54 protein-coding genes, 4 tRNA genes and 2 pseudogenes (1 of these 60 only partly in view) are annotated in these 57,671 nt (G+C 41.8%); 33 read left to right on the top strand and 27 right to left on the bottom strand.

Annotated features, from left to right (window positions below; genetic code table 11):
• Together FTT88_RS04330 and FTT88_RS17510 are read right to left on the bottom strand one after the other, a co-directional pair.
• On the bottom strand, positions 1–883 hold the 5' portion of the coding sequence (locus tag FTT88_RS04330; protein WP_078189751.1) for an RluA family pseudouridine synthase. It extends 89 nt beyond the left edge of the window; the window shows 883 of its 972 coding nt (coding positions 1–883); it begins with the start codon at positions 881–883; its stop codon lies off the left edge, out of view.
• A 55-nt stretch (positions 884–938) separates the two neighbouring features.
• Positions 939–1,247: pseudogene (locus tag FTT88_RS17510) on the bottom strand (hypothetical protein).
• 394 nt (positions 1,248–1,641) lie between these two features.
• On the opposite strand from FTT88_RS17510, the gene FTT88_RS04325 reads away from it, so the two are divergent.
• The 6 genes from FTT88_RS04325 to FTT88_RS04300 all read left to right on the top strand — a co-directional run bounded on the left by FTT88_RS04325 (position 1,642) and on the right by FTT88_RS04300 (position 7,873).
• A complete protein-coding gene (locus FTT88_RS04325; protein WP_180002973.1) occupies positions 1,642–5,070 on the top strand; it encodes an Rne/Rng family ribonuclease in 3,429 nt (1,142 codons plus the stop codon).
• Between the two features lie 185 nt (positions 5,071–5,255).
• Complete coding sequence (locus FTT88_RS04320) at positions 5,256–7,097, top strand: long-chain-acyl-CoA synthetase (protein ID WP_180002931.1); 1,842 nt, start codon at positions 5,256–5,258, stop codon at positions 7,095–7,097.
• A 140-nt stretch (positions 7,098–7,237) separates the two neighbouring features.
• A tRNA-Lys gene (locus tag FTT88_RS04315) sits at positions 7,238–7,313 on the top strand.
• Between the two features lie 21 nt (positions 7,314–7,334).
• A tRNA-Lys gene (locus FTT88_RS04310) sits at positions 7,335–7,410 on the top strand.
• Between the two features lie 49 nt (positions 7,411–7,459).
• Positions 7,460–7,535 (top strand) — tRNA-Lys (locus FTT88_RS04305).
• Positions 7,536–7,797: 262 nt separating this feature from the next.
• Positions 7,798–7,873 (top strand) — tRNA-Lys (locus tag FTT88_RS04300).
• A gap of 123 nt (positions 7,874–7,996) precedes the next feature.
• Here FTT88_RS04300 and FTT88_RS04295 read toward each other — a convergent pair.
• On the bottom strand, positions 7,997–8,650 hold the full coding sequence (locus FTT88_RS04295) for a hypothetical protein (RefSeq protein ID WP_228145137.1): 654 nt from the start codon (positions 8,648–8,650) through the stop codon (positions 7,997–7,999).
• A gap of 302 nt (positions 8,651–8,952) precedes the next feature.
• Between FTT88_RS04295 and FTT88_RS04290 the strand changes: the two genes are divergently transcribed.
• Positions 8,953–9,210 carry a PspC domain-containing protein gene (locus FTT88_RS04290; RefSeq protein WP_180002930.1) on the top strand — a complete coding sequence of 86 codons (258 nt, stop codon included), beginning with the start codon at positions 8,953–8,955 and terminating at the stop codon, positions 9,208–9,210.
• Between the two features lie 117 nt (positions 9,211–9,327).
• Here FTT88_RS04290 and FTT88_RS04285 read toward each other — a convergent pair whose 3' ends face one another.
• The gene (locus FTT88_RS04285; RefSeq protein ID WP_180002929.1) at positions 9,328–10,434 is read right to left on the bottom strand and encodes an HPP family protein; all 1,107 of its coding nucleotides are present in this window, start codon (positions 10,432–10,434) and stop codon (positions 9,328–9,330) included.
• 275 nt (positions 10,435–10,709) lie between these two features.
• Between FTT88_RS04285 and FTT88_RS04280 the strand changes: the two genes are divergently transcribed.
• Together FTT88_RS04280 and FTT88_RS04275 are read left to right on the top strand one after the other, a co-directional pair.
• A complete protein-coding gene (locus FTT88_RS04280) occupies positions 10,710–11,291 on the top strand; it encodes a hypothetical protein (protein WP_180002928.1) in 582 nt (193 codons plus the stop codon).
• A complete protein-coding gene (locus FTT88_RS04275) occupies positions 11,291–11,899 on the top strand; it encodes an OmpA family protein (protein ID WP_180002927.1) in 609 nt (202 codons plus the stop codon). Before FTT88_RS04280 ends, FTT88_RS04275 begins: the two co-directional genes overlap by 1 nt.
• Before the next feature lie 291 nt (positions 11,900–12,190).
• On the opposite strand, the gene FTT88_RS04270 is transcribed toward FTT88_RS04275, so the two are convergent.
• Positions 12,191–12,478, bottom strand: coding sequence for a 2OG-Fe(II) oxygenase (locus FTT88_RS04270; RefSeq protein ID WP_257223011.1), 288 nt, complete (start codon positions 12,476–12,478; stop codon positions 12,191–12,193).
• Between the two features lie 313 nt (positions 12,479–12,791).
• Between FTT88_RS04270 and glyQ the strand changes: the two genes are divergently transcribed.
• The 8 genes from glyQ to FTT88_RS04230 all read left to right on the top strand — a co-directional run bounded on the left by glyQ (position 12,792) and on the right by FTT88_RS04230 (position 19,883).
• Entirely contained in the window at positions 12,792–13,775 is a 984-nt protein-coding gene (glyQ, locus tag FTT88_RS04265) for a glycine--tRNA ligase subunit alpha (protein WP_180002926.1), read from the top strand.
• Positions 13,775–15,844 carry a glycine--tRNA ligase subunit beta gene (gene glyS / locus FTT88_RS04260; protein WP_180002925.1) on the top strand — a complete coding sequence of 690 codons (2,070 nt, stop codon included), beginning with the start codon at positions 13,775–13,777 and terminating at the stop codon, positions 15,842–15,844. Before glyQ ends, glyS begins: the two co-directional genes overlap by 1 nt.
• Positions 15,845–15,950: 106 nt before the next feature.
• Positions 15,951–16,424, top strand: coding sequence for a hypothetical protein (locus FTT88_RS04255; protein ID WP_180002923.1), 474 nt, complete (start codon positions 15,951–15,953; stop codon positions 16,422–16,424).
• A gap of 235 nt (positions 16,425–16,659) precedes the next feature.
• The gene (locus tag FTT88_RS04250; RefSeq protein WP_180002921.1) at positions 16,660–17,016 is read left to right on the top strand and encodes a DUF3060 domain-containing protein; all 357 of its coding nucleotides are present in this window, start codon (positions 16,660–16,662) and stop codon (positions 17,014–17,016) included.
• A gap of 107 nt (positions 17,017–17,123) precedes the next feature.
• Positions 17,124–17,513 (top strand): hypothetical protein, encoded by a 390-nt coding sequence (locus FTT88_RS04245; RefSeq protein ID WP_078189759.1) that lies wholly within the window; start codon positions 17,124–17,126, stop codon positions 17,511–17,513.
• 352 nt (positions 17,514–17,865) lie between these two features.
• Positions 17,866–18,513 (top strand): hypothetical protein, encoded by a 648-nt coding sequence (locus FTT88_RS04240; RefSeq protein WP_180002919.1) that lies wholly within the window; start codon positions 17,866–17,868, stop codon positions 18,511–18,513.
• Between the two features lie 260 nt (positions 18,514–18,773).
• Complete coding sequence (locus FTT88_RS04235; protein ID WP_180002970.1) at positions 18,774–19,262, top strand: hypothetical protein; 489 nt, start codon at positions 18,774–18,776, stop codon at positions 19,260–19,262.
• A gap of 111 nt (positions 19,263–19,373) precedes the next feature.
• Positions 19,374–19,883, top strand: a complete 510-nt coding sequence (locus FTT88_RS04230) for a hypothetical protein (RefSeq protein WP_180002917.1) — start codon at positions 19,374–19,376, stop codon at positions 19,881–19,883.
• A gap of 287 nt (positions 19,884–20,170) precedes the next feature.
• Here FTT88_RS04230 and FTT88_RS04225 read toward each other — a convergent pair whose 3' ends face one another.
• The 4 genes from FTT88_RS04225 to FTT88_RS04210 form a co-directional block, all read right to left on the bottom strand.
• The gene (locus FTT88_RS04225) at positions 20,171–20,353 is read right to left on the bottom strand and encodes a hypothetical protein (protein ID WP_180002916.1); all 183 of its coding nucleotides are present in this window, start codon (positions 20,351–20,353) and stop codon (positions 20,171–20,173) included.
• Between the two features lie 101 nt (positions 20,354–20,454).
• A complete protein-coding gene (locus FTT88_RS04220) occupies positions 20,455–21,408 on the bottom strand; it encodes a 2-hydroxyacid dehydrogenase (protein WP_180002914.1) in 954 nt (317 codons plus the stop codon).
• Positions 21,409–21,505: 97 nt separating this feature from the next.
• Entirely contained in the window at positions 21,506–21,697 is a 192-nt protein-coding gene (locus FTT88_RS04215) for a hypothetical protein (RefSeq protein ID WP_180002912.1), read from the bottom strand.
• A gap of 124 nt (positions 21,698–21,821) precedes the next feature.
• Positions 21,822–23,093 carry an alpha/beta fold hydrolase gene (locus tag FTT88_RS04210; RefSeq protein ID WP_180002968.1) on the bottom strand — a complete coding sequence of 424 codons (1,272 nt, stop codon included), beginning with the start codon at positions 23,091–23,093 and terminating at the stop codon, positions 21,822–21,824.
• 116 nt (positions 23,094–23,209) lie between these two features.
• Between FTT88_RS04210 and FTT88_RS04205 the strand changes: the two genes are divergently transcribed.
• Positions 23,210–23,986 carry a class I SAM-dependent methyltransferase gene (locus FTT88_RS04205; RefSeq protein WP_180002910.1) on the top strand — a complete coding sequence of 259 codons (777 nt, stop codon included), beginning with the start codon at positions 23,210–23,212 and terminating at the stop codon, positions 23,984–23,986.
• Between the two features lie 9 nt (positions 23,987–23,995).
• The gene (locus tag FTT88_RS04200; protein WP_168377944.1) at positions 23,996–24,571 is read left to right on the top strand and encodes a hypothetical protein; all 576 of its coding nucleotides are present in this window, start codon (positions 23,996–23,998) and stop codon (positions 24,569–24,571) included.
• 128 nt (positions 24,572–24,699) lie between these two features.
• Here the strand turns inward: FTT88_RS04200 and FTT88_RS04195 are convergent, their stop codons facing one another.
• The 3 genes from FTT88_RS04195 to FTT88_RS04185 form a co-directional block, all read right to left on the bottom strand.
• Entirely contained in the window at positions 24,700–25,110 is a 411-nt protein-coding gene (locus FTT88_RS04195) for a GFA family protein (RefSeq protein ID WP_180002908.1), read from the bottom strand.
• 73 nt (positions 25,111–25,183) lie between these two features.
• On the bottom strand, positions 25,184–26,389 hold the full coding sequence (locus FTT88_RS04190) for a TIGR03862 family flavoprotein (protein ID WP_180002906.1): 1,206 nt from the start codon (positions 26,387–26,389) through the stop codon (positions 25,184–25,186).
• Between the two features lie 6 nt (positions 26,390–26,395).
• Complete coding sequence (locus FTT88_RS04185; protein WP_180002966.1) at positions 26,396–27,046, bottom strand: SAM-dependent methyltransferase; 651 nt, start codon at positions 27,044–27,046, stop codon at positions 26,396–26,398.
• A gap of 83 nt (positions 27,047–27,129) precedes the next feature.
• On the opposite strand from FTT88_RS04185, the gene FTT88_RS04180 reads away from it, so the two are divergent.
• Positions 27,130–27,315: a DNA gyrase inhibitor YacG gene (locus FTT88_RS04180; protein WP_067764029.1), complete on the top strand. Its 186-nt coding sequence runs from the start codon at positions 27,130–27,132 to the stop codon at positions 27,313–27,315.
• 93 nt (positions 27,316–27,408) lie between these two features.
• Here the strand turns inward: FTT88_RS04180 and FTT88_RS04175 are convergent, their stop codons facing one another.
• The 5 genes from FTT88_RS04175 to FTT88_RS04155 all read right to left on the bottom strand — a co-directional run bounded on the left by FTT88_RS04175 (position 27,409) and on the right by FTT88_RS04155 (position 31,849).
• Positions 27,409–28,053 carry an MBL fold metallo-hydrolase gene (locus FTT88_RS04175; RefSeq protein WP_078189772.1) on the bottom strand — a complete coding sequence of 215 codons (645 nt, stop codon included), beginning with the start codon at positions 28,051–28,053 and terminating at the stop codon, positions 27,409–27,411.
• 12 nt (positions 28,054–28,065) lie between these two features.
• Positions 28,066–29,088: a ferrochelatase gene (gene hemH / locus FTT88_RS04170; RefSeq protein WP_180002904.1), complete on the bottom strand. Its 1,023-nt coding sequence runs from the start codon at positions 29,086–29,088 to the stop codon at positions 28,066–28,068.
• A gap of 65 nt (positions 29,089–29,153) precedes the next feature.
• Positions 29,154–30,182 carry a DUF4062 domain-containing protein gene (locus tag FTT88_RS04165; RefSeq protein WP_180002902.1) on the bottom strand — a complete coding sequence of 343 codons (1,029 nt, stop codon included), beginning with the start codon at positions 30,180–30,182 and terminating at the stop codon, positions 29,154–29,156.
• A gap of 122 nt (positions 30,183–30,304) precedes the next feature.
• Positions 30,305–31,192 carry a glutamate racemase gene (gene murI, locus FTT88_RS04160; protein ID WP_168377950.1) on the bottom strand — a complete coding sequence of 296 codons (888 nt, stop codon included), beginning with the start codon at positions 31,190–31,192 and terminating at the stop codon, positions 30,305–30,307.
• Positions 31,193–31,240: 48 nt separating this feature from the next.
• Positions 31,241–31,849 carry a DUF1285 domain-containing protein gene (locus tag FTT88_RS04155; RefSeq protein ID WP_168377951.1) on the bottom strand — a complete coding sequence of 203 codons (609 nt, stop codon included), beginning with the start codon at positions 31,847–31,849 and terminating at the stop codon, positions 31,241–31,243.
• A gap of 194 nt (positions 31,850–32,043) precedes the next feature.
• On the opposite strand from FTT88_RS04155, the gene FTT88_RS04150 reads away from it, so the two are divergent.
• Positions 32,044–33,756, top strand: coding sequence for an electron transfer flavoprotein-ubiquinone oxidoreductase (locus FTT88_RS04150; protein ID WP_180002900.1), 1,713 nt, complete (start codon positions 32,044–32,046; stop codon positions 33,754–33,756).
• Between the two features lie 511 nt (positions 33,757–34,267).
• On the opposite strand, the gene FTT88_RS04145 is transcribed toward FTT88_RS04150, so the two are convergent.
• The 4 genes and pseudogenes from FTT88_RS04145 to tusA form a co-directional block, all read right to left on the bottom strand.
• Entirely contained in the window at positions 34,268–34,747 is a 480-nt protein-coding gene (locus FTT88_RS04145; RefSeq protein ID WP_180002898.1) for a hypothetical protein, read from the bottom strand.
• A 128-nt stretch (positions 34,748–34,875) separates the two neighbouring features.
• Positions 34,876–35,667: a hypothetical protein gene (locus tag FTT88_RS04140; protein WP_180002896.1), complete on the bottom strand. Its 792-nt coding sequence runs from the start codon at positions 35,665–35,667 to the stop codon at positions 34,876–34,878.
• Positions 35,668–38,445: pseudogene (locus FTT88_RS04135) on the bottom strand (type VI secretion system Vgr family protein).
• Positions 38,446–38,578: 133 nt separating this feature from the next.
• A complete protein-coding gene (gene tusA, locus FTT88_RS04130) occupies positions 38,579–38,836 on the bottom strand; it encodes a sulfurtransferase TusA (protein ID WP_078189780.1) in 258 nt (85 codons plus the stop codon).
• 200 nt (positions 38,837–39,036) lie between these two features.
• Between tusA and FTT88_RS04125 the strand changes: the two genes are divergently transcribed.
• Both FTT88_RS04125 and lnt read left to right on the top strand, forming a co-directional pair.
• Positions 39,037–39,876, top strand: coding sequence for an HlyC/CorC family transporter (locus tag FTT88_RS04125; RefSeq protein WP_078189781.1), 840 nt, complete (start codon positions 39,037–39,039; stop codon positions 39,874–39,876).
• A complete protein-coding gene (lnt, locus tag FTT88_RS04120) occupies positions 39,873–41,432 on the top strand; it encodes an apolipoprotein N-acyltransferase (protein WP_180002894.1) in 1,560 nt (519 codons plus the stop codon). The genes FTT88_RS04125 and lnt overlap by 4 nt, the downstream gene beginning before the upstream one ends.
• An 84-nt stretch (positions 41,433–41,516) precedes the next feature.
• On the opposite strand, the gene FTT88_RS04115 is transcribed toward lnt, so the two are convergent.
• The 4 genes from FTT88_RS04115 to gspF all read right to left on the bottom strand — a co-directional run bounded on the left by FTT88_RS04115 (position 41,517) and on the right by gspF (position 44,374).
• A complete protein-coding gene (locus FTT88_RS04115) occupies positions 41,517–41,843 on the bottom strand; it encodes a tRNA-binding protein (RefSeq protein WP_180002893.1) in 327 nt (108 codons plus the stop codon).
• Positions 41,844–42,075: 232 nt separating this feature from the next.
• Positions 42,076–42,411 carry a hypothetical protein gene (locus FTT88_RS04110; RefSeq protein ID WP_168377958.1) on the bottom strand — a complete coding sequence of 112 codons (336 nt, stop codon included), beginning with the start codon at positions 42,409–42,411 and terminating at the stop codon, positions 42,076–42,078.
• Between the two features lie 283 nt (positions 42,412–42,694).
• On the bottom strand, positions 42,695–43,132 hold the full coding sequence (gspG, locus tag FTT88_RS04105; protein WP_078189784.1) for a type II secretion system major pseudopilin GspG: 438 nt from the start codon (positions 43,130–43,132) through the stop codon (positions 42,695–42,697).
• Between the two features lie 36 nt (positions 43,133–43,168).
• Entirely contained in the window at positions 43,169–44,374 is a 1,206-nt protein-coding gene (gene gspF / locus FTT88_RS04100; protein WP_078189785.1) for a type II secretion system inner membrane protein GspF, read from the bottom strand.
• 150 nt (positions 44,375–44,524) lie between these two features.
• Here gspF and FTT88_RS04095 point away from each other — a divergent pair, with 150 nt between their 5' ends.
• From FTT88_RS04095 to FTT88_RS04050, 10 genes are all read left to right on the top strand, one after another.
• Entirely contained in the window at positions 44,525–46,747 is a 2,223-nt protein-coding gene (locus tag FTT88_RS04095; RefSeq protein ID WP_180002892.1) for a primosomal protein N', read from the top strand.
• A 78-nt stretch (positions 46,748–46,825) separates the two neighbouring features.
• A complete protein-coding gene (locus FTT88_RS04090; protein ID WP_180002891.1) occupies positions 46,826–48,667 on the top strand; it encodes a monovalent cation:proton antiporter-2 (CPA2) family protein in 1,842 nt (613 codons plus the stop codon).
• 50 nt (positions 48,668–48,717) lie between these two features.
• Entirely contained in the window at positions 48,718–49,593 is an 876-nt protein-coding gene (hslO, locus tag FTT88_RS04085) for an Hsp33 family molecular chaperone HslO (protein WP_078189788.1), read from the top strand.
• Between the two features lie 246 nt (positions 49,594–49,839).
• On the top strand, positions 49,840–50,292 hold the full coding sequence (locus FTT88_RS04080) for a DUF2147 domain-containing protein (protein ID WP_373683024.1): 453 nt from the start codon (positions 49,840–49,842) through the stop codon (positions 50,290–50,292).
• A 284-nt stretch (positions 50,293–50,576) separates the two neighbouring features.
• The gene (locus FTT88_RS04075; RefSeq protein WP_168377964.1) at positions 50,577–51,041 is read left to right on the top strand and encodes a DUF2147 domain-containing protein; all 465 of its coding nucleotides are present in this window, start codon (positions 50,577–50,579) and stop codon (positions 51,039–51,041) included.
• A 188-nt stretch (positions 51,042–51,229) separates the two neighbouring features.
• Positions 51,230–51,694, top strand: a complete 465-nt coding sequence (locus tag FTT88_RS04070; protein WP_078192815.1) for a DUF2147 domain-containing protein — start codon at positions 51,230–51,232, stop codon at positions 51,692–51,694.
• Positions 51,695–51,835: 141 nt separating this feature from the next.
• Positions 51,836–52,798, top strand: a complete 963-nt coding sequence (locus FTT88_RS04065; protein WP_180002962.1) for a DnaJ C-terminal domain-containing protein — start codon at positions 51,836–51,838, stop codon at positions 52,796–52,798.
• 10 nt (positions 52,799–52,808) lie between these two features.
• Positions 52,809–53,147 (top strand): chaperone modulator CbpM, encoded by a 339-nt coding sequence (locus FTT88_RS04060; RefSeq protein ID WP_078189792.1) that lies wholly within the window; start codon positions 52,809–52,811, stop codon positions 53,145–53,147.
• Positions 53,148–53,216: 69 nt separating this feature from the next.
• On the top strand, positions 53,217–53,480 hold the full coding sequence (locus FTT88_RS04055; RefSeq protein WP_180002890.1) for a YdcH family protein: 264 nt from the start codon (positions 53,217–53,219) through the stop codon (positions 53,478–53,480).
• 257 nt (positions 53,481–53,737) lie between these two features.
• On the top strand, positions 53,738–54,100 hold the full coding sequence (locus tag FTT88_RS04050) for a DUF2147 domain-containing protein (protein WP_257223010.1): 363 nt from the start codon (positions 53,738–53,740) through the stop codon (positions 54,098–54,100).
• A 35-nt stretch (positions 54,101–54,135) separates the two neighbouring features.
• Here FTT88_RS04050 and FTT88_RS04045 read toward each other — a convergent pair whose 3' ends face one another.
• Together FTT88_RS04045 and pnp are read right to left on the bottom strand one after the other, a co-directional pair.
• Positions 54,136–55,404: a magnesium transporter CorA family protein gene (locus FTT88_RS04045; protein ID WP_180002889.1), complete on the bottom strand. Its 1,269-nt coding sequence runs from the start codon at positions 55,402–55,404 to the stop codon at positions 54,136–54,138.
• Between the two features lie 138 nt (positions 55,405–55,542).
• On the bottom strand, positions 55,543–57,630 hold the full coding sequence (gene pnp / locus FTT88_RS04040) for a polyribonucleotide nucleotidyltransferase (protein WP_171262611.1): 2,088 nt from the start codon (positions 57,628–57,630) through the stop codon (positions 55,543–55,545).
• Positions 57,631–57,671: the final 41 nt, after the last annotated feature.

The following is a 57,671-nucleotide window of genomic DNA, read 5'->3' as shown; positions in this document are numbered from 1 at the left end:
GCGCTTCAATGGTTTGGTAACCCGGAATTTCTAAACGCATGGCATGTAGACATAAACGACGTGGCTTTGGACCACGGTATTCTGTTTCATGACCATATTTTTCATCGCCCACCAATGGATGACCAATACTTAAACCATGTACACGGATCTGATGGGTACGGCCCGAAAGTGGCGACGCATACACCAAGGTGGCATGCATAAAACGTTCTTTCACGTTCCACAGTGTCTTCGACTCTTTACCTTCTTTAGGTGATACACGTACACGACGCTCGCCATTCGCCAATTCATAACGATGCAAAGGCTGATCAATCAGCTGTTTATCCAAACTCACCACGCCTTTCACCACAGCAGCGTAGGTTTTTTGGATTTTGTGCTCACGCAACATGTCTTGCAGGCTTTTTAACACGCTACGTTTTTTCGAAATCATCACCAAACCAGAAGTGTCGCGGTCAATTCGGTGAATCAGCTCTAGGTATTTCTTCCCTGTAGCGGCACGTAAACCTTCGATCAAGCCATACGCCACACCACTACCGCCGTGAACAGCAATACCAGAAGGTTTGTTTACCACCATTAAGCCTTCATCTTCGTACACCACACGGCTCAGTAAACTTTGTGCCACTTTGTCCGATACGGGAACCGCAGACTCATCTTTTTGCTCATAACGAATTGGAGCAACTCGAACTTGGTCACCAATATTGAGTTTGGTTTCCGCTTTGACGCGTTTTTTATTGACGCGAACTTGGCTTTCACGAATCAGACGATAAATGCGACTTTTAGGCACACCTTTCAGACGACTAAACAGGAAATTATCAATACGTTGACCCGCCTGATGCTCGTCCACTTCAAACCAGGTGACGCTTTGCCATTCTTGCGTAGAATTCATACAGTTACTGTGACCTAAAAAAATACTAAAATTGATTAAAAACTGATCATTTAAGCTATACTTTTCGCAAGAAACATAAGCTTAGCCCATAGGCAGATGATGCAAGGTTTGATATAGTCAGCGCACGGAAACCACCGTAACTGAGTAAAAGTTGATTCATTTCAGTATTTACTGTCATTGAACTTTCAAGCAATTACTCATTTAGCTCGGAAAGGTCCCAAAAGAATTATGCCGACGCCGAAGGCTTATTATATCGGCAAAACTGCAAACTGTTGCGTTTAATTGTGCCGTAGGTACATAAAACAGTTTGCCCCAAAAAAATATGTGCCAACCAAGGTTGGTTTTTAAACGTAAACTGATACACATCAGACCAGTCGCTCCCTGGAAATCGTGTTCAGGCCACAACGTTTGATGCATTGGATCTGCACAGTTTGTAAAGGTACGATGATAATTCCGTATCAAGACGCTCTATCAGATATGAATGGATGCTCTTCGAGCAATGTGACAGTGAAAGTTACTCACATCCAATGCACCGTTTGTCCGCCAGTGAAACGCGTTCAGGTGACTTTAATCGTTTAAAAGATTGAAGCCGTATTGCCATCATCAATACGTGAATCAAAAACCGTTGCCCACCCAAAGAAGGTCGGTACACATGCACAGATGATGTTTTTCGATCTGTGCAACTTGATCCATGCTATCTGATGCTCGCTACGAGTCAGGCGATGTTCTTCTGTGTATCACTATTAGGTGTTACACCCATGAAACGTATGTTGATTAATGCAACACATGCCGAAGAAATTCGCGTTGCACTTGTCACTGGTCAGCGTCTTTACGATTTTGACTTAGAGAATCGTACCCGTGAACAAAAAAAATCGAATATCTATAAAGGTCATGTGACCCGCGTAGAACCTTCATTAGAAGCTGTATTTGTTGAATACGGTGCAGGTCGTCAAGGCTTCTTGTCGATGCGCGAAATTGCCAATTCTTATTACAAAGCAGATCCTCGCCAAACTTCAAACATCCGCGAATTGATCACTGAAGGCACTGAACTTTTGGTTCAAGTGGAAAAAGAAGAACGTGGTAATAAAGGTGCTGCCCTTTCTACATTTATCTCACTTGCTGGTCGTTATTTGGTATTGATGCCAAACAACCCGAAAGGTGGCGGTATTAGCCGTCAAATTTCAGGTTCAGTTCGTGAAGAATTGAAAGAAATGTTGGCGTCTTTAAATGTCCCTCGTGGCATGAGCGTAATTGTACGTACTGCAGGTATTGGTCGTTCTCAAGAAGAACTGCAACTTGACCTGCAACACTTGCTTGACCTTTGGGCACAAATCCAAAGCACATCAAGTTCAGGTCCATCACCAATGTTGGTTCACCAAGAAGCCGGTGTGGTTACACGTGCGATTCGTGACTATTTACGTGATGATGTTGCTGAAATTCTGATTGACTCTGAGCAAGCGTATAACGAAGCATATAACTTTGTTAAAGCTGTGATGCCACGTCAAATCGACAAATTAAAAACTTATACTTTAAATGAACCGTTATTTGCTCATTTTGGTATCGAAAGTCAAATCCAAACGGCCTATGAGCGTGAAGTAAAACTTCCTTCTGGTGGTTCAATTGTGATTGACCAAACTGAAGCATTGGTTTCAATTGATATTAACTCTGCAAAATCAACACGTGGTAGCGACGTAGAAGATACAGCGCTAAATACCAATCTTGAAGCAGCAGAAGAAATTGCTCGCCAATTACGTTTACGTGATATCGGTGGTTTGGTTGTGATCGACTTCATCGACATGACCAAAGACCGTAACCAACGTATGGTTGAAGCTAAACTTCGTGAAGCAACACAAAGTGACCGTGCGCGTATCCAATTCGGTCAATTGTCACGCTTTGGTTTGATGGAAATGAGCCGTCAACGCTTACGTCCATCGCTTGAAGAAGCCACTGGTTATGTATGCCCACGCTGTCATGGTACAGGTATGGTACGTGACCTACGCTCTTTATCACTTTCGATTATGCGTAAAGTGGAAGAGATTGCGCTACGCGAACGTCATGGTGAAGTTCAAGTTGAAGTGCCTGTTGAAATTGCTGCATTCTTATTGAATGAAAAGCGTCACAGCCTTGTATATCTTGAGCAAACTTCAAATGTTCGTGTGACTGTACTTCCACACCCTCACCTAGAAACACCACATTACGAAATTTCGTATAACCCTGAAGGTTTTGCACCGACAAGTTATGAACGCACTGAAGCAACACGTTCTAGCGAAAAAGAATTGGGTTACGAAGCATCTGAGTGGCACTTAGGTGAAGAACAGGCCGCTGCTGCTCAGCAACAAGCACCTGTACAACAACAAGAAAAAGGCCACAAAAAGAATAAGCAACAACCTGTTGCTGCCCAACAAGCACCTGCACAAGTTGCCGCTCCTGCAGCATCATCTAGTCCATGTGCATGGTTAGAAAACTTATTTGTTCAAAAACAAGCTGCAACCGTTGACCAGTCGCGTACTGCAAACAATGCCGCTGCTGCAATTGAACAAATGGTGAATGGCGGTGCTGCAAGCCGTGGCCAGTTTGGTCAAATTACCCCTGCATCGGCAGCGCCTGCTGTTGTCGCAGATAATAATGCTTACCTTGCACCTTCTACTGTTGTGCATAAACAAGAACGTGACAGCCATTCAGAAAAAGCTGAACGTGAAGAAAAACGTCACAATAAAAAGCGTACTAAGCATAAAGAACCACGTGAACAAGAAGCTCAACCGCATCAAGTTCATGAAGAAGTGTTACAACCTTCACGTCAAGACCGTCAAGAACAGCGTAATAACGAAGCACGTCAAAACGAACGCCAAGAGCAACGTTCTGAACGTCAAGAACCGCGCCAAGACAACCGTCAAGACCAACGTGAAAACCGTCGTAACTCACGCCGTCAACACAACAACGAACAAGTGCAGCAAGATGTTCAAAACAATGAACAACCGCAGTCTGTTCCGCGTCGCGACCGCAACAACCAACAACGTCCAAATCGCCCAAATCGCCACCGCGATCAAAGCGTATTGAACGAGCAAGCGATTGCTCAGGAAGTTGCAGCTGAGCAACAACCTGAAAACCGCAATCAACGTCAACCTAAAGTTGAAGTTGTTGATGCACCACGTCAAGACGTGATGCCAACAGCACTTGTGGTGAATGTTGATCAAGCTCAAAGCGAAATCGTAGCACTAAATACTGCCCCAGCAGTTGAAAAACCTGTAGAAACCCCAGTAGTCCAAAAAGCCGCTGTCGTTGAAGCAGAAAAAGTGGAAAAACTTGCGACTGAAACAAAAGAAGTAGGATATAAACCACAGCATGCGCAGCAAAAACCGTCTCGTGCAAGCAATGACCCACGTCAACGCCGCCGCGAACAACGTGCAGCTCGCGCTCAACAAGCACAGGCTCCGAAAATTTCGCCATCTCAAGTGCCGACACTGGGTCAATACACTGTAAGCAGCTTGATTAAGCATGTATACGGTGAAGACTGCTCAGTACTGATTGAGCAATTTGGCTTAATTCCAACATTCAACCGTGCATTGCAAAAATTCACGGAAGAATATGCCGCGACTTTGTCTGCACCTGCAGCTGAAGCAGCTGTAGAGAAAAAGCCTGTCACTCGTGATGTTCAAGTTACAAAAGCTGCACCTGAAGCTGAACCAGCGCCAATGTTGGATTTAACACCACCAAAGCCTGTGTCAGATAAGCGTGTTGCTAATGACCCACGTGAGCGTCGTCGCCTTGCTAAACTTGCCGCTGAACAAGCGAAACAAGACCAAGCAAAAGCACATGCTGAGATGGAAGCTACGCCTGTCGCAGACACTGCTATTGAGGCGCCTGTAGTTGCAGAAGCTAAAGCTGCTACAGTTGAAGCCAATGTATCCGACGTTGCAGTTCAAACTGAAGCACCTGTGCCCGCTCAAGCTGAAGTACCGACACCCGTTCAAGCTGAACTGGATGTGAGTGCGCAGCCTGAAAAGACGGAAGAAGTGTCTGAAGCTCCTACTCAACCAGTAGAAGAAAAAGCTCAAGCCGTTGAAGCGGAAAAGAAAGTTGAGGTTCCTGTAGACGAAAACTCGGCCGCTGAAGGTGAAAAACCTGCACGCCCTCGTCGTCCTCGCGGTCGTCCACCGAAAAAAGCAAACACCGCAACTGAGCAGTAATTTGCTATTTTGCAGGTGAATAAAAAAATCCAGTCATTTCGGTGACTGGTTTTTTTTTGATACTTTTGTCAAATTAGGTTGATTGCACTAGATCGAAACGATTAAAAGACAATTGTAGAATTTGCTGCAAATTTCATTGCAAAGAAATAGACCGTATCGGATTACGAAAAATAAATAGGATTCACATGAGCCAAACTACACAACACGACCTTATTGGGATTGCTGATGTTGCAGCAAAAATTCCCGCGTTCATTAGCAAAGTACCCAACCTGTTGAGTGGTCTAAAGCAAGCCTATTTACGTACCCCAAATACTTCCGCAGGCTTAGGGATTGCATTTGAAAAAGCCGTAAAGCGTAATCCCAAAGGCTATGCGCTATATTTTGAAGAGCAAAAATACACCTATAACGAACTCAATGAATGGGCCAATCAAATTGGTCACTATTACCTAGCACTCGGCGCAAAAAAAGGTGATGTGATTGCGGTGATGATCGAAAACCGATCTGAACTCGTGGCAACTATCGTGGCTTTAGCCAAAATTGGCGTCACCAGTGCCTTGGTCAACACCTCACAAGTCGGCAAAGTCCTGACACACAGTATCAACTTAGTAAACCCAATTGCGGTAATTGTGGGCGAAGAATGCCGTCAAGCCGTAGAAGAGATTCGTAATGATCTCAGTGTGGCTGCAGATCGTTTACATTGGTTCGCAGATCAGGCCACCCGTGTAGATGCCGGTAAAGCACCTAAAGGCTTTTTAAACCTTGCAGTAGCGATTGATGAATTTCCAAAATTCAACACGCCAACCACTGCAAGCGTAAAAGGCAAAGACGGCCTATTTTATATCTACACCTCTGGGACAACAGGCTTACCTAAAGCGGTGATTTTCACCAACAGCCGTTGGACTTTGGCTTATGGAACATATGGTCACGTCCTTAATCTGAATAAAGATGATGTGATGTACGTAACTTTACCGCTCTATCACGCTACAGGCACTGTAGTTTGTTGGTGTGGGGTGATTGCAGGTAGCGCCACCCTTGCCCTGCGTCGCAAGTTTTCAACCTCATCGTTTTGGAAAGATGTACAAAAATTTGATGCATCAGCCATTGGCTATGTGGGCGAGCTTTGCCGCTATTTGATGGATGCTCCACATTCAGACCTTGAAAAAGGCCATCGTGTGAAAAAAATGATTGGTAACGGCATGCGACCAAACATTTGGGATAAGTTTAAAGAACGCTTTGGGGTCGAAGAAGTCCTTGAACTCTATGCTTCAAGTGAAGGCAACGTTGGCTTTAGTAATGTGTTTAACTTCGACAATACCGTTGGTTTTTCACCAACGCCTTATGCGATTATTCAGTTTGATAAAGAAAAAAATGAAGCTGTACATGATGCTAAAGGTCGCTGCATTAAAGTGAAAAAAGGCGAAGTCGGCTTACTCATCGGTAAAATTACCCGTCGCTCACCTTTCGATGGCTATACCGACACGGAAAAAAACAAATCCGTCATTATGAAAGATGTATTCAAGCATGGTGATTCATACTTCAACACTGGTGACTTGGTTCGAGACATTGGCTTCCGACATGCACAATTTGTCGACCGTCTAGGCGATACTTTCCGCTGGAAAGGTGAAAACGTCTCAACCACTGAAGTTGAAAACATGGTGAGTGAGTACGATAAAATTGCTGAAGCTGTGGTTTATGGCGTAGAAATTCCAGATACAAATGGCCGTGCAGGTATGGCTGCCATCACGCTCACCGACGGTGCCGAACTCAACGAACAAGATTGTCGTGAAATGGTTCTACAATTTAAAAAATGCTTACCCGCTTATGCTGTACCGGTATTTTTACGTGTACAGAAAAAAGTCGAAACCACAGGTACGTTTAAATACCAAAAAAATAAGCTGAAAGAACAAGCTTTTGATCCTAAGCAAACTGATGAACGTTTATTGGTATTGCTGCCAAATGCAACTGCTTACTGTGATTTAACTCCTGAAATTTATGCCAATATTCAGGCATATAAATACCGTTTTTAAGCAAATAGCGCTCATTTTAGCGACAGATATCCGCTAAAATGAGCTACTTTGTTGTATTTATAATCAAACAAAAGCAAGTTTATGAATTTTTACTTGCGCTTGAAGCAGATCTTGCTACAATACGCACCATCAAGCGAAATGGGTCGTTAGCTCAGTTGGTAGAGCAGTAGACTTTTAATCTATTGGTCCCGCGTTCGAGTCGCGGACGACCCACCATTTCCTTCGATACCACAAGATGGGTCGTTAGCTCAGTTGGTAGAGCAGTAGACTTTTAATCTATTGGTCCCGCGTTCGAGTCGCGGACGACCCACCATCTTTCTAAAATTCCAGTTTTAGATTACAATCTTGTGCATACCCCCTAAGGGTCGTTAGCTCAGTTGGTAGAGCAGTAGACTTTTAATCTATTGGTCCCGCGTTCGAGTCGCGGACGACCCACCATTCTTTCTTAGGGCTTCATTCTTCCGGCAGTTGAAGAAAAAGAAACCTGCAGGTTCCGACCAAGACAAACCATCACCATTATTGGTTTTGATTCGCCATTCTCGAAATTTTGCTATAGCGATGTTGCGAAGTATCATTCTTGTCTTGCTAGATGAAGTATTTGACCTGAAAAATTTTAGATAACAAATATTCCCTAGTACTCAAAACTACGCGCTTCGTTTATCTTGCTAAAATTTTAAAATGTTATTTTAAAATTTTCTCAGGGTTGTTAGCTCAGTTGGTAGAGCAGTAGACTCTTAATCTATTGGTCGTGGGTTCGAACCCCACACAACCCACCAATTCTATGTCGTATTAATAATTCAATTTTTTATAAGCTAGTTGCATTCGATTAGCCAATGTCTGCGAATTTCACGCCAACGCTCAAACGCAATTTATAATTTTATTTACTTCATTCGCAGCATTTAATTCGGGTCTTTCACCAAGGTATAGGCATGTTGAGGCTGAGGATAACCCTTGGAAAATAATTCCTGATTTCGGTCGACTTCACCTTGACGAATTTTGTCCAAATCCATAATGATTTTATTTTCATTAATCACGTGATAATAAAAATTCACGCCTTCTTTTCGATGAACCACCAGCTCGGTATGTGCTTCATTGACACTCCACGTATCCTTACGGTATTTCACATTAATGCCTGGCGTATTGGTTTTTTCAGCAAACACTTTACCAATTTGAATAATACTGCGGTGTACCGTGCCATCTGGTAATAAGTTAAGAATGAACTCCGCATCGCCTTCTGGGCATGGAATAAAACTGTCATCGCATTTTACTTTGGCATGAAAACGTCCAATAAAAATTTTGGCATGCTCAGGAACAGGAGCTGACTTTATTTCATCGTCATTCGGTAATGTCGCCTGCCCTGCCACTTGGGTTAATTTTTTTCCATGATCTTGCTTCGCTTGAACTTCCGATGCGACAGTTGATGCTGAACTTTCACCCTTATCCGCTGCGGGTTGAGGCGTTGGACTACAACCAATAAAAGAGAGGCTGAACACTCCTGCAAACACTGAAAGATATGCAAATTTCATCAAAAAAGGTGAAGCCGATGTTTTCATATAATGTGCCAAGACCAATCATTCATTGGTTTTTTCAGTTCTTGCTGACTTAATATTGTAATCAAATAATCAACGCTGTATACATATATTTGCAATATATGTTAATCATATCTCATTGTTATCGTTGATATTTAATTAGTACTCAAGCTATTTTAAAGGCAAACTAATCAAACCAATTCTTCAAATTACATAACTTTACTTAATTTTTTTTCTGCACCCTTTAAATCGTAAAGCTTGTCACCATTTCTATAATATGAATTTGGAAATATTCAAATTTATTCTATTTTTTTAAGGAGACCTGAATGGCCAATGTTGGTTTATATCGCTCAAACCACTCTAACATGATTGCTGGTGTGATGGGGGGTATTGCTGAACGTTTTGGTTGGAACGCAAATTTACTGCGTATTATTTTTATCTTTGTATCATGCTTAAGCGCAGCCTTTCCCGGTATTTTGGTGTACTTGGTTTTATGGTTAGTCATGCCTAAAGCACAAGATAACTTTTTCCGTACCAATGGCTATTCAGACCCGATTCGTACTGTGAATGATGACAGACGTTAAAATCCCTTGACCCAGTTTGGTCGCTACGGTTTCTCCCCCAAGATTCCGTAGCTTTTTTTTGTCTACATATTGGCAAAGCCATATTTAAGTCTGATGAATTTAACTAAAGTTTAAGGCTTAAGATTTTGTTTGCTGATTTAACTGTTGATATAACGCGGCAATCATATCGGCACGGCTAATCATTCCCACCAACCGTTTTTGCTCAACGACTGGAATATAATTAAAAGATCTTTCCACAAAATATGGCACCAAGTCTTCAATCGGCTGATCCGGCTGCACGGTCACCACTTTGGGATTCATAATTTGATAAACGTGATTTTCCCAACTGGCTTTGGGGTCTGCGGCACGCTTAAACCATTCCACTACATCATATAAAGCCAAATTTCCCACCAAGCGATCCAAATCACTCACCACAGGCAAACTCATCAAATTGACTTGTTTAAACTTTTCCAACGCTGACTGAATATCATCTTCTGCACGCAAGCTAATCACTTGCTGGCTCATGAGATCACGACAATGAAACTGGCTTAGACCACGACGACTAGCTAACTGCTGTGCTTCTAAAATGATTTTTTGTAGGTCGTATTCACTGATATCGAGTAACTGACTTTGCTGTTCTAAGACTTGCTGAATATCCGCAGGTTGAATCGACACTTTTTGTGTCGGTGTTGGATCTGTCGTCCGTGTATTAACTTGTGATTTTTGTGGATACTGCTTACCTAGTAATCGGTTATAAATAATAGCAACCACCATCAAGAGGACCGAATTTAAAAGGACTGGATAAAAAAGAAAGGCGTAGCCTAAATCATGGACAGCCTCGCCGCCCAATACCGCGGTAATCGCTACTGCCCCACTCGGTGGATGCAATGAGTCCGTGGTCATCATTAAGATAATCGCTAATGCAACTGCGATACTAAATGCTTCGGTTAAATTAGGAATAAACATCGCACACGTCACGCCAATCAAGGCCGCAAGACTATTACCGACTACCATATTCCACGGCTGTGCCAATGGGCTGGCAGGTACAGCAAAGAGCAGTACGGACGATGCGCCCATCGGGGCGATATACCACGCATTTAAGTCATCTAGCGCCAGCCAACTGATCAGTGAAGAAATACTCAGGCCCAGCAAAGCACCTACCCCACACAGGATGCGGTCTTTTAATGGTAAAACTTTAAAGTTGGGTTTAAGTGTATTAAGCCAAGCTGATTTTGCGTGAAACACGATATGCCTGATTGATTATTCGAACAGATGGGCGATTATAAAACGAAGTCTCTTATAAGATGTATTTATTTTATACCTTTATCTTATAAAATTTTCTACTGAACAATATCTAATCCAAATTAAAGCCGAAAGAACTGAATAATGCTCACGAGTCAATCACCTGCTCATCTCTCTTATTTCATTAACGTTTTACAACAAAACCTAGACAGGCTAGCTGTTTAAAATTCCCTATAGTCAAAAGACCTATAAAAATATTTGAAAAAAGGATGTTCTGAATGAATAAAAATATCTTCGCAATGTGTGCCCTCTGTATGCTTGGCTTGGGTTTATCGGCCTGCTCCAAAGAACCTCAACAAGCCAATCCGCCAGCCAATGATAATACACCTCAAGAAATGGCCCCAGCTGAAACTGCAAAAAATGGGGATGATCTTATTCGAGAACCAGCACCACAAGTTGAAGCACCAGCGCCTCAACCCACTTTAGCTGAAATCCCCATGAGTAAAGGCACTTTAGGTTTACAAAGCGTCAAGGTGATTGGAAGAATTTTAACCGTAAAAGTGATAGCTCAACCTAACCCTGCCCCAAATGGAAACACTGAATTTATGAGCACATCCATCAATTTGGAACAAACCAATTATATTGATGATGACACAGCCAAAAAAGTAGGACTGCTGCAAGATGATGCTGGCATTTGGATGGCAGCACCTTTAAATGCAACAAATAAAGCTATCCAAAAAGCCAGTTATGAACCTATTTTACTCACCTTTAAATTCCCTGCGCCGCCTGAAAGCACCAAGACCATTAGCATCAATTTAGGTAATGCAGGTTCTTTTGACGGCATACCGGTTGAACGCTAATGAGAACATTACTGTATAGCGCAAGTTTGAGCTTATTGATTGCAGGATGTGTAGATTCCAAAACTGATCCACCGCCTACTCAGACTGAACAGAACGTCACGGAAATAGACAACTCTCAGACTGTGCCAGAACAGCAGCCGAAGTCATCTGAACCAAGTCAACCTCAGGCAGAAGCCAGTAATTTATCGGCTGTCGGTTCAGATTTAAGTGCCAATCATAATGAATTTAATATTCAGGTGAATTTAAGTTCGGATGTGCTGTTTGATTTTGGCAAAGCCAATTTAAAACCCGAAGCTGAACCTGAGTTGCAGCAAGCAGCCCAGACCTTAAAAAGCAAAGGTAAAGGCATTATTGCCATTGTCGGCCATACCGATAATATTGGTTCAGATGCCGCCAACCAAAAACTGTCGTTACAACGGGCTGAAGCGGTGCGTGATTATTTTAAAGCCCAAGGTATTGATTTAAATTATCAAATCAGCGGGATGGGAGAAAGTCAGCCGCTTAAACCGAATACCCTATCTAATGGTGAGGACAATCCTGAAGGTCGTCAGAAAAATCGACGGGTTGAAATTGTAATTAATAAAACCAAAAGCTTATCTGAGTCATAAAGCCTTGATAAAAATGAGTCTAAACGACTCATTTTTTATTTTACGACTAAATTTTTAGTGGTGAATTTTGATTCTTTTTTTGAGAATATCTCTAAACGATAGACGCGCCAAAGTCATATAGCAAACGTTCATTGAGCGGCGATATTTTTTATTCGATTTTCGTATGCTGTACCAAGCCACCTAAGTTGCAAAAGACGTTATAAAAGACCGATTACCCTGTTGGTTATTTGGGATTTTTTTGAAAATTACAGGCTGAATTTTCTTAAAAGATATTGATTTTATCTATCAAATTTAATCGATTACGCATCCGATACTTAATACATAGCATGAGCTGCCTTGCACCTCAGTCACTTCATGCCGATACAAATCTGGTCTAAATAATTTAACTCTTGGTAAATCAATGATGCTTCGCTCACATATAAATTCACCACCTGCTTTCGATTTTTTAATCACGATATTCAACCTAAAATGCTGCCCATATTGTACAGAGTCTTGACGTGGTGGAATCATTGAACCCACAGGAAAACGAAGAAAATAGGCATCACATTTAAGTCCTAAATGGTTTTGTAATAACAACATTTTGTCACAACCCGAATGCTGTCTTCCTTTTTACCAACGCAACCACTTCGAACCCATAAGTCTTTGAATAATTTTATTATTCCTAAATTTCATTGTATTTTTATAGCATGATCATCGTTAACAACAGTATCACTGATGAAGTTGTCTTATTGCCACCATATTTCACCAATAAAGACTCAGCTTCATTTAAAACCCGCAGTGCCTTTATTCTATCTGGCATTAAAAGCCCACTTGTTCACGCGAAACCTTTGCCACACACCCCCAAAATCCTTATAATTGAGCACAATTTTTATCTAATTTTAAGTGGATGACCATGAGTCGCGCCATATCGCATATTGATACCTTCCAAGGCTTAATTCTTGCCTTACAAAACTACTGGGCTGAACAAGGCTGTGTAATTCTTCAACCTTACGATATGGAAATGGGTGCAGGTACTTTCCACACTGCAACTTTCCTACGTGCTTTAGGCCCTGAAACTTGGAACGCGGCTTATGTTCAGCCTTCTCGTCGTCCTAAAGATGGCCGTTATGGTGAGAACCCGAATCGTCTACAACACTACTACCAGTTCCAAGTCGTGTTGAAGCCAAACCCAGACAACATCCAACAGTTGTACTTAGATTCATTAAAAGCCATTGGTATTGATACCCTTGTTCACGACATTCGTTTCGTGGAAGACAACTGGGAATCTCCAACACTTGGCGCATGGGGCTTAGGTTGGGAAGTTTGGTTAAACGGTATGGAAGTGACTCAGTTCACTTACTTCCAACAAGTCGGTGGCGTTGAATGCTACCCTGTAACTGGCGAAATCACTTACGGTCTAGAACGTCTAGCGATGTACCTCCAAGGTGTAGACTCAGTTTACGACTTGGTTTGGACTAAAGGTCAGTTTGGTACAGTGACTTATGGCGACGTGTTCCACCAAAACGAAGTTGAACAATCGACCTATAACTTTGAATATGCCAACGTTGAAAAAATGTTTGAATTATTCGACTTCTATGAAGCTGAAGCGACTCGTTTAATGGAAGCTGAACTTCCACTGCCTGCCTATGAACAAGTAATTAAAGCATCGCATAGCTTTAACTTGCTTGATGCACGTGGCGCAATTTCAGTAACTGAACGTCAACGTTACATTTTACGTGTACGTACATTGGCTCGTGCGATTGCCCAAAGTTATGTCGCTGCGCGTGCGAAGCTTGGCTTCCCGATGGCAGAACCTGCTTTACGTGACGAAGTATTAGCTCAGTTAAAAGCACAAGTTGAAAGCGACGCAAAAGTTGAATCTAAGGAGAGCAAATAATGTCTAAACATACAGTATTGTTCGAATTAGGCTGCGAAGAACTTCCACCAAAAAGTTTAAAAAAATTACGTGATGCGCTTCATGCAGAAACGGTAAAAGGTTTAAAAGACGCAGGTCTTGCATTTGATGCGATTCAAGCTTATGCAGCACCACGCCGCCTTGCACTTAAAATTGTGAATGTCGATGCTGCGCAAGCCGACACTCAAAAACGTTTCGACGGCCCTGCGAAGCAAGCAGCGTTTGATGCCGATGGCAAACCGACTAAAGCACTTGAAGGCTTTATGCGCGGTCAAGGCATTACGGTTGATCAAGTTTCAACTTTCCAAGCAGGTAAAGTTGAAAAAGTGTGCTACTTAAAAGATGTAAAAGGTCAAAGCCTTGATGTTTTACTTCCTCAAATTTTACAACACGCTTTAGATAACCTACCTATCGCAAAACGCATGCGTTCCGCAGCCAGCCGTACTGAGTTTGTACGTCCTGTAAAATGGGTTGTTTTGTTGAAAGACAGTGATGTAATTGAAGCAACCATTCAGGATCACCAAGCAGGTAACGTGACTTATGGTCACCGTTTCCATGCTCCTGAAGCAATTACACTTGCAAATGCCGATGCTTATCTTGATGCCCTGCGTACTGCAAAAGTGATTGCAAACTTTGAAGAGCGCCAAGCCATCATCGACCAACAAGTCAAAGCTTTGGCTGATGAAGTAAATGCCATTGCGATTGTCCCTGCGGACTTACGTGACGAAGTAACAGCATTGGTTGAATGGCCAGTTGCGCTTCGTGCAAGCTTTGAAGAACGTTTCCTTGCTGTGCCGCAAGAAGCGTTGATTACAACGATGCAGGACAACCAAAAGTACTTCTGCTTAGTAAATGCCGACAATAAGCTTCAACCTTACTTCATTACCGTTTCAAACATTGAGTCGAAAGATCCGTCTCAAATTATTGAAGGTAACGAAAAAGTCGTTCGTCCACGTTTGTCAGATGCTGAATTCTTCTTCTTACAAGACCAAAAGCAACCGCTTGCAGCTCGTAAAGAGAAACTTGCAAACATGGTGTTCCAAGCTGAACTTGGCACCCTATGGAACAAGTCTGAACGTATCGCGACTTTGGCTGTTGCACTTTCTGCAATCACTGGTGCAAACCCAGCAGATGCTGAAAAAGCTGCACTCCTTGCAAAATGCGACTTAACCTCTGAGTTGGTGGGTGAATTCCCTGAGCTTCAAGGTATTGCCGGTACTTACTACGCACGTATTGAAGGCGAAAATGATGAAGTCGCTGAATCTTTAGGTGAACAATACTTACCTAAATTTGCAGGTGACGTTTTACCAAAAACCAAGACCGGTACAACGCTTGCGCTTGCTGACCGTTTAGATACATTGACAGGTATTTTTGGTATTGGTCAAGCGCCTACAGGTTCTAAAGACCCGTTTGCATTACGTCGTTCTGCCATTGGTATTTTGCGTCTTGTGACTGAAAATGATTTAGACGTTTCGATTGAAGATCTAATCAAACTTGCACTTGCTGCTTATGGCGATGTATTGAAAGACCACGATAAAACTTTGGCGGATGCAGTTGCATTCCTTGAAGGTCGTTACCGTGCAAAATACGAAGACCAAGGCGTGGCTGTAGATGTGATTCAAGCTGTTCAAGCACTTTCTCCAAAATCGCCACTTGATTTTGATAAACGTGTAAATGCGGTAAATCATTTCCGTGACTTACCTGAAGCTGCTGCACTTGCAGCTGCCAACAAGCGTGTTGCAAACATTCTTGCAAAAGAAGCTGCACCTGAAGGCGCTGTGGTTGAAGCAAACTTGGTTGAAGATGCTGAAAAAGCATTGTTCGCTGAACTTGCGAAAATCACACCTGTAGTTGAGCCGTTATTTGCTGCTAAAGACTACACTGCTGCATTGTCTGCACTTGCTGCACTTCGTGCGCCAGTGGATGCGTTCTTTGACGGTGTAATGGTGATGGCGGATGATGCTGACCTGAAAGCAAACCGTTTACGTATGCTTGCACAGCTTCGTGACTTGTTCACGAAAGTGGCTGATATTTCGGTGTTACAACACTAAGTTTAAGCATTCATTAAAAACCCGCTTTAGAGCGGGTTTTTTATGCCATTTGAAATCTAGGTAGAATCCTGTTAGAAATAGCGGGATTTTTTAATAAGAACAATATATGAAAAGTATTACAGTCAATCATCCTTACCGCCCAGATCTCTATCTTTTTATTTTACATGCAGTACTGATGGCATGCAGCTTTTACCTTTGGAAGGTTTATCCATACATTCCAACCAAGCCAGATATGGGGGCTTTATTCTTTTTGATTATTTCTGTTTTGGGTGGATTTATTGGAATCGTCATCGTTGCGGTCAGTTTGCCAAGATTAGACCGCACTGTGCGTTACTTAACGCTTTCAAAATTTGTTTTAAGTTTGGTGTATTGGTTGTCGAGCACAACCATTTTCGTTTTATTTGGCAGTACTAAATTTATATTCAATAATCCCCTCGTGCTATTTGTCTTTGTTTTTCTATTTTTTAGCAGTCTGTATTTTTCAATAATTCGTGTTGCTGATATGCGTAAGAAAGATTGGCTCATTATCGGTGGAGTATTGGGTGGCCTTGTGTTGTTGTTCTTTTTGTCAAAACTTTAATCGCTAAATAAACCAGCTAAGGCTTCATGGGTTATTTAGAATAACGTCCTGATAATCCAATGAGACGGTTTGAAACATTAGATAAATTACCAAGCGAAATCACTTCTTAATACATCAATGTGAAAAAGATCTGGCATTGCACTCAATATCTCGTTTTAAATAAAGATGAATAAGACTTGAGCAAATAAATCTCAGCATGCTAAAAATAACTCAACCTAAATAAAATGAAATACCGATGATGAATAAAAAATTACTTAGCTTTGGATTATTGATCCTATCTATTTCTTCTGCAAATGCTGGAACGGAAATGACTCATTCCCAAATCATCATTTCTTCACCCGATACCGTTGCAAGTTATAATTGCGCGGGGCGCTCAGTGAATATTCCTGCTCCAGATAGCCGTATTACTCTAAAAGGCAGTTGCCCGATGATTACGGTTGCTGGTCCAAATACAACAGTCTATGTAGAATCAGTCAATAAAATCAATATTTATGGGCCAAATTCGAAAGTGTATTATCAAAAAAGCACCCATCCATCACGCCAAGTCAGCATCAATGCCGTTGGTCCAGGAAGTGCGGCCTATAAACGTTAAATATTAAGTAAATGAAGTTGAATTTAGGCTTAAGACTTAAATCTATAGCCAATAATTCACCAATTCCCTATACTCAAAGACAACAACACTCAACAAGAATGAAACTTATGAAATTGAAAGCATTCCTTTTGACTGGTCTTGCGGGTCTAACACTTTCTGCATGTACATCTGCACCAACGATTCCACAACTTGAAACAGGTGTATTACAAGAAGTTCAAAACATTGATGTCTACCCAGATACCACGGATAACAAAGCAAAACTGACTAAATTTGTAGATAAATGCGTGATTGAATTTACCGGCAATTTAGAAGAAGCAAAATCTGTTGAACAATGGTCATTTAAAGGCTTAACCCTCATTTCAGGTGGTACAGCAACCTTTGCCAAAGATGGTACAAGTTCAGCGCACAATTTTGATTTAAATGCGGCGGATGTACAGAAAAACTTCCTTGCATTACGCGGTCATTTTGCAAAAGATGCGCTTACACAATGTGAATAAATAATAAAAACCATATCTCCAAAATGGAGGTATGGTTTCATTTTTCGTTTAATCTTGAATCATAATCAGTTCAAACCCATAATTTTTAATCATGAAAATCGTAACTAGAACCACACCACAGCAACGCTCAAAACACATATAAGCCACTGTATTTTCACAAAATTACAATAATGCATTAACTTAACCATGTTTCCACACTTCAAACTTCCGCGTATCTGAGCTGTTATTGCATTGTGTGACTTATCGCACAAAACCACTTTTTGCTTTTTTTTACTCTTAAGATGTCCTCTGCTCCAAAAGCGCAAATGCTGAGTGCAACAGCAGCGTTCAATAAAAGAGGACAATTGCAAAGATGAAACCTTTATTTAAAACAACACTGATCACCGCAGCATTATTCGCAAGCACCCCACTATTTGCGAACACCGCAGTAGAAGCCAATGCGAAAGTTGAAACACAGCAACCGTCTGTACTGCAAAATCTAAAACAAGACATTAATCAGTCTGCGCATACAGCCGGTGACAAAATTGAAAAAGGCGTCGATAAGACCAAAACATTCACCCAAGAAAAGTGGCAAGACACCAAAGAATTCAGTGCTGACAAAAAGCAAGATGCAAAAAATAAATGGGCTGACCTAAAACAGTCTAAAGATGAAAAGTCAGATGCAGCGAAAGCCAAGATCGATGCCAAGGCTGAGCAAAATAAAGCTAAGCTTGATGAGCGCAAAGCACAGCTCGATGAAAAAGCTGCAAAAGACAAAGCAAAACTCGATGAACGTAAAAGCAATGTCGACAACAAAGTTGATCAAACCAAGAGTTATTTAGGTGAAAAAGCTCAGGAAGGTCGCCAATTTGCCAGTGAAAAATGGCAACAAACCAAAGCGAATTTCCAAAAAGGTCAAGAAGCCAATGTGAGTGGCAGTAGCAATGTACAGTTGCAAACGCCTGTCGCACAAGCTGAAGTCCATAGCTCACATGAAGCCAGCTTAGGCGCTCACAAATAAGTAAACTGGCTTTCATACCCTCTCCTCCAGAGAGTAGGCTCACCCTTCGGTGGGCCTTTTTTACCTTATGCAAAATACAAACGTGTACAAAGCTGTCATTTGCTGTATTGATTTTGCTAAGGCAAGTTTTTTTCGCTGCAATTTTTCCTATAATGCGTTAAAACCATTCATCAGATAGAAAATCTATAAAACTCAGAGGTGAAGCTGTGAAGATTTCATTAAAAGCAACGTTATGCCTAAGCTTAATATTCACGACACCCATGCTTTGGGCACAAGAAAACACGGCAGCGCAAAGTACTGAGCAACAAGCGAAAAAACCTGTGAGCCCTTATGGCGATAATCCAAATTTATTGCATGTGTGGGCCTATAAAGCCCAAGAAGGCGTGGTCGGTGCTGCTAAAAATATTGGTGAAATGACTGAACGTGGAATTTCTAAAATTAAGCCTTCGGTCAACCAAGCTTGGGACAATACGAAAACTGCTACTCAAAATACAGTGCAACAGGTTGATCAGGGCGCACAGCAAGCCACCCAAAACGTCAATGAAAAATTGAAGCAAACCCGTGAAAATATCACAGGCAAAACCAGCCAACCTGCGCCCATTAGCCAACAGTCGTTGAGTGAACCGTCTTCAGGCAATACAATCAATACGGCTCCGAGCAACAATGCGGGGCAAAATAACAATCAATATCTACAAAGTAGCTATCCATCGAGTTCAACGTCTACGACCTATCCAGTGACTGATTTATAATTTAGCACCACATTTAAAAGCTCAACTTTGGTTGGGCTTTTTTAAAACCAAAATTAAATACTTTTGGTCTTTGGCCTATGCCTATAAAAACAATGAATTAATGAGAAAAAAATGCGAATTTTATTTGGTATCTTGCTTGGCATTCTGCTCTGTGTTGGCTCTATGATTGGCTTACAACGTTTTCCACAATTGTTGAAAAGTTATCCACAGTTGCAAACTATTTTTCCCCAATTGTACGATTCATACCAATATAATCATGATGCCGAAGGTAAATTATTACAAACCTTAGAGATGCTAGATGACGAAGAATACAAATCGACTGAAGGCAATGAAGCGACACTGTATCAACTCGATGATCAATGCAAAATAAACCTCTATGTTTTTGGTGAATCCTATCAAAGCCTAACAAGTTATTATTTTCACAAAGGTCAGATTATACGTGCCTATGAAACATATCTGACCTATCCAAACGGTGGCTTTTACGCTGAACCCAATACCAAAGAGCCTTTTAAACTTGAAAAAAGTTATTTACAAATCATGATGCCAAACAATATCAAGACTGAACTTGAATTTGAGCGGATCAAAAATCATTTCAATGCTAAATGGTTGAAAAATTGTTAGAAACTACCTTCACGTATTCGATAAGACCTACCTAGCGAATACGTGAATTTCAGCAACTCAAATTTAGCTATTTAATAAAGCATTAAGCAGCTGGCTTAAGATATCGCCTACGTACAAACAATGCCGTACAGATTTGAATAAGCATCAACAGGCAAAATGGATAGTCAACCCAGACTGATAAATGATCAATATGAGCAACCTCTCCAAAGACAGAAAAATAGACCTGTCCCACAATAATTGGCACCACAACAAGCCATAGTCCCCAATACCAATAGCGATTTAAAAAATCAATAAGCGCTAAGACGCAATGCGCAATGCGCAATAAAAAATACCGAAACCAACACAACTTGTAAGGTCGGCATGAATTTATGAACCTCAAAATCAGGGTTCTGGAATAAATAATTTTCACTGATATTTAGTACATAACTGTACCATGCCCAAGTGATGCATGCGGTAAAGAGAATCAGCATGCAAAATAATCTTAAACTTTTTTTATTGGCAAGATCGACCTGCATAGACATCCCTATTTATATGGAGCATTGTTCAAAAATAATGTTCCTTAAACTCGATTTTAATTCACCTGTCGAATTACCATCCCAGCTTTAAAGGCTTCTACATTTTCCACCAATTGCTGCACAATGCGTTGTCGCGCATCGACGCTGCCCCATGCACTATGTGGGGTAATGATTAAATTTGGAATACTTGGGTCAAGCAACACATTGCCCTGCTTGGGTGGCTCAACGGTCAAGACATCGGTTGCCGCACCTGCGATCTTTCCTGATTTTAATGCCTCGGCTAATGCAGTTTCATTGACAACACCACCTCGTGCGCAATTGATCACAAAGGCCGATGCTTTCATTTGAGCCAAGCTTTCATAATCGAGTAAATCACGGGTTTCCTCTGTTAAAGGACAATGCAAACTGAGAAAATCGACCTGCGCTAGCATCTCAGAAAAGGCCACTCGCTCAGCCACCATAGGTCGATTCGGTAGCGCACCAATCATAATTTTCATGCCAAAAGCTTTAGCCAAATGTGCCACGGCTTGCCCCAATTCGCCATAGCCGACAATCCCCAAAGTCTTACCGGCCAACTCAATAATTGGAAAATCCAGTAAGCAGAACTGATCCGCTTTTTGCCAATTTCCTTGTTGAACCGCCCGATCATACTGTCGAAATGATGTCGCCAAGTTCAACATTAACATCAAGGTATGCTGTGCGACTGCAGCGGTGCCATAAGCTTGGCAATTACACACCACGATGCCTTGTTGCTGTGCGTGTACAAGCTCAACGTTATTGGTGCCAGTAGCAGAAATCAAGATCAGTTTTAATTGCGGATTGAGCTGCATGTGCTCAGCATTGATGTGTACTTTATTGCTGATAATCACATCAGCCCCTTGTATGCGCTGGGCAACCTCTGAAGCCGTTGTTGCGGGATAGAGTGTCAATTCATCAAACTGTGCGTCTAGTCCGCTAAAATCTAAGTCCTGTTTATCTAGAGACTGATAATCTAGAAATACCGCTTTCATGGCTGCTTCCCTTCTGGTCGATTATAAAGATTCGATTGTGGATGATTAAAACCTGTGATGCACCAAAGTGCAATCGAACAGCATATAAAAAAACCCGCTATTTCGCGGGTTTATCGAGATGATGTTGCAGTGAATTTCGAATTTTGAGTATGACATAAATGGTCAGTATCGTAAGTAACAACATACTGCTGCTAAAAATCAGTATGCTTGAACTAACCCCCTGTGCATAGGCTGAACTCATGGTCAGCACTAAGATGAATAATACAGCAAGCATCTGTGTTGAATGCATACTGATACCCCTCATATTCCTTATGATGTTTTGGGCAGTATGGTTGTTTTTTATACTACCTTTCTCTCATCATAATCTCTTCCTACAAATTAGCAAGCTTTGGATTTTCAAACAAATGCCTAGCTTAAATCTGTTCGGGCTGCACCACGAACTGGCAAGACGCATCGGGGTTTTCGACAAAGAAGACTTGACCAAATTCATCGCTACTCAAACGCAGTTCTTTATAGTTGAGCGTGTAATAGCCCACATATTTCTGCATTAAAATCGGATGCATACCTGTCGCCAATTCATCTTGAGCTAAGACCAGTTTCATTACCTGACGGTCATTCATCACCACCATGTAACGCTCATCTTGGACTTGTACGTATACCAGGCCTGTGCCCTTCGGCTGCAAAGGGATCAAAAACTTGTGATTCAGCGCAATCACACCGGCTGCATAGCTTTCAATTTTTTGGCTAATCACATTAAACACTAAACCATGTTCAAACTGGTCGAGTAACAGGTTACGATTATCCTGTGGCACAAAAGTTGTGATCCCCAACTTTTGCAGATCTTGCTCACTGACTTGTTTGTTATTAAACAATACCCGTAATAAGGTCTGCTTTTGTTTGGCATCAAAAAATTGTGGATCAAGCTGAAACGAATTGCTTTTTAAAATTTCACCCAAGGCATCACGATGGCGTGTCAGTAAATTTTCGATGACTTTTCTATAATAAAATTTGCTGTTTTTCTTAACCCGACGCATTTTTTGATAAAAATACGGCGCATCAAAAGGATGTCTCAAGAAATCATTTAACAGTTCAGAACTCGCCAACACTGCAATGGCATCATGCCCTGTAAACGGCAGATGCAACACATGCACATGCGGAATTAAAGCCTGTAGTTTTTCAAAGTGAGCGCGATCTTCTGGGCAATAAGGATCATACACTACGATATATTCACGTGTAGTCGATACGTCTTCAGCAAGTACCCGCATATTGGCATGCAGATTGGGCTGAAAGAACATGCCATAGCGTGTATCGACAATGTCTTCTGGGTCTATGGAGTACTGCGGCACCATACTGACCACGCGCTGAAAACCAAATAAATTGGCATACTTAATGGCAGCATAGCCGCCCATGGAACCACCATAGGCAATACGCATCTCAAATTGCTCTAGGATCGGCTTGATGGCTTGATACATCGGTTGCATTGACGATGCTGGAAACCACGATTTTTGTTTCGGCATCACACCGATCACATTAAAACCATATTTTTGCAAAGACTTCTCGGCATTGATGCTCAAGCCCTTGGCGCGGGTAATCAAATCACCGAAGGAGAAAATAAGCTCACGAGAACTGCCAGGCTGAAAAATGACACGAATTTGATCATCTTCAAAAATGATGTGCTTTTCCATTGTACTTTGCTCCAGTCCTTGTTGCGTCACGCTTTTCCTTCCTTGTTGCATTCAAAGTTTATCTTGTTCCGAATATGCTATTTTATAGAGGCCATACAGATTAAAAAGTGCAGAATATGACACATTCAATACATCCTGCCGCACAACAAGGCTTTAGCTCTGCAGCTGAACTCTATCAACAAGCCCGCCCTGACTACCCGATTGAAATCAGTGCGTGGCTACAACAACATTTAGCTTTAGCCCCTCAAGCCCATCTGGTGGACTTAGGCTCAGGTACAGGCAAATTTCTCGAGTATATTCGCCCACTCAGTGAAAATATCACCGCGATCGAACCTGTGCATGAAATGCTGCAACAATTGCAGAAAAAACATCCGCATATTGCAACTTTAGCCGCCCAAAGTGATCAGATTCCACTGCATGATCATTCTGTGGCAGCGGTATTTTGTGCCCAGTCTTTTCATTGGTTTGCCACCCCTGAAACCCTCAATGAAATCAGTCGTATCTTAGTTCCCAATGGGGATCTTGTATTGATTTGGAACCAACGTGATATCCAAGTCAATTGGGTCAAACAACTCGCTGATGTCTTGAGTGAGCTCGAAGGTGACACACCACGTTATCATAGTGGGCAATGGCAAAAAGTGTTTGAGCAGCAGCAAAAATTTAAATTAATTGCCGAAACCACCTTTCAACAATTGCATCATGGTACAGTGGAACACGTGGTTTCCAAACGATTATTGTCCACCAGTTTTATTGCAGCGTTAAGCCTGGATGAACAACAAAAACTGAAACAACAATTTGAAAATATCGTGGCTGAATCAACCCAAAAGACTGCGCAGGATTTCATTGATTTTCCCTATATCACGCATGTCTATATCTTTAGAAAAACACATTAGGACACGATTATGCTCTTGCCAATCTCTTTAAAAAAACTCAGTGTCATCTTCCTCATGGGTACAGTCTTAGGACTCACTGCATGTGAAAAATCATCAAAAACGGTGGAACAAAATAGTGAAATCAGTTCCGATGATCAAATCATGAAAGAACTGAATAGTGATCCTATTAAAAACTTTGCCAAGACCCCAGATGATCTACACGACCTCACGCTTCTGACGCAATATGACGAGAGCTTTAGTCAAATTAGCGATGAGATGGAAGATGAGCTGATGAAACTGCGTGAGGAAGGCAAACTCACTGATGAATTTGCCACACAGCGTAAGCGTGACAACATCCAGTCGGCGCTGAATATGCTCAAAGAACTCGAAATGAAAACTGAGCAAGGCCGTTATATTCAAGGCTTGATGTATCAGTACTGGGACAATCAATCACAAATTTATCGTGAGAAAAATCAAGCAGCCGATGGCGAGTTAAAAAATCCTAGTGATAGTGTCAAAGGTCTCGGTCAGTTTATTCATGCTCAAGAACAATTGGGACATTGGCAGGAACAATATCCTGAACTACAAAAAACTCGACAGCCTTAATCTTCCAACCCTGTTGCAATCTATTCACCCAAATTCAACTTGGATGAATGAGAGAGCGATACGAGCTTATTACTTAACATCAAGGGCACATCCATGCCCTTGATGTTATTGCTCAATCTTGATTTTCGCTATGGTCGTTCAGCATATTGTGGTAAATCACCTGCGATATCATCCCATTCTGCTTTAGATGCGACAAAGATATGACAGGTTGGTTTCTGCGTCAGAGGTGTATCTAAGGTTCCTATTCGTAGACGGTAATAATCAGGCGTTTCAGCCTTAATACTGATGATTGGCGAACCACATTCACTACAAAAACAGCGTTGCGTGGTTGCCGTAGACGCATACTGTTTCAGAAACTGCTCGCCGGCCACAATTTTAAAATCTGCTTTAGCAATCGGGGCATTGGTCGCAAATGCTGTACCATTGGCTTTTCTGCACCGAGAACAATGACATTGCACGATCTCACCAATCGGACCATTAATTTCATAGCAGACCGCTCCACACAAGTAGCTTCCGGTATATTGTTCTTGTACGCGCATAGTGGTCTTTCTTAGAAGAATTTCATCTCAAAATATCACAACTCCTCAGCAAGATTGTGACAATTTGAAGCGCTTAGCTCTGCAAAGAAACCAGATAGTTTTGAACCCCTTCACCCGCTGCTCGACCGGTTGCAAGGCAGGCTGTTAGCAAATAGCCTCCTGTAGGCGCATCCCAATCCAACATCTCTCCGCAGACAAATACTGCAGGATTGCTCTTCAATTGTAAGCCATCATTTAGGACTGAACGCTTCACACCGCCCGCGCAGCTAATCGCCTCATCTATGGGGCGAAATCCATCAAGTTGAATATCTAAGTGTTTAATTTTCGCAGCAAGTAAGGCAGGTTCATGCCACAAAGATTTATCCACCAGTTCACGGACCAGTGCAGCTTTCGCCACATCTAAACCGGCTTTACGCCAAACATTGGTTAAAGACTGCTTCTTCGAAGGCTGTAGTTTCTTTGCCAATTGCTCAACAGATTGATCTGGCAATAGGTCCAAAGTCAGCTGCATGGGCTGAGCAGATTTCACCTGTTGACGCAGTGCTCGACCTTGTTTGTAGATCAATCCACTTTCCAGCCCATAGTGTGAAATGATGATATCGCCTTGGGTCGGCTCGGCTTGATCGACCCATGCATTGACTCGCTTTAAGGGCTGTCCAAACACAGGCTGCATAAACTTCGACCAAGCGCGTTCCACGCCAGCATTACTGGCTTGAAAAGTTTCAATGCTCTCAGGCTGCAGCCATTTTTGCCATGCGCCATCACTGCCTAAACGTGACCAAGACACTGCGCCACATGCCATAATAATCGCATCAAAGCCAAGCACTTGACTTGATTCATCAACAAGGTTTTGAATCGTTAGCTGATTGGACTGTAAGTCCAAAACTTGATGTCGATAATGAAACTGCACCCCGTCTAGACTAAGACGTTTTAACCAGGCTCGCAGCAAAGGCGCAGCTTTCATTTCAATAGGAAAGACCCGACCAGATGAACCAATATAGGTTTCAATGCCCAGCCCCATCATCCACTGTTGAATCCATGCTGCATCCCACTGCTTAACCCATGGGCTCAGCCATTCCACTTGATCATAGCGCTGCACAAATTGTTCAACGGGTTCTGCATGCGAAATATTCAGCCCCGTCTTGCCCGCCATTAGAAATTTACGGGCTGCCGATGGTTTTTGCTCATAAACATGAATGTCATAGTCAAATTGGCTAAGCACTTCCGCCGCCATCAATCCCGCAGGACCTGCCCCAATGATTGCAATACGCTGAGTCATGCCCAATTATTCCGCAGATGCTTCGGTGGGTTGCTTGCCTTGTAGCGGCTGAAAATCATCAAAACGTGTGGTATAGCCAGCGGGTTTAGTCACCAATAATTGTTGGCACAACTCACCACGTTCTAGATATTTAATCTCAAAGTGTGTACGTGCTGAAGTCTCTGCAATGCGTTCTTTGACAAAAGGTAGCTTCCAAACATCAATTAACTGCTGCTGCGCTTCCTCAATATATTCAGGAATATTACTGGCCAAAGTAATCTGACCACCCGGCTGCAAACGCGACAATAGAAATTCAAAAAATGGCATATTTAACCAGCGCTGTGCAGGATTATGCGGTTCAGGGTTTGGATACAAAATAAAGAATTGCTGTACTTGCGCAGGATGTAAGGCATGTACTACCCAAGGCAATGCATCAGCATGAATTGGAGCTAAATTGCTTTGCCCTTCAAGTTGATGCTGCTTTTGCATTGCCACAAATTTTTCACGTGTCCGCTCAACAGCAATCAATTGAAATTCAGGGTGATTGGCTGAAAACAATAATGCATGTTTACCTTTACCAGCCCCAATTTCCACACAAATCGGCGTGGAATCAATCGGCTGAAAATCACGGGGAGCTCGCATACGCTGCGCTTGAAATTGACGAATAGGCATAAACAGATCAAACTAAACAGAACGGCATAAGTCTAACAACTGCGACTGTATTTGCCTAATTGAATCATCCGTTTTTGCTGGAGTTAAGCATGCCCACCACCATGAACTGCCCTCGCTGTGGCAAACTCACCACATGGGAAGACAATGAATACCGCCCATTCTGCTCAGATCGCTGCAAATTGATTGATCTTGGTGCTTGGGCCAATGACGAATATCGTCTGCCGACACAAGATGCGCCTCAGGCCGATGGTGGCCGTGAAGAAGACCAATTCTAAGGACTCAAGTGCATAACCCTATTATTTAGGTAAATAAAACAGGAATCCGTTTGGATTCCTGTTTTGTTAATTTAAGTTTCTCAATCTAGTTGCTTAACCCGCTTTACCAGCAACGAAAGGATTATGTTGTTTTTCATAACCAATGGTACTCATTGGACCATGCCCTGAAATAAACTGGGTGTCATCCGGCAAGCTAAAGCATTCACGCTGAATGGAGTCGAGTAATTGTTGATGGTTACCACGTGGAAAATCTGTCCGGCCTATCGAGCCTTTAAATAACACATCCCCCGTCCAAAGCACGGCATATTTTGCGTTATAGAACATGACATGACCCGGTGTATGCCCCGGTGCAAAACGAACTTCAAACTCTTCTGCACCCAGCTTCAAAGTTTCGCCGCCTTCCAACCATTGGGTCACATGGACATTTTCAGGGATCGGGAAACCGTATTTCGCAGAAACTTCCTGAATCATGTCCAACCAAAACGCATCTTCTTTATGCGGGCCAATCACTGGAACATTCCAAGCTTGGGTTAATGCCCCAACCGCACCTGCATGGTCTAAATGGCCATGCGTTAACCACAAGGCTTTGACCGTTAAACCAAGCGCTTCAACTTCGGCTTTTAATTTTTCAGGCTCTCCCCCTGCATCAATCAAGACCGCTTCTTTCGACTCAGAGTCCCAAACAATGGAACAGTTTTGTTGAAATGCCGTGACGGGTACGATTTTAACTTGCAACATAGGGCGAAAACCTCAAGGCGATGAATGGGCTAATGTTTGCTTTAAGGCATCAAGATTAGCTTGAAGTAATAAATTGAGCAATGCGACATGATCATCCCGCGCGTTTAAAGCGGGAATATAGCCATATTCACCACCGCCTGCAGCTTGGAAAGTTTCAGCATTTTGCAGCGCCAACTCTTCTAGCGTTTCCAAACAATCCGCTGAAAATGCAGGGCTCATAACCTGTACCGATTTCACGCCTTGTTTGCCCCACGCTTCCAAAGTGGCATCGGTATAAGGTTTCACCCATTCTTGCTTACCAAAGCGCGATTGGAAACTAATCTCATACTGTTCAGCAGTTAAACCCAAAGCTTGTGCAACCAAATGACCCGTCACACGGCAACGATCTGCATAGGGATCACCCTTATCGGCATAAGGCTGTGGAATACCGTGGAATGACATCAATAATTTATCTGGTACGCCATGTTCAGCTTGATAATCACGCACACTTTGCGCCAAGGCCTGTATAAACACAGGATGCTGGTAATAATCACGAATAATGCTCAGACCCGGCAAATTACGCTGCTGTGGAATCCATTTAGCAATGGCATCGTATAAAGGTGCCGTAGATGTTGCTGAATACTGTGGAAACAACGGAAATAATAGAATGTGGTCTTGAGGCTGCTCAGCCAATTGCGCTAAAGCGGCAGAAATCCCTGGATTACCATAAGTCATGGCCGGAATCACATTAAGTTCAAATTCTGGATATTTTGCTGTGAGATGCTGTTTTACTGCGGCAACTTGCTCAAATAAAATTTCACGCATGGGTGAATCATTACCCCAAACCATGTCATAAGCATGTGCAACACGTTTAGGGCGAAATGGCAAAATGAACAAACGTAGAATGATTTGCCATATCGGTTTCGGGATTTCAATCACTCGCTGATCCGACAAAAACTGTTGCAGAAAACGACGCACTGCGGGCACAGTTGGCGCATCAGGCGTACCTAGATTCGCCAGAATAATGGTGACTTTAGCTTTCTCGACAGGCAACATTACGCTTTTTCCATCAATTTGAATGACGCTAATGTAGCAGCTTTTTATCCATTTAATAAAATAGATTAATATGCAGATTTAAATTGAAAAACTCGATCATTATCAAGCAAATTACTTTCTAACAATTTTTGACCTTTACTGGTTACTTGCCACAACATCCGCTGACGGTCATCTCGGCCATTGGGCACAATCCAGTCATTCTGCCGCATCTGGCTTTTAATGCTGTGTAAAGCACGAATATTCACTTGTGCCCGCGCAACCGCATGAGCACGTGGCATCTCAATACGTGCATCATCCAGACCTGTTTCATTCAAAAACTCATTCATACGTTTAGAGAAGAATTCTTCAGGGGTTGGATTAACAAAGGTTGCGCCTAAAATCGACAAAAGCTGCGCCCACGTCATTTTCTTCTGTACTTTTAATTCTTTGAAATTACCATCTTGATAAGCGTGCATGCGGTATTCAAATGAAAATAGTTCATGCATCGACACTTTTGGTAAAGATAAGAATGGATCAACTTCGCGTTTTCCAGACTCTGTTTCGAGTTGAACTAACTGGGCTTTTAAACGATCAATTTCATCATGTAAAGCTTGAGTATTCTGTGGGCGCACCCAACCTGTAACAGGATAGCGTTCTAGCATTTGTGGCATGTTCAATCGAACTGCCATTTCTAAATCACGCAAACTACGATAGGTAAAAACTTGATCAACTTCATTTTGTAATAGTTTTCTAAATTCTTTAAATTTTTCACGAAGTTCAGGTTTAGCATCATGTAACGCATCATCACGTGAATCTGGATCATCATGCATAAACACAATGACAGGTTTTTGCTTGGTCACCGCATAGATGTATTCAAGGTGCATATAGCCCACACCAGACACAGACTGCTCACCGTATTGACTACCCAGTAAGATCACCACATAATCACAGTCATCAATTTGACGACGCGCAAAAGCCGTACTTAATGGTGTGCGCTGTTCCAACCCCCAAGAGAAAAAACCCATCCCTACAAGAGTCTGTGCCAATATGATCCGTTCTGGCTGCATTTCACTGCCAGATGTGGAAATGAATACTTGATAACGCTTATCGAGCATTAGAGATCCTCTTCCCGTTGCACGCTATATCCAGCACTCAAAAAAGTGGTTGCTGAAACATACAGCATGACTACCCCAAATAGATTTAAATTGTTTTATCTAAAATCGTTCAATCACAATGATTAAAATTCTAAACTTGCCGCCTGAATATTGCAGATTTTCCAAGTGATTTGATCATCTTGAATTAAGCGTGCTACCACAGGTGTTAAGTTTTCCGCATTATTTCCACTGACATAACATTCGATACGCAGTGAATCTTGGCGGTTATGCTCAAATAATAACTCATTTTTAATCAAAATTTGGGCTGTTTGTCGTGCAACTGCAAAACCTGAGTCAATTAATGTCAGCTTCTGACCAAAAATATACTGAATTGCCGATTTTAGGAAGGGGTAATGCGTACATCCAAGCACTAAATAATCTGCACCGGCATCTACAACTGGCTGTAATATCTCAGTTAATGTCTGCAGGCAAGGCTCAGTCATTTGCGCCCCCGCTTCAACAAAGGGCACCAATTCCAAAGAAGTCACTGACAAAACTTGCACCCCTGCAGGTTCAGCAAATCGCTGCATGACATCTTTGATTAATTTACCCCGAAAAGTCGCAGGCGTTGCGAGAACAGCCACGGTTTTACTTTTGGTCTGTAATACCGCAGGTTTTAAGGCCGGAACCAAGCCAATAATTGGAAAGTTCTCACCGTAGTGTTCACGCAAATAATCCAAACTAAATGCCGATGCCGTATTGCATGCCACCACCGCGACTTTACACCCCTGACGGTATAACCACTCGATCGCATGCGCAGTCAATTCACGGATGTCCTGATCTTGACGCGGGCCATATGGAACATGTGCCGTATCCGCAAAATAAACAATCCGCTCATTTGGTAAATAACGTGCGATTTCCAATGCAACAGATAAACCACCAATACCTGAGTCAAATACCCCAATAGGCGCATCAGCAGTCGCTTTTGGCATGGGTACATTTAAGGGGTAAATGGGATGAATGGCGGTCATAGGGTCACTTATATATTGTTCAGAATGACAAGGTGGAAAGCTTAAACCTCAGGTGCCTAATTGCAAGTGCAAATCGCCACTTTGTAACACTAAAATGGACTCCCCTTGCTCATTTTCAAGCAGCTCACCCATCTCGACTAAATGAAAAAAAGCTGCACGTTGAATTAAGGCATTTATACCAAAACGAACATGCACATAAGGACGTAGTTCACCCTGATATTCACGCATAAAAATCGGATGTTCCTGATCAACAATAATCAGGTCTTGGGTGGTTGTGGTGAATTGAATATAGTTTTTAGCGTCAATCTCAACGTGATCCACCTGATTGACAAATAAAGGCTCATCTTCCACCTGTATTTCAATTTGTTCCACAGGGGTTTTTAAATAGAATTTCCCATCTTCTTTCCAAAGCACGGTTGAGAACAGATCTATGAGCGCTTGTCGCTTGATCAATTGACCATCGTGCCACCATTCTCCATTGGCTAAAACCTTCAAATCCATTGCACCACAATGCTTTGGATGCCATTGATCTAATGGGGGGATTGACCTTTTGTGACCGGACTGTCCATCTTTTAAGTATTGTGCAATGTTCATTAAATTTCTATCATCCCTATTAATGAATTTTTTCGTCGGGTTTTCGTTCAATTGCTGCTTCATCCGCCTAATAAATACCTTAGTGACGGAAAAATAATATGATTCAGCCAATTGGCTAGAACTCGGTTTAAAACTATACTAGCCCACAATATCAAAGACACGATAGAAAAATTGTGTCTGGGCATTAAGAACACTCATGGCAGCACCATTTAAATGAATTGAATGGATGCCACCTTCCGAAATATGAGGAGTCCTACATGGAACACATCGAACGTGAATCGATGGAGTTTGACGTAGTTATCGTCGGTGCAGGTCCTGCCGGCCTATCTGCTGCGATTAAAATTCGTCAACTTGCAATTGAAAATAACCTAAACGATCTGTCCGTTTGTGTCGTGGAAAAGGGCTCCGAAGTGGGTGCGCATATTCTATCGGGTGCTGTGCTTGAACCCCGCGCGATGAATGAATTGTTCCCAGATTGGAAAGAACAAGGCGCACCGTTAAATGTGCCTGTGACTGAAGATAAAACCTTCTTCTTATTGTCTGATGAAAAATCACAAGAAGCACCGCATTGGATGGTGCCAAAAACCATGCATAACGATGGCAACTATGTTATTTCTTTAGGTAACGTGGTTCGCTGGTTAGGTGCTAAAGCTGAAGAATTAGAAGTGTCTATTTTCCCAGGCTTTGCAGCATCTGAAATTCTTTACCATGAAGACGGGACTGTGAAAGGTATTCAGACTGGCGACATGGGTATTGGTAAAGATGGCGAACCAACGCATAACTTTACTCCTGGCTATGAACTGCATGCCAAATACACATTATTTGCTGAAGGCTGTCGTGGTCATTTGGGTAAACGTCTGATTGCTCAGTTCAATTTAGATAAAGATGCTGATCCGCAACATTACGGTATTGGTATTAAAGAACTTTGGGAAATCGATCCTGCTAAGCACAAACCAGGTTTGGTGATGCACGGTGCAGGTTGGCCTTTAAGTGAAACAGGTTCTTCAGGCGGTTGGTGGTTATACCACGCTGAAAACAACCAAGTGACGTTGGGTATGATCGTTGACTTGTCATACACCAATCCACACATGTATCCATTTATGGAAATGCAGCGCTGGAAAACACATCCACTGATTAAGCAATATCTTGAGGGTGGTAAACGTATTTCTTATGGCGCACGTGCGGTTGTAAAAGGTGGCTTCAACTCACTACCTAAATTCACTTTCCCAGGTGGTAGCTTAATTGGTGATGACGCAGGTTTCCTAAACTTTGCGAAAATCAAAGGCTCTCATACAGCAATGAAATCAGGCATGCTGTGCGGTGAAGCTGTATTTGAAGCGATTGCTGCGGGTGTGGAAAAAGGTGGTGACCTTGCCATTGCACGTGTGACTGAAGGTGAAGACTTCTTCGCTAAAGAGTTAACTGCGTACACAGACAAGTTCAACAACAGTTGGTTGAAAGAAGAGTTATATAACTCTCGTAACTTCGGCCCTGCTATGCATAAGTTTGGTCAATGGATGGGTGGTGCGTTCAACTTTGTTGATCAAAACATCTTTAAAGTGCCGTTCACGCTGCATGACTTACAGCCCGACTTCAGCGCTTTAAAAACTGTCGATGCTGCGAACTTCAAACCGAATTATCCAAAACCAGATGGTAAAATTACATTTGACCGTTTGTCTTCAGTATTCGTATCGAATACCGTTCACGAAGAGAACCAGCCTGCTCACTTGAAACTGACAGATGTGTCTATTCCTGTAAATGTGAACTTACCAAAATGGGATGAGCCTGCTCAGCGCTACTGCCCTGCTGGTGTTTATGAAATTATGGAAGAAAATGACGGTTCTAAGCGTTTCCAAATTAACGCGGCAAACTGTGTTCACTGTAAGACGTGTGATATTAAAGATCCATCTCAAAACATTACTTGGGTAACACCTGAGGGTGGTGGTGGTCCTAATTATCCTAATATGTAATCTCTTTTGAGATTGAAATAAACCCGCTTAATGCGGGTTTATTTTTTAATATACAATCACACTCTTTAAATAAATATTATTACAAAAAAACTAATTCCTATAAAAAATCAATTTCATAATTAGTTTATTTTAAATAATTATCAATGTGTCATTTTATATCCATTAGATTTAGATATTTTATAAATAATTAAAAGAAATAATTTCACTAAGCCTAAAAGGCTTTGTTGCATAAATATGTAAGCATCTGATTTAAATAAATTTAATTTTGGATCAAAAAATAATCAAAACCTTTAAAATCATATAGTTATGAAATCTTTGTGCAACAAAGCCCATCTATATTTAAGTATTATTTTTTTAAAACAAGTAATTTAATTTCACCAAAAATTTAAAATGATAGCTTTAAACCCAATATCTTTATTTAATAAACTTATAAGCCTATAAAATATTGAGTTTGCTTGAGACAACAAACCCGCTTAGGCGGGTTAATTTTAAATTATTATAAAAAAATCAACTACCTTCTTATTTCAAACGCTTGAAAGTTATTAGGATGCTTCTGTTTTCTATATTGTTCAGATTTTACAATAAATATAACATCAAACAATCCCTCATAAGAATATATATACCTATAATTACTTAATCTTGAGTCAAAATCAATTTTCTTAAAATTTAAAGAACTATTATTTTCAAAAAAATTGTCATTAAAATTTGGGATAAATTTAGTATAAAATACATTTTTACTATGTAATTTAATAACACTCCATTCAGAATCACCAACATTTTTAATTAAATTAACTTGCAAGTCTGGAAAGTTCGGGATATTAAAATATACTCCTTGCTCCTTCTTAAAGTTATTATTTTTGTGGGCTAAAATTTCTAACTTACCAAGCATTAAATCTGATTTATTAAAATCTCCATTTTTTACACAAAAAATAATTCTTTCAATTAATAATTGGTAATTAATATTATTTTTTGAAATAAATTCATTATTCATATTCAATCCATTTATCGACTTATCATTAACACTATTATTTGCATAACAGCCGAAAAAACTAGTACTTACCCATACGATTACTAGTAAAAAAATACGCATTCCATATCCCTTACAAGTATGATTTGAAATTAATTTTCGTAATAGCCATTCTCAAACAAAGGATCAAGTTGACCATTTTCCAACTTCCACGATGATACACTGAAATCATGCTCACCATCAGCATCAAATAAATCGACACCTTTACCATCCTCGGGATATTCAGGATAAATGTAAGCATTATCTCCATATTTTTTATAAAATTGACTACACCACATATATGGATTTACCACCCTAAAAGGGGGAATTTTTCCATCAATTTCAATGTATCCTTTTCCATTTGGCAAGTCATCAATGACATCATCTAAAATATCTTCTGCTTCTTCAGCACAGGTATCATTCAAAATTACATTATAAGGTTTTCCTTTAAGCACTGCCGCTTCAACTTTTGCTACTTTTTGTTTAATTTTATGAAATTTTTTTTCCGTGATATTTATTTTAAATATTTGAACAACTTCATAAATTAAATAAGAAGTTGTACTTGGCCTTTTATTTACGTATCCATTTGCATAAATTTTTTCATTTCCGTCTATCTCTTCTTCACCTTTTTTATATTCTATATCTCCCAACTCTTCTGTTGGGCCAAAACTAAAAAAGGCCTCCACAACATTATTTTTGGTTATGTAAAAGAAAGCATGGCCATAATCACTACCCTCCCCTTGCAAAATTTGAACTTTTTCAACTTTATTTTTTAAAATACCTACTTTGCGTTCAACAAAAGCTATTTCTGCTAAATTTGCTTCAAATCCAACCAACAAAGAATAATTATCAATTTTAATTTCAGTTTCAGGCTTTCCTTCTTGTGTATCAACCATTTGACTCATTTAATTATTATCCTTTAAAAAATCTTCAGCATCTTGACCAACCAAAATTCTTAATTTTTCCTTCTGCTGAGTAAAAATACGTTTTGTCATTGCGTTAATGTCACTTATTCCAGCCAAGTATTCTCCATTTGGTTTTACAATCACATATTTTTCATTTGGCATTATTTTTTGAGTATGATCTATGACCTTAATTTGTTGACTGAAGCTTTTCAGTTCATTTGGCAAGGTTGTGATTGGAACATTTACTTGTTGAGGCCCCACAAACTTATGCTGCCCTGCCTTCACCTCAAACTTACCGCTAGTAGTAGGCAATATACCCGCACTACTAATTTCAATCTGACTACCACCAGCAACTAAAACAATTTTTTTGCTTGCTTTGATTTCAACTTTATCTTCCGTGGAAATAATTTGAATACCTTTTCGTGCAATCAGATCCGCCCCATCTCCTTGGGCTTGGATTTCAACTTTGCCTTTGCCTGCATACGCGCGTAAACCTTCTTGTGCTGCAAATAGACTGATCTTGCTTTGTGCATGGGCAATCAAGGATTTTTGACTGCTAAGGTTGATGCTATCGCCTGCACTTTGGCTGATCTGCCCATCCGCTGAAAGATGAATATCTTCCTGACTACTCACAGCAATTGAGTTTGGTGCAGATAAAATCATTAAGGCTTGTTTAAAGGCATCCGCCTTTTCTTTACTGCCTTTTTCAATTTGTCCAAGAAAGTTTTTTAGGTTATCCAAGACTTCAAGTGGGTCAGTTTGTTGATTTTTCGCCACTTCACTTAAAGCTTTACTGCTGTTTAAGTTGGCTTCGATTTGATCTTTTGCAGCTTGTGCGTCGAGGTGCATTGCTGCTGCTTGTTGTTGTGGGTGTGTACTAACCAATAACCCTTGACCTGCACGCACCGCGCCCCATTGGTCGGTTCTCAGTTCAAAACCTTCGCCTCTTCCCTCACTTTCTGCGGTTTCTTTGGGATGACTGAGGTTCCCTAGGTTGAGCTGAGTGGCGCCATGGGTACTTTGTAATTGTGTTGAGATTTATCCAGTCGTGTCATCAAAGCGAAGTTGTCCAAAGCCTTCACCTTGGACTTCCTTACTTTTTATTCCAGCCAGTTTTTTGGTGTCTGGCAGTTTGCCTTTACTATCAAATTGGGTTGGACTGCGCTGTGCTTCATGTATGCGCCCCACTACAAATGGTCGGTCAATATTACCGTCAAAGAAATCAATAACTACGATTTCATTAATGCGCGGTAAGAAGCGTGCGCCATAACCTTCACCTGCCCATGGAGTAAGTACATCGACCCATGCAGAATCCATATCATTGTCATTGCTGCCTGCACCACCATCATGGCTGTGATCATCACCACGGGTAAATAAGAAGCGGACTTTGATACGCCCCCATTCATCGACATGTATTTCTTCACCACTTGGCCCAACGACTTTAGCCCGTTGCGGATGGGTGCTTGGACGGTGTTCGAGTGGGTTATATGCAGGAACCGTCGCAATATTGCGGCGTTGTAATGTGAGCTGATTGGCCTGACGCTCGGCCTGTTCATGGATCGGTTTAATGTTCCACTGACTTTGTTCAATCAGTTGATTGACTTGTTCAGTAAGGTCTTTGGGTAAGTTATTTTGGTTATAGAATTTCTTTTCTGTGATTAAAAATTGTTTGTCTGCACCACTGTGTTGATCAATTTCTGGGTGTTCATTCAATTCAAACCAATAACCGACTTGTGTATCACGCACAGTCGATTGTGCATTGAATTTTTTCGATTGTAGCTCGTGATAGCGCGTTAGGTTTTGATTCAGTTTTTCAATCTGACTGTTTGATGAAGCGGTAGCTTGGTCTTCGCCTTTTAAGTCTTGCATCCATGCAGGGCTGATATGCCATGCTTGTTCCAAACTTAAACTGGCATTGTCTTGGCTTTGGCTATGCTGATGTTTGCTTTGAACTGAGCCTGCGCCTTCTTCTTGGCTCAGTCCATCGGCTTGCCAGCGCTGCACATGGACCGCAGTCGGTTGAATGCTACGTTCACCGATCAAGCTGGTGATGCTGTCTTGTTTTTCTGTGGCACTAGAGCGATGAAAGCGGATACTACGACGGCTGAGTGCTTGATATTGGCTATTGTCATCAATCAGGCGGAGTTTTTGTTTTTCGATCGGGCTACTGGAATGCATCACTTTCAATTGCGCTTCATCGATGAGCCAATTGATGCCTTCACTGCGCCAAAGACGCGTTAAAAAGTCATAATCGCTTTCATTCGACTGCATGATGAAAGGTCGTACATCATAGTTCTGACTTAAACCGCTTAGATCTAGCGTTAGACTGGCAGCAAAGAGCGGACTTTTGCTTTGCCATTCTTTAAAGAGAGTTTCACTGACATCGCGCACCGATTTGTTCATAAACACACGGCTGTTCCTGCGTTTATGCCACAGCGATGTTGCATCTTCTAAAGTGAGTTTATACAGCGTGAGTGAACCGTCACTCTGGCCTTGGGTGGCTTCGGTAATAATACCCGTGGTGCGGAAGAGTTCGCCCTGATCGGTCACTTGATCAACGGCGACTTGTACGCCAATAAATTGTTTTAGTGGAATAAGTGCATTCGTAGATAGGCAAATCAAAGTCGCTTGCAGGCCTTGGTTTAAGACATGCTCCCCATCAATACGTTGAATAAAAAGCTCTTCATTCAACGCAGGATTGGAAAATTGCACATGAATGGCACGTTTTTGGGCGGATAAGCCTAATTTTTCAAGTATAAGAGCAATCGAATTTAACATTTTAAAAGTCTGTTTTTTAAACTTTGTATAATTATGCTGCGAATGATATAGGCTAGCCATCAGACTTGACCAGCCTATTTTATTAATAAAAATGTAACATCTTAATAATTATTATTTTTTACAATCTCTTAAATTAACCTTTCTGAACCAAATAATGGAATTCTTTATTTCCATTTTCATCAAGACGTTCTTCTTGAAGCAAAAGCTCATGACCTAAATGCATACAAAATTTCGGAATATCCCAAGAGGTCGAATTATCTGTTGCAAAAACCTCAACAATATCACCCGATTTTGATTTACGAATGGCTTGATGCAACATCATCACAGGCTCAGGGCAACGTAAGCCACGGGTGTTTAATTGAATTGATGGGGGCACAGAAGGCTCAGACATTAGAAAACTCAGTATTAAAATCTAGGGCTATTTTAGCATAATCCTAACGACCGAATGTTAGCTTGAAAAATGCAGATGATAACGTCTTAAAATGACTTGATCGCTCATCATCTAGATCAACATTAACAATAGACAACTGTATTTTCTACGGTATGATAAAATCATCATTTATTAGATATTAAGAGTCTTTAGGAAAGATCATGCAAGAGGAATCCGGCCCGTCGTGGGGCATGCGCGGCTTACGTAAATGGCTGGGCACTGCACCAGAAACCCGTGACGAACTGTTGAAATTGGTACAAGATTCACGTCGCTTCTTAGAACCCGATACAGTTGCCATGCTCGAAGGGGTACTCGACTTACCTGCAACTAAAATCCGCGAGGTCATGACCCCCCGTACTGCGATGATCAGCTTACAAGAAGATGATGAGTTATTAGATATTTTGCATGTACTTGTTGAATCTGCACACTCACGTTTCCCTGTCTTTTCTTCAGACCAGCCAGACAATGTCGTCGGTATTTTATTGGCCAAAGATTTGTTGCCATTTTTGACAGAACCGACCACCAAAGTCGATATTCGTGCATTAATGCGCCAACCCTTATTTGTACCTGAGAGCGCGCGTTCTGACCAAGTTTTACGTATGTTGAAAAATACCCAAACCCATATCGCTGTTGTGATTGATGAATATGGCACAACTTCAGGCTTAGTGACTTTAGAAGACATTCTTGAAGAAATTGTGGGTGAAATTGAAGATGAACACGACAAAGTTGATGAAGAAGCTCAATTTATCATTCCAGATGAAGACCCGTTAAGTGCAAATACATGGTTGGTTCAAGCACTTACACCAATTGAACACTTTAACAATCTTTTAGATGCTGATTTTTCAGATGATGAAGTAGAAACTGTGGGCGGCTTACTGCTACAAGAAATGGGCTTGGTCAGTGATTTACAAGGTCAAGTGATTGAACTTGAAAACTGGGAATTTACCATTTTGGAGGCAGATGCACGTACTATTCATCTGATCCGAGCTGTCCGTAAATGAGAACCTACTTTGATAAGCTGCTAAACCACTCACAACAAAAAAAACAGCTACCTTTCATCTATCCTTTGCTGATTGCATTATTTTCAGGTGCCATCTTCAGCTTGTCGCTGGCACCTTATCATTATTGGTGGTTGGCAATTTTATCTCCAGCCATTCTGTATGCCTGCCTAAGTCAACGTGCACCTAAACAATCGTTTTTCATTGGTCTAGCGTATGGCTTTGGCTTATGGTTTGTTGGGGCTTTTTGGCTCTATACCTCGATCCATGTCTATGGTGATACCAATTCAGCACTGAGTGTTTTGATGATTGCCATTATGGCGATTGTGATGGGGCTGTTTACCGCAGTTCAGAGTTGGCTCTACCGCCGCTTCTTTCCAGAAACCCCACTGACCTTTGCGCCACTGTGGGTGTTTTTCGAGTGGAGTAAAACTTGGGTCTTTACCGGTTTTCCATGGCTGTTTGCAGGTTATGCATTTACTGAACGATTCCTCGATGGCTATGCGCCATTATTCGGGATCTTTGGAGTATCTTTTGCGGTCATTGTATTGGCCTGCGCCTTGGTTGAAATCCTGCGTAAACGCATCTTTTGGATTGTTCCCTCTGCCCTTGTTTTGCTCGGTGCATGGGGTGCAGCGCAATTGCAATTTGTTCAGCCTAAAAATGAAAAACCGCTGAGTGTTTCCTTAATTCAAGGCAATATTCCACAAGATTTAAAATGGTTAACAGAATACCAAGCTCAAACCTTAATGAAATATGCGTCATTAAGTCGGACCGAATGGGGCCGTGATGTCATTGTTTGGCCAGAATCCTCCATTCCAATGTTCCAAACCGATATAGAGCCGTTTTTGGATGCGATGAAAGTCCAAGCCAATAAAACAGGTACGGCTTGGGTGACAGGTATTCCCTATTGGGATCTGGCAGAATCACAGCAAAACCAACACCCTATGTATTACAACACCATCATGGCAACTGGTGATGAATCTTCTGGTTTATACAAGAAGCAACGTCTAGTTCCCTTTGGTGAATACATTCCGCTTTCAGGGATGTTAAGTTGGGTACTGCCTGCCCTACAAAATGACCCGTCGATGAGTGGCTTTTCACGTGGTGCAAACAACCAAAAGCCTTTGAATGTTAAAGGTCATGATTTAGGTGCAGCGATTTGCTATGAAGTGGCTTATCCCAACTTAACGCGCCGTAATGCCAGTCAAAGTGACTATTTGGTGACTATTTCCAATGACGCTTGGTTTACTGGAACAGCGAGCCCACATCAGCACCTACAAATGGTTCAAATGCGTGCCAAAGAAAATGGCCGTTGGTTTATTCGTGCAACCAATACAGGTATTACCGCCTTTATTGATCATAATGGTCACATTGTGAAACAGGCACCGATGGATAAAGATGCAGTACTGCGTGGTGATTTACCTGCCATGCAAGGCGAAACACTTTACACTCGCTTAAGTGATTGGCCTGTGTTGATTTTCTCATTCTTGTTATTGGTTCTCGGTTGGATTTATCGCCCGCGTAAAGTTGATATTTCTTTTAAATCACGCCGTTGATTCCTCTACAAAAGATCAAAAAAACCGAGCTTTGGCTCGGTTTTTTATTGATAAACGTTCAACGTGCTAGCTCATCCTACTTTTTCAAAGTAACTTGGTCTCAGCATCGGGCACACAAAGAGCAACATGCCCCTCTGCATTATGAAAACCTGTGACCAAACACTCTGACTGGATCGGCCCAATTTGTTTTTTTGGAAAATTCACGACAGCAACAACCAATTTTCCCACTAGATTTTCCGGCTGATACAGCTGTGTAATTTGTGCACTGGACTTTTTAATGCCCAGTTCCTCTCCAAAATCCACATGGAGAATGTACGCGGGTTTACGCGCTTGCTCAAAGACTTCAGCCTGCACAATTTTCCCTACACGTAATTCAACTTTCATAAAATCTTGCCAATCGATCTGTTGCATTTTTCCCTCTTTCTTTTCTTTGTTGTACTTCATCTGGCTATCTATGCATTATAAAAATTTCATTCAGGCTGACGATATGTGAAACAGACATTCGATGCGTCTAAACGGACAAAGTAAGGTCATCTTAGAACACGTATCACATTAATGTACGCTTTGATGTAGGCTAACTGTTCATTAGCACGAGACATAAAAAAACTGGAGCAAGCTCCAGTTTGGAAGGTTAATTTTGGGGTTATAACTGAGTAACTAAATAGGAAAGCATGGCAGCTAAAGATACCATTGGAATATATCGATAAAGACGAACAACCATTTGTTCGATGGCAGATGCATGTTCTTGTTTTAAATTTGCCACAGTCGCTTTTAATGCAGACCAAAAACTTAAAGCCAGTAATGAACTCATTAAGCTCATGGCAAAGAAGCCCACCATAATTTGGCTACTGCCCTCAGTGCTTTGCCATAAATACACAATGCCTTGACTGATCGGCAGAATACTTAAAATGAAAAGAACAGATTTCAGCATAGACCAATGAAATTGGTTAATTTCATCCGTTAATAATAATGCTTTCATACTATCCTCCATGGCTAAAAAAGTACCATAAAAGATATTATGCGCGGTTTTATTTAAATGAAAAGCCTATATTTATTCATATTTTGCGATTATTGTAATCAATAAAATTGGGAATAATTCTTATTATAAATATCACATATTTTATATTATGCAATTTAAAGTAAATTCAATAACTTAATATTAATTTTATAATTAAGATTTATTATCACTTCACTCAATATTGAAACATCCTATTAAGTGAAGTGATTAATTCCATTAAAACTGAATATATAATTATTCTCAGTTAGTGTTTATAGTAAATATCGGCATCATTTTCTTCACCGCCAGACTGACCATCCGCACCAAATGAATAAAGATCATAAGGACGGCCTTCAGAACCTGGAATCACATATTGAATGTCATTGTCCCAACTGTCTTTTGGATAGCCGCCTTTGATATAGCCACCCGGCAACCAGTTTTTAGCAGACTCTGGTTTGGTGACCAAAGCATTTAATCCGCCGTCTTGCATTGAAGGGAATTTACCATTGTCCATTTTGTATTGATCTAATGAGCCAGCGACACTTTTTAAAGTAATCGCCGTAGTATCGACTTTAGCTTTTTCACCACGGCCCATCACGTTCGGTACAATCAGCGCTGCCAAAACACCTAAAATGACAATGACCACCATCACTTCAATTAAAGTAAAACCTTGTTGCTTCATATTTTTTGTCTTCACTTGCATGTTACAAATCTCTGTTCACATCATTGTTCGAATGTCTTAAATCATATTATTCATATTCACGATTGGCAGCATCACAGCAATCACGATCACCAGTACAATGCTCGCCATAAATACCAACATCAGCGGTTCAAGTAACGCCAATAAAGTTGAAATTAAGGTCGTCACTTCTCGGTCTTGCATCGTCGACGCACGTTCGAGCATCCGATCTAATTCGCCTGAACTTTCACCACTTTTGATCATTTGTACCATCATCGGTGGGAAATAACCACTTCGCTCAAGCTGTGTTGCTAAATTACCACCTTCTGTTACTTTCTCTGCCGCAAGGTTGACCGAATCTCGAATCACCCAATTATTACTGACCGCTGCGCCAATTTTTAAAGCATCGACCAAAGGCACGCCAGACTTGGTTAAAATCGACAAGGTACTGGCAAAACGAGCGGCATTAATGCCTTTAGACAGTTTGGAAAATAATGGTAATTTCAAAGTCAATCGGTCAAAGGCATAATGTCCCGCCGCTGTTCTGAGGAATCGAACCAAGAGAAAAATCGAGACTACGCTACCGACCAATAAAAATGGCCAGGCCATTCGAATAAAATCACTGGCTTTCATTAAAGCGACCGTTATCCACGGCAAGGCATCTTTGCTTTGATCAAAGGTTTTGACAATATCTGGGACCACATAGGTCATGAGTCCCATCACAATACCGAAAGACATTAACATCAGGATGATCGGATAAATCATCGCACCCTGCACTTTTTTTTGCATGGCAAAGCGATTTTCGGTGTAATCGGCAAGTTGATCGAGAATGAGATCGAGATGACCTGAACGCTCACCTGCTGCAATCGTGGCAATATACAGTTCAGGAAAGCGTCCCGCTTGTTGTAGTGCGTTGGCTAAAGAATGCCCTTCCAAAACTTTCGAACGCACCGACATCAACAGATTTTGCACATGGGCTTTTTCGTTTTGTTTTCCCACAGCACGAATCGCTTCTTCTAATGGTATTGCAGCGGCAACCAAAACTGAAAGTTGGCGAGTTAATAAAGCCAAGTCATAGGCATTCAGCCCTTTTTGAAACCAGCGCTGCTGCGCGTGTTTGTCTTTTTGCTCAATCGGATCGACAGCAACTGGAATGAGTGACTGATCTCTGAGCTGTTGACGAATTTGACGCGCAGAATCACCCTCAAGTACACCCTTCTGCTGCTTCCCTGAAGCGTCTATGGCAGTAAACTGATATGCAGGCATTGTAATGCTCTAATTTTCCAAAATTTCTATCAGCGCAGTTGCGTCTGACCATCAAAATCATTCATATTCTTAGATATAAAATATGAGCTCACTCTAACACAACTCCTTTACGATCACGACGAAATTTAATCAGGAACTTATCCACGTTTTATGGCAAATTCAGCGAGCATTGCAACACCTATTTACCGCGTTCGAGTCGCCGTTCCGGTATATTTATACGACTGCTTCGATTACAGCTTAAACCAAGAGCAATACCAACAAGCTGAAGTAGGTGCACGCGTTGCTGTATCTTTTGGTCGGCAAAATTTGACCGGTATCATCGTGGAAAAAATTGCTCCCGATGCACCACTCGATTCAAGCTTTAAACTCAAGGCCATTACCGAACTTCTTGATGATCGTGCCATTTTAGATGAGAAAGTTTTAAATTTATTGACATGGTCTGCACAGTATTACCAATTTCCGATTGGTGAAGTGATGCAAAGTGCCCTTCCGACGCTGTTACGCCAAGGAAAGCCCTATAATTTATTGGCACGGACATGGAATCTGATTGACCATAATGCTGAAGCCAAAATTAAACGTTCAGAGCGTCAACAAGAGGCGTATAAAATACTAAAATTACATCCCACAGGCACAGGTGAAAATCTTTTAAATTTGTCAGGTGTGGAAACCGCGACACTCAAAGCATTAGAGAAAAAAGGTATCTGCCAATGTGTCTTGGCGGAACAGGACTTTAGCCCGATGCCCATGAGCATGGCGCAAATGCCACTCACTGCAAATCCTGAGCAAAAGAAAGCCATTGATCGGGTGTTAAAGGCGCGTAATCAATATCAGGCATTTTTACTTGATGGTCTCACCGGCAGTGGTAAAACCGAAGTCTATTTACAAATCATGCAAGAGATTCTAAAGCAAGGCAAACAAGTCTTGGTTTTAGTGCCTGAAATTGGACTTACCCCACAGACCATCAGCCGTTTCCAATCACGTTTTCATTGCAATATTGCTCTACTACATTCGGGTTTGAACGATTCAAAACGTATGCAAGCTTGGCAAGCAGCGCAAACGGGCAAGGCGTCTATTATCTTAGGCACGCGTTCTGCGATTTATACCCCACTGCCGAATCTAGGTTTAATTGTGATTGATGAAGAGCATGATCTGTCCTTTAAACAACAAGAAGGCTTTCGCTATCACGCTCGGGATGTCGCACTTTACCGTGGGCATCTGGAACAATGCCCTGTCATTTTAGGTTCTGCCACGCCTAGTATCGAGTGCTATGCACTGGCGAAACAAGGCAAAATGACCGTACTGGAATTGAACCAACGTGCGGGCACTGCGGTCATGCCGAAAATGCACATCCTTGATCTGAAAGTGGCACAGAAACAGCATGGAATCAGCCAACTTTTGATTGGTGAAATCCGTAAACGGCTTGAAAAAAAAGAGCAAGTATTGGTGTTTTTAAACCGCCGGGGTTATGCACCTGTACTGATTTGTGAAAGTTGTGCATGGCAAGCTAAATGCCCACATTGCGATGCCAATTTCACGGTTCATCGTACACCTTATCAACATTTACATTGTCATCACTGCGGCACCATTCACCGTATGCCAGAGCATTGTCCACAGTGTAATCACCAAGAACTGAAATCCGTGGGTATGGGTACAGCGAAGGTTGAAGAAAGCCTAAATGAGCTATTTCCGCAGCATGACGTTATACGGGTCGATCGTGATTCCACCAGTCGAGTCGGCAGTTGGCAAAAAATCTATGACAAGATTCAAAAAAGCGAACCTGCCATTTTACTCGGTACACAAATGCTGGCCAAAGGACATCATTTCCCTTACGTCACCTTGGTGGCGATTTTAGATATCGATTCAGGTCTACTGAGTGTGGACTTCCGTGCCATCGAGCGTACTGCACAGCTCATTGTACAAGTCACTGGGCGTGCCGGCCGTGGTGAACGTAAAGGCGATGTGTTTTTACAAACCCTAAGACCCGACCATCCGCTTTTGAATATCTTGGTCAATGAGGACTATCGAAAATTTGCCAAAGAAACCATGAAAGAACGGGAAATGGCACAAATGCCACCGTTTCGCTATGCCGCATTGGTGCGCTGTGAGTCCAAAAACCAAGAACTCAATACTGAATTTTTACAGCAACATGCCCAATTGCTGCGTCAGGACTTTGCTGGAATTATTGACATTTGGGGGCCGATTCCTGCCCCGATGGAGCGCAAAGCCGGACGTTATCAATCCCACATGGTTTTACTGTCTACAGATCGTGCGCGCTTACATTATTATCTGCGTTATTGGTGGCAAAACATCTTGCATAACAAGCCATCAAATATGAAATTGAGCCTCGATATAGACCCACAGGAACTCAGTTAAACGCGTACAATTCAGTCTGAAAAATCAGTCATACTGAATTGCAACTTTCGACCAAAAATACAACTCTAGGACGAGTAAATGTCACTACTGTTACAGATCACAATTTTCCTTGGCGCATCCTTATTGCTTGTCCCTTTGCTCAAGCGCTTTGGTATTGCAACGGTTTTGGGATATCTGTTCACTGGTATTTTGCTCGGCCCCGATGTCTTTAACATTGCCGGTGATCCCCAAGCGATCCAAGATCTCGCTGAGTTTGGCGTGATCTTACTGATGTTCCTGATCGGCCTCGAACTCCGTCCACAGCGTCTATGGAGTATGCGTAGTTCTATTTTCGGCATGGGGAGTTTACAAGTCGGTCTGACCGGTCTGCTTTTAGCGCTAGGCAGTTTTTTTGCATTACAACAAGGCATTGCAGCCAGTATCGTTATCGGTTTCGCTCTGGCACTCTCCTCTACTGCCTTTGTCTTGCAGATGCTGAGTGAAAAACAGCAATTAAACACCACCTATGGGCAACAATCCTTTTCGATTTTGCTGTTTCAAGATATGGCCGCAATTCCCCTGATTGCAGTCATCCCCCTGCTCGCAGGAACAGAATCATCACATCACGGAATCGCCTATTTCGCTGCAATCATTGCAACTTTTTCAGGCTTATTTTTATTTAGTCGATACTTAATGCGGCCTTTTTTCCGTTTCGTCGCGAAAAGTGGCGCGCATGAACTGATCACTGCTGTTGGCTTATTTATTGTGCTGGGTGTCGTGGTGTTGATGGATGTACTGGGCATCAGTACCACACTCGGAGCATTTCTGACGGGCGTGCTATTGGCAGACTCGGAATTCCGCCATGAACTCGAAGCAAGTATTGCTCCATTTAAAGGGCTTTTACTTGGTCTGTTCTTTATGACCGTGGGCATGACCACGGAACTGTCATTATTCGTTGAAATGCCATGGTTCATTATCGGTGGTGCGTTGGCACTGATGCTCATCAAAATGGCTTCACTTACCGCGATTGCGCGTTATCTTAAAAATTCATGGCGCAACAGTATTTTACTGGCGACCTGTTTGGCTCAAGGCGGTGAATTTGCCTTTGTAGTCTTTAGTGTGGCGAAAAGTGAAAATGTCGTACAGCAAGCCATTTTGGAGCCATTAACCCTCATCGTCACTTTGTCGATGGTGTTGACCCCTATGTTGTACTGGTTAATACAATCACAAATTTTGCCGCGTTTTAATCCAAAAACCATCCCCGAATATGACGACATTCCGGATGAACATAATCCTGTGATTATTGCGGGCTTTGGACGTTTTGGACAAATCATTGCTCGTGTGGCGCATTTACAGCATTTGTCTTTTACCGCCATTGATAGCAACTTAGACAAAGTCGATTTCGTACGTAATTATGGTGGTCATCTATATTATGGCGATGCCACACAACCAGATATTTTACGCGCTGCGGGCATTGAACATGCCAAAGTGTTCGTCCTTGCCATAGATGATATTGAAGACTCGATGAACGTGGCGCGTCATATTCGCCTGAATTACCCTCAGTTAAAATTATTGGTCCGTGCGCGTGACCGTCATCAGGTGCATCTGCTGCGTGATTTGGGGATTGAGCATATTTGGCGTGAAACCTATTTATCGTCTTTAGGAATGGCCTATCACATGCTGTGCGACTTAGGCATCAGCGATGAAGATGCCTATAAAAGTATCGAATTGTTCCGTGATTATGATGAAAAACTGCTGACTCAACAGCAGCAAATCTATACCGATGAACAAAAAATTTATGAAACGCATCGTAACGCTTTAGCTGAACTGGAACATTTGTTTGAAAGCGATGCGCAAGCCCTTGAAAAACCTACAGGTGTTGATTTACAACGCAGCTTACAACGTCATCGTATTGATGTCACAAGAGATGATAATGAATGACTTGTGTTTTACAATATCGTCACCATTAAAGCAGGGTTATGGAGAATTTTATGTCAGATTTACGCCAACGCTTTTTTATTGAAGATAGCCCTGTTCGTGGAGAAGTGGTTCATCTTGAAGAAGCCCTACAAACGATTCTTGCACAGCGTGACTATGCACCTGCTGTACAAATTCTCTTGGGTGAAATGCTCAGCGCGACTGCCTTGTTGGCCAGCACCTTAAAAATTAAAGGTCGTATTAGCTTACAAATTCAGGCTGCAGGCACTTTTAAATGGGCAATGGCGGAATGTAATCATCTCGGTGAAGTTCGCGCACTTGCAGATTATGAAGAAGACCCGCACTTTCAAACCGCTGAAGACAGCAGCACGGTACTCAAAGCCTTGGTAAACCCAGTACTTTTCATTAATATCGAGCCTGAATTTGGTGAGCGTTATCAAGGGATTGTACCTTTAGACAAACCGACTTTAGCGGGTTGCTTGATGCAATATTATGATCTATCTGCACAGATCCCGACACGCATCGTCTTAGCAAGCAGCAACAGCCGTTCAGGTGGTTTACTGATCCAGTTATTGCCGCGTAACAGCGAAGAAGAACAACGCCGAGTTGATGAAGATCTATGGCCACGTTTAACCATGCTGACCGAGACATTAAAAGCAGAAGAGTTAACGTCTTTATCTGCAAACGAAATTTTATATCGTTTATATAACGAAGAAGAAGTTCGTCTACCTGAAACTGAAGCCTTAAAATTTGGCTGCACATGTTCAAAAGAACGCTGTGCGACAGCACTTGAACAAATTGGTGTTGCTGCAGTTCGTGAAACTCTAGAGTTTCAAAACCCAATTGAAATGGACTGCCAATTCTGTAATACAAAATATACTTTTACGGCAGAAGAAGCTCTATCCCTTTTTGGTCAACACCTCAGCTAAATCATTGCATGATTAAAAGCCTAAATCTAAGCATCCCTCGGGGTGCTTTTTTGTTGTCCCCGCAAAATTTAGACCTACTACTTTCTTCCGCTCCGCCGAATGGTTTAAAACTTTAGAACCTCAATATGATCAGCTGTATTTGCGATCAATTTTTTTTAGAGTAGAATCGCGCCAGAAATAAAGTCAAAAAAACCAACAAAGCTTTATTTTTAATAGAAAAATAATGTAAAAAAAACTGGATAAAATATGAAACTCAAAACACTCGCTATTGCTTTAGCCATGTTCTGCTTTGGCCCAATGACAGCACATGCAGCAGACCTCGTTGGGACCTGGAAAACCATAGATGATAAAACAGGCTATGCCCGTGCTGAAGTCCAAATTACCAAATTAAAAGACGGCAGCTATAGTGGTAAAATCACCAAAGTGCATGCCATCCCTAACCGCCCTGTCACCACGATTTGTGAAAAATGCGAAGGTAAACTCAAAAATGCACCCTTAATTGGTTTACCGATATTCTCTGGCTTTAAACATAATGCAAAAGAGAATGCGTACACCGATGGCAAGGTGATCGACCCACTTTCAGGCAATACTTATCAAGGTAAAGGGCAATTGAATGCACGCGGCAATGTGCTGACACTTCGAGGTTATGTTGGAACCACGCTCCTCGGCCGGACGGTATCTTGGATCCGCGTCAACTAAAGTCGCCATTTGGCTTTCATTGGCATGATGAACTCAACTCCAGACGAGTTCATCATGCCGATAATAATCTACTTTGAGATGAATTCCGACTATTTTACTAGTGCGTAGACGTTCAGCATAAACCTCATTTAGCGCCAACTCGTTCATGTTTTGGCTCAAAATATAAATACCAATTCTTAAAAAATCACTAGAATATTCATATTATTTCAGGCTACATTAAACCCATAATATTTTTATGCCTTTAAGTTTTAGGCATCCGCTTTTTGTGTAATGTGGGTAATTATATGGCTGTTAAATTCCTCCCTTCTATCCTGTTCGGCATGTTCTCCATCTGCAGTTTATCCTCTGCTTTTGCAGCGATTGACCCCTTAGTGGGGACATGGAAAACCATTGATGATCGAACAGGATATTCCCTTGCCGATGTGGTGATTCGCAAAGATAAGCATGACCTGTATTCGGCCACCATTATCCAAAGCCGAAGCGTACCCGGAACAGCAAATGTTTCGACATGCACGCAATGCACCGGTGCTCAGAAAAATAAACCCATGGTCGGTTTAACCACTTTAAGCGGCTTAAGCGCTGATCCAGAAAAGCCCAATGAATTTGTGGGTGGAGTGATGCTCGATCCCAAATCAGGCAAGCACTACAATGCACGCGCTCGTTTGATGAATAATGGCAAGCATTTGATCATCAATGGTCGTACTGAAGGCTCTGCAATTGGACGCAATGTCACTTGGGTCAAAAACTAAGCACGAGGCCTTTAAATCATTAAAGGCCTTTTTTAACTTAAAAATTAGAGTAAAAACTCCATATTAAAGCAGTGTTTTAAAAAAATCTGCCAAATACATCACAAACCATCACATTGATTTTGTAGGGCTTTATATATAAATTAGGCAACTTACTCTAAAAACACAATTCTGAATTTTCAGGGGATGAAATGAAAAAAATATATCAACAATTATTTGCCGGAATACTACTTAGCACTTTGTCAGGATTGTCAATCGCTGCGGAAACCGATCCGCTAGTGGGTAAGTGGAAAACTGTCGATGACCGCACCGGATATTCACGTGCAGACGTTGAAATTCGCAAAAAAGCCGATGGAAGCTATGAAGGCATCATTGTCACCACACGCAATGTCCCTGGCACTGAAAAAATGGGCGTCTGCTCGAACTGCCCAGGTGAATTGAAAAATAAACCTTTTATCGGCTTGCCATTTATTTGGGACTTTAAACAAGATCCAAAAAATCCACGTGAATTCCAAAACGGTAAAGTTCTGGACCCGATTGGTGGAAAAATCTATAAAGGCAAAGCAAGACTTAGTGCTTCAGGAAAACATTTAACTATACGTGGGTATGTTGGTGTATCTGTGATTGGTCGTAGTGTCACTTGGATAAAATATTAATTTTAAATGTGTTTTTAAAAGCCTCCTCGTGAGGCTTTTTTATTGTCATGTTTTGAAACAATAAGATGCTGTTTGCCCCTATGACAGTTTGATGAACCCTTCTATATTGATTTAAACATGATCAATATTTATACAGAGAGTATGCCAGACAATCACTATCAAACTTTAGGGATCGCCCGAGATGCTTCGGCAGATCAAATTAAAAAAGCCTATCGAAAATTGGCGCGTAAATATCACCCTGACGTCAGTAAAGAGGCTGATGCTGAAGCGCGTATGCAAGCGATTAATGTTGCATACGACACCTTGAGTGATGCCGAAAAGAAAAAACAATACGATTTTGAACTCGATCATCCTCAAGGATTTGCTGGGTTTAATGCTGGCAACCAAGATGGTTTTGACCAATCTCAGTTTTATCGCCAATCGACGAGTGATGGTCAGCATGCGGACTTTAGTGGATTTGAAGACTTGTTTGGTCGTTTTGGGCAAGGCTTTGGTGGCGGTGACTATCAGTATCAACGTGCAAACCGCCAAACCAAGAGCTTCCGTGGTGAAGACCAACACGCCAGTTTAGAAGTGGATTTAGAAATCGCATTTCATGGTGCAACGCAGAATATCACCTTGCAGATTCCGAGCTTAAATGCCCATGGTGAGCCTGAAGTTCAACGTAAAACCCTACAAGTCAAAATTCCTGCAGGCATGAAATCAGGTCAACAAATTCGACTCTCCGGCCAAGGGCAAGCTGGCTATAACGGTGGAGCTGCTGGTGATTTATACATTGAAATTTTGTATAAACAAACCGAGCAAACCCGTGTAGAAGGTGCTGATATTTTCCAACAACTGAATATCAGTCCTTGGGAAGCAGCATTGGGTCAAAAAATTGCATTTACCAGTCCTGATGGCAAAACATTAGAGCTACAGATTCCTAAAAATGCGCGTACTGGACAGCAGCTACGATTAAAGGACAAAGGGATACCAAACAAAACACCCGGACAGCTTTACCTGGTTTTAAATATAGTGATACCAGCTGCACAAACAGAACAAGAGCAACAAGCTTATGCGGCTTTTGCTCAAGCTTTTCCGTCATTTAATCCACGACAGTCTTAAGGAGAGCACCATGACAACAATTCATTATCGTGAAATTGTCTGTGACGGATGTAAACAGACTGAAATCGTAGACGAAAAAAGTAGTTTTGATCTACAACACTTTGCCTCTGCCTGTGGGCAAAGTCCAGAATGGGTTCTGCAACTACTCGAATACGATATTCTGCCTAGCCGTTCAGAAGACAGGATTCATCAATTTTTTGGCGATGATATATCTCGCGCACGGCGTGCCTATCGGCTTCAACGAGATTTCGATGCCAGTTTTACTGCGGTCGCCATGATGCTCGACCTGATTGATGAAGTCCAACAACTACGTCGCCAAGTGAAACACCAACAGCTTCATTCGCACTAAATGTATTCGTGAACGCTCTGTCCTGCAGGGCGTTTTTCTTTTTTCTTGTAGAGGAAATGATCGACAACCATGAAAACACGAGATTGCAATAAAAAAGTCAAAAACATGTTTCCTGAGTACCGTGATTTGGTCACTCAGTTACGTGATGAAAATCCGCATTTTGCGCGGATCTTTGAAGAACATGATGAGTTGGATCGCGAAATCATTCAATTGGAATTAGATCCTGTTAATCACTACAACACGGATATTGAGACCATTAAGCGTAAGAAATTAAAGCTAAAAGATGAAATTTACCGCTTGCTGAAAAGTAATGAAAATGATGATATCTCTTGAGATATCGACTCATGTATAGGGGATTTTTCATGATGCATGTCGTTCGCAGTACAACCCTCGAGGCTACGCAATTGAATTGCTAAGACCATAAGGATCGGTCAAATCGGGTTGTACTGCAGATTTTTTAAAAACAAAATTTAAAAACAATAAAATCATGACAAAGGATTCATCATGCAAATACATCATGTACTATTTGGGGCATTACTCAGTTTCAGCGCTCTGTTGCATGCCAGTGATAAACGAGTATTTGAAAAACCATGGATGACCAAACAGGATATTCACGCGGCGATGTCACCGTCGTCAAAAACGCTGACGGGACGTATAGTGGAACACTCACGGCAATACGCCCACTGCCGTACAAACCCTTGGTTGAAGTATGCTTAAAATGCAAAGGCAAACTCAAAAATGCTCCCTTGGTGGGCCTCGAAATTATCAAAGGATTTAAGCCAGACCCACAACATCCAAATGAATATAGCAATGGAACCGTGCTGGATCCCCTCTCAGGTAATGTCTATAAAGGCAAAGCCAAGCTGAGTGCGAATGGCAAACGTTTAACCATGCGTGGCTATATTGGCGTATCTGCACTCGGACGTAGTACCACATGGATTCGTAATGATTAACAACTAGACCCATCCATCAGAGAAGCTGACACGAATTATTTGAGTTTCGTCAGCTTCTCAATTTCTTTCATGGTTTTAACCGTACCTTTGACTGTGCCCTTCACCGTCTGTTTGATTGGTTCATAATCCATAAACCAAAACAGATTCATGTGTTGATCGCCGTGCTGCTGCGCCAACATATCAATCACGCTTTTTTCACCACGCCCCACCAAATGCCGTCGATAAAAATAATACAGCAGTAAAATCGTGGTCATCAGCATGATGCCGAGCATGATCCAAAAACCGGTTGGCGATTTAAGTCCGGGAATGAACTCAAAGTTCATGCCGTATATACCGGTTAATAAGGTTAATGGTGCGAAAATCGCCGTAATAATCGCTAAAATACGCATATTTTCATTGGTTTGGTTGGCAACGGCTGAAAAATGCAGATCAATGGCGGCCTGCACGGCACTGCGTAATCGTGTGGTGTGTTTTTGAATGCGTTCGATATGGCTGGTTAAATCATCTACGCGAACCAGCATGATATCCTGCTTTTCACTGCGCTTTTTGCCTTTCAAATGTGGGTAATTATCCACAACTTCATCACGCAGTTCTTGCAAGGCTTCAATTTGCTCTTCACACAAATTTTCCACTTGCTGAAAAGCCATATTTTCCTGCAGCAGCTGATGCCACTTGGTAAAACGCCGATGCCCTTGCAGCAATTCTTGCTGCCAAAACTCGACACGGCGGGTCAAAGGAACACGTAAATCCAAGTATCCATCTACCATATTATTCAGTAAGCGCAATGCCAAATCTAAGGGTGTAATGGCTAATTTTCGTGGTTTATTTTGTTCATCAATCGGACGAGAAATTAAGGTTTCAATTCGTTGGATATAACTTTCAATGGCTTTGTTGCCTTTTTCGCGCACCGTGATCAGCACTTGGGGCGTGAGCAAAAAACTGATCGGGGTGGTCGCCAAACCAAAGACCCGCTCATGCTTTTCAAGCGCGTCGGCGCCTGCAACAATTTGGTCATCGGGGGTGACCATTTTTCTAAAAATTAATAAATCGTAATCATCGAGTGTGTCAAAGGCACACGGATGCTCTAGATTTAAAATATCCCACAGATGATATTCATTGACCCGTAGATCACACGCCTGAATAATCTCACGCTGCCATTGCTCAGGGCGGTTGACGACATCTTCACGGGTACAATCAATCCAAATAAACTCAGGCTCAAGTTCAGGATGATGCTCACATTGCACTTGGTCTTGCACATAGATATGCGCGGCTGTTGGATGCTGAAAAAAATAATAGGTTTGCATATCTCATTTATTATTGTGTTTACTTTTTGCATGATGCCATAAAAAAAGCCTTGAGCAAGTCAAAGTTCATACTCTGACTGCACTCAAGGCTTTTTAGAATCCATTCACAGAGCCGAAACCCTGTGAATCAGCAAACTATTAAGCTTGTTCGATGTCTTTCATGGTTAATTTGATACGACCGCGGTTGTCGACATCAGCAACTTGTACTTTGATCTCTTGACCTTCAGATAATACGTCTGAAACGTTCGCAATGCGTTCGTTAGAAATTTGAGAGATGTGAAGTAAGCCATCAGTACCTGGAAGGATGTTTACAAACGCACCAAATTCAACGATACGAATCACTTTACCAGTGTAGATTGTACCTGGTTCGATTTCAGCAGTAAGCGCTTGGATTTTCGCAACAGCAGCAGAAGCAGCCGCTTTAGTTTCACCAAATACGCGAACTGTACCGTTATCTTCGATATCGATTGCTGCTTTAGTTTCTTCAGTGATCGCACGAATCGTTGCGCCACCTTTACCAATCACATCACGGATCTTATCAGGGTTGATGTTGATCACTTGGAATGTAGGCGCGTGCATAGAGATTTCAGGACGAGCGCGTGAAATTACTTGGTTCATTGCATTTAAGATGTGCATACGACCTGCATACGCTTGGTTCAATGCAACTTCCATGATCTCTTCAGTAATACCTTCGATCTTGATGTCCATTTGAAGTGCAGTAATACCGTTTGCAGAACCTGCTACTTTAAAGTCCATGTCGCCAAGGTGGTCTTCGTCACCCAAGATGTCAGAAAGAACTGCGAAACGCTCGCCTTCTTTGACTAGACCCATTGCGATACCCGCAACTGGCGCTTTAAGTGGAACACCTGCGTCCATAAGTGATAGAGAAGCACCACATACAGAAGCCATTGAAGATGAACCGTTAGATTCAGTGATGTCCGATACGATACGGATCACGTACGGGAAGCGGTCAGCTGCTGGAAGTACAGCTTGTACACCACGACGCGCTAAACGACCGTGACCGATTTCACGACGTTTAGGACCAGATTCACGACCAGTTTCACCTACAGAGTATGCAGGGAAGTTGTAGTGCAACATGAAGTTGTCAGTTTTCGTACCCGCTAATGTATCTACCATTAACGCATCACGTGTATTACCCAAAGTTGTTGTTACCAACGCCTGAGTTTCACCACGTGTGAATAATGCAGAACCGTGAGCACGGTCTAACACGCCAACTTGTACGTCAAGCGCACGAACTGTTTTAGTATCACGGCCATCAATACGTGGTTTACCTGACAAGATGTTGTCACGTACTGTACGGTATTTCAGGTCTTCGAATAATTCAGCTAAGTCGTCAGCGATACCGTCAACGTCTTCTTCTGGAACAAATTGAGCAACAGCTTCAGCTTGAAGCGCATCAAGTGCTGCATAACGATCGTGTTTAACAGCGATTGTGTATGCTTCAGAGATTTTCGCTTCAAACGCTTCTTTTAATTTTGCACGAAGGTCTTCGTTTTTCGCAGGTGCAGTCCAAGTAGACTCTGTTGCACCAGCAGCCGCAGCAAATTCTTTAATCGCTTGGATCGCGATTTGCATTTCGTCATGACCGAACAATACAGCGCCAAGCATTTGGTCTTCAGAAAGTTCTTTCGCTTCTGATTCAACCATCAATACTGCAGATTCTGTACCTGCAACCACAAGGTCAAGGTCAGATTCTTTAAGCTGTTCGTGGTTCGGGTTAAGGATGTATTCACCGTTGATTAAACCAACGCGCGCACCACCGATTGGACCACGGAAAGGCGTACCCGCAATTGCAAGTGCAGCAGATGTACCTAACATTGCAGCAATGTCAGCATCCATCGTTTTGTCAGAAGAAATCACAGTCGCAGTCACTTGGATTTCGTTGTAGTAACCTTCTGGGAACAACGGACGGATTGGACGGTCGATTAAGCGTGAAATAAGAGTTTCAGCTTCAGACGCGCGGCCTTCACGTTTACCGTAACCGCCCGGGATACGACCTGCAGCATATTGTTTTTCTTGGTAGTTAACAGTCAATGGGAAGAAGTCTTGACCTGCTTTAGCTGTTGGTTGAGCAACAACGGCAACAAGAACTTGTACACCACCCATAGTGATGATTACAGTGTTCGCTTGACGCGCAACACGACCTGTTTCTAGGACAACTTGATGCTGACCGTATTGGAATTCTTTACGAATAATATTAAACATCGACATGTTTTATTTTTTCCTGATTTTATTCTAGTGGAGAC

Source organism: Acinetobacter sp. YH01024, assembly GCF_013420195.1.
GTDB lineage: Bacteria > Pseudomonadota > Gammaproteobacteria > Pseudomonadales > Moraxellaceae > Acinetobacter > Acinetobacter amyesii.
Note: the sequence above shows the minus strand (reverse complement) of the source record. Positions and strands in the feature narration are given on the sequence as shown.

What these genes read in the sequence shown, in the direction of transcription:
- FTT88_RS04325 (WP_180002973.1), top strand. Translation starts at nt 1,642, where the DNA reads ATGAAACGTATGTTGATTAATGCAACACATGCCGAAGAAATTCGCGTT.
- FTT88_RS04320 (WP_180002931.1), top strand. Translation starts at nt 5,256, where the DNA reads ATGAGCCAAACTACACAACACGACCTTATTGGGATTGCTGATGTTGCA.
- FTT88_RS04295 (WP_228145137.1), bottom strand. Translation starts at nt 8,650, where the DNA reads ATGAAAACATCGGCTTCACCTTTTTTGATGAAATTTGCATATCTTTCA.
- FTT88_RS04290 (WP_180002930.1), top strand. Translation starts at nt 8,953, where the DNA reads ATGGCCAATGTTGGTTTATATCGCTCAAACCACTCTAACATGATTGCT.
- FTT88_RS04280 (WP_180002928.1), top strand. Translation starts at nt 10,710, where the DNA reads ATGAATAAAAATATCTTCGCAATGTGTGCCCTCTGTATGCTTGGCTTG.
- FTT88_RS04275 (WP_180002927.1), top strand. Translation starts at nt 11,291, where the DNA reads ATGAGAACATTACTGTATAGCGCAAGTTTGAGCTTATTGATTGCAGGA.
- FTT88_RS04270 (WP_257223011.1), bottom strand. Translation starts at nt 12,478, where the DNA reads ATGTTGTTATTACAAAACCATTTAGGACTTAAATGTGATGCCTATTTT.
- glyQ (WP_180002926.1), top strand. Translation starts at nt 12,792, where the DNA reads ATGAGTCGCGCCATATCGCATATTGATACCTTCCAAGGCTTAATTCTT.
- glyS (WP_180002925.1), top strand. Translation starts at nt 13,775, where the DNA reads ATGTCTAAACATACAGTATTGTTCGAATTAGGCTGCGAAGAACTTCCA.
- FTT88_RS04255 (WP_180002923.1), top strand. Translation starts at nt 15,951, where the DNA reads ATGAAAAGTATTACAGTCAATCATCCTTACCGCCCAGATCTCTATCTT.
- FTT88_RS04250 (WP_180002921.1), top strand. Translation starts at nt 16,660, where the DNA reads ATGATGAATAAAAAATTACTTAGCTTTGGATTATTGATCCTATCTATT.
- FTT88_RS04245 (WP_078189759.1), top strand. Translation starts at nt 17,124, where the DNA reads ATGAAATTGAAAGCATTCCTTTTGACTGGTCTTGCGGGTCTAACACTT.
- FTT88_RS04240 (WP_180002919.1), top strand. Translation starts at nt 17,866, where the DNA reads ATGAAACCTTTATTTAAAACAACACTGATCACCGCAGCATTATTCGCA.
- FTT88_RS04235 (WP_180002970.1), top strand. Translation starts at nt 18,774, where the DNA reads ATGCTTTGGGCACAAGAAAACACGGCAGCGCAAAGTACTGAGCAACAA.
- FTT88_RS04230 (WP_180002917.1), top strand. Translation starts at nt 19,374, where the DNA reads ATGCGAATTTTATTTGGTATCTTGCTTGGCATTCTGCTCTGTGTTGGC.
- FTT88_RS04225 (WP_180002916.1), bottom strand. Translation starts at nt 20,353, where the DNA reads ATGCTGATTCTCTTTACCGCATGCATCACTTGGGCATGGTACAGTTAT.
- FTT88_RS04220 (WP_180002914.1), bottom strand. Translation starts at nt 21,408, where the DNA reads ATGAAAGCGGTATTTCTAGATTATCAGTCTCTAGATAAACAGGACTTA.
- FTT88_RS04215 (WP_180002912.1), bottom strand. Translation starts at nt 21,697, where the DNA reads ATGCATTCAACACAGATGCTTGCTGTATTATTCATCTTAGTGCTGACC.
- FTT88_RS04210 (WP_180002968.1), bottom strand. Translation starts at nt 23,093, where the DNA reads ATGGAAAAGCACATCATTTTTGAAGATGATCAAATTCGTGTCATTTTT.
- FTT88_RS04205 (WP_180002910.1), top strand. Translation starts at nt 23,210, where the DNA reads ATGACACATTCAATACATCCTGCCGCACAACAAGGCTTTAGCTCTGCA.
- FTT88_RS04200 (WP_168377944.1), top strand. Translation starts at nt 23,996, where the DNA reads ATGCTCTTGCCAATCTCTTTAAAAAAACTCAGTGTCATCTTCCTCATG.
- FTT88_RS04195 (WP_180002908.1), bottom strand. Translation starts at nt 25,110, where the DNA reads ATGCGCGTACAAGAACAATATACCGGAAGCTACTTGTGTGGAGCGGTC.
- FTT88_RS04190 (WP_180002906.1), bottom strand. Translation starts at nt 26,389, where the DNA reads ATGACTCAGCGTATTGCAATCATTGGGGCAGGTCCTGCGGGATTGATG.
- FTT88_RS04180 (WP_067764029.1), top strand. Translation starts at nt 27,130, where the DNA reads ATGCCCACCACCATGAACTGCCCTCGCTGTGGCAAACTCACCACATGG.
- FTT88_RS04175 (WP_078189772.1), bottom strand. Translation starts at nt 28,053, where the DNA reads ATGTTGCAAGTTAAAATCGTACCCGTCACGGCATTTCAACAAAACTGT.
- hemH (WP_180002904.1), bottom strand. Translation starts at nt 29,088, where the DNA reads ATGTTGCCTGTCGAGAAAGCTAAAGTCACCATTATTCTGGCGAATCTA.
- FTT88_RS04165 (WP_180002902.1), bottom strand. Translation starts at nt 30,182, where the DNA reads ATGCTCGATAAGCGTTATCAAGTATTCATTTCCACATCTGGCAGTGAA.
- murI (WP_168377950.1), bottom strand. Translation starts at nt 31,192, where the DNA reads ATGACCGCCATTCATCCCATTTACCCCTTAAATGTACCCATGCCAAAA.
- FTT88_RS04155 (WP_168377951.1), bottom strand. Translation starts at nt 31,849, where the DNA reads ATGAAGCAGCAATTGAACGAAAACCCGACGAAAAAATTCATTAATAGG.
- FTT88_RS04150 (WP_180002900.1), top strand. Translation starts at nt 32,044, where the DNA reads ATGGAACACATCGAACGTGAATCGATGGAGTTTGACGTAGTTATCGTC.
- FTT88_RS04145 (WP_180002898.1), bottom strand. Translation starts at nt 34,747, where the DNA reads ATGAATAATGAATTTATTTCAAAAAATAATATTAATTACCAATTATTA.
- FTT88_RS04140 (WP_180002896.1), bottom strand. Translation starts at nt 35,667, where the DNA reads ATGAGTCAAATGGTTGATACACAAGAAGGAAAGCCTGAAACTGAAATT.
- tusA (WP_078189780.1), bottom strand. Translation starts at nt 38,836, where the DNA reads ATGTCTGAGCCTTCTGTGCCCCCATCAATTCAATTAAACACCCGTGGC.
- FTT88_RS04125 (WP_078189781.1), top strand. Translation starts at nt 39,037, where the DNA reads ATGCAAGAGGAATCCGGCCCGTCGTGGGGCATGCGCGGCTTACGTAAA.
- lnt (WP_180002894.1), top strand. Translation starts at nt 39,873, where the DNA reads ATGAGAACCTACTTTGATAAGCTGCTAAACCACTCACAACAAAAAAAA.
- FTT88_RS04115 (WP_180002893.1), bottom strand. Translation starts at nt 41,843, where the DNA reads ATGCAACAGATCGATTGGCAAGATTTTATGAAAGTTGAATTACGTGTA.
- FTT88_RS04110 (WP_168377958.1), bottom strand. Translation starts at nt 42,411, where the DNA reads ATGAAAGCATTATTATTAACGGATGAAATTAACCAATTTCATTGGTCT.
- gspG (WP_078189784.1), bottom strand. Translation starts at nt 43,132, where the DNA reads ATGCAAGTGAAGACAAAAAATATGAAGCAACAAGGTTTTACTTTAATT.
- gspF (WP_078189785.1), bottom strand. Translation starts at nt 44,374, where the DNA reads ATGCCTGCATATCAGTTTACTGCCATAGACGCTTCAGGGAAGCAGCAG.
- FTT88_RS04095 (WP_180002892.1), top strand. Translation starts at nt 44,525, where the DNA reads ATGGCAAATTCAGCGAGCATTGCAACACCTATTTACCGCGTTCGAGTC.
- FTT88_RS04090 (WP_180002891.1), top strand. Translation starts at nt 46,826, where the DNA reads ATGTCACTACTGTTACAGATCACAATTTTCCTTGGCGCATCCTTATTG.
- hslO (WP_078189788.1), top strand. Translation starts at nt 48,718, where the DNA reads ATGTCAGATTTACGCCAACGCTTTTTTATTGAAGATAGCCCTGTTCGT.
- FTT88_RS04080 (WP_373683024.1), top strand. Translation starts at nt 49,840, where the DNA reads ATGAAACTCAAAACACTCGCTATTGCTTTAGCCATGTTCTGCTTTGGC.
- FTT88_RS04075 (WP_168377964.1), top strand. Translation starts at nt 50,577, where the DNA reads ATGGCTGTTAAATTCCTCCCTTCTATCCTGTTCGGCATGTTCTCCATC.
- FTT88_RS04070 (WP_078192815.1), top strand. Translation starts at nt 51,230, where the DNA reads ATGAAAAAAATATATCAACAATTATTTGCCGGAATACTACTTAGCACT.
- FTT88_RS04065 (WP_180002962.1), top strand. Translation starts at nt 51,836, where the DNA reads ATGCCAGACAATCACTATCAAACTTTAGGGATCGCCCGAGATGCTTCG.
- FTT88_RS04060 (WP_078189792.1), top strand. Translation starts at nt 52,809, where the DNA reads ATGACAACAATTCATTATCGTGAAATTGTCTGTGACGGATGTAAACAG.
- FTT88_RS04055 (WP_180002890.1), top strand. Translation starts at nt 53,217, where the DNA reads ATGAAAACACGAGATTGCAATAAAAAAGTCAAAAACATGTTTCCTGAG.
- FTT88_RS04050 (WP_257223010.1), top strand. Translation starts at nt 53,738, where the DNA reads ATGGATGACCAAACAGGATATTCACGCGGCGATGTCACCGTCGTCAAA.
- FTT88_RS04045 (WP_180002889.1), bottom strand. Translation starts at nt 55,404, where the DNA reads ATGCAAACCTATTATTTTTTTCAGCATCCAACAGCCGCGCATATCTAT.
- pnp (WP_171262611.1), bottom strand. Translation starts at nt 57,630, where the DNA reads ATGTTTAATATTATTCGTAAAGAATTCCAATACGGTCAGCATCAAGTT.